This window comes from uncultured Psychromonas sp., from assembly GCF_947489755.1.
Classification (GTDB): Bacteria; Pseudomonadota; Gammaproteobacteria; order Enterobacterales; family Psychromonadaceae; genus Psychromonas.
The window spans coordinates 1-57671 of record NZ_CANLFB010000012.1; the positions used below are offsets into that span (position 1 = coordinate 1).

Genomic DNA, 57671 nt, shown 5'->3' on the forward strand with positions numbered 1-57671 from the left:
ATGCAGAATAACGCAGTCTCATACGCACACTTTTATGTGTTTTGGCCAATTCAGAAAAGTCATGTTTTTTCATACGTCACCAAGAGAATATAATTAGTTAATAATTGAATACATTAGATCATATAATTAGGCGGAATGGTATAAATCGCCCGAAACAGGTGGAAGTAATCTAAGACATTCACTAACCTATTGACTTAAAAGATAAAGTTTAGGGAATGAAGGATCGATGAAAAGGTAGTTGCTTGTGATTGACGTTGTTGTTGGTAGGTAAGCTAATTGCCCAATGTTGATTATCCTCAATTTGTTTGAAATCTATGAGGCTAATATTAAAGATGCCACAATATTTGTGGCGTTTGCAAACTTGTGAAATATTTTGATATTCTATCGGAAATAAAAATATTCCCGCTATTGTGTTTAATTTAATACCAAACTAAATCAACTGTAATTAATTCGCTATTAATAAATTGATTACTTAAATGAATACTATTTGGTGATCGTTCGGTCATCGAAAAGAATTTTAGTGCTGATTAGTTACTCTAAGCAGACTAACAGTCTACAAACAAGAAGAATCAGGAAGAAATTAAGTACATTTAATTAAATTCAAATTAAAAAATAAATTTCTACATTTAAGCATAAAGATCCTTACTTAATGTGGTCGGTGATAGAGCGAATAAGCGACAACTTAGTGTCTGAGCTATCTTTTCAACTAATATCGCATTTTTAGATCCAGAAACGAAAAATCCGCTTAACTATTTCTAGCTAAGCGGATTTTTCTTAATGTGGTTGGTGATAGAGGATTCGAACCTCTGACCCTCTGGTCCCAAACCAGATGCGCTACCAAGCTGCGCTAATCACCGAGTATTTTTATTCGTATTTTGTAATTGTGGGTCAAACCCTCTGGTCCAACTCTTTTCCAAAACACTGGAGATGCACTATCAAGCTGCGCTAATCACCGAAATTGTTAACATCTAATTAGTCAGGGATTGAAATTAACTAATTGATATTATTGTTTAAATGGTGCGGAAAGAGAGACTTGAACTCTCACATCTTACGATACTAGAACCTAAATCTAGCGCGTCTACCAATTCCGCCACTTCCGCAACTACTTAAACATTTACTCTTTTTAACTATATTCTAAAACAAAAATATTCGAGCAATAAAGCTATTTTTAGGCCACTCAAAATTAGAAAGTACTATTAAGTATTTAGGTATAGAAATTGAAGATGCATTAACAATGTCAGAGTCAACACATACATGATCATCAATATAATGTTATCTGGAAACAAAATGCTTCCGGCCCCTAGCGACCTAGAAAATGAAAAAATGGTCGAGGCCCTATTTAAAGGAAAGGTATAAAATAGATCTAGATATTAACTTTGAAGTTAGAAATTAATATTACCAACTGGAGTGATAACTAAAAACTGCTCAGCCAAGTACTCATTTTAAAAATTTTTTTGAACAGATAGTACACTCTTACTAATTTAACAAGAAAGCACAATACAAAGAAAAGGACTAAATATTTATAGTGTAATAGAGAAAAGTTAACAGCCCAAAATTATGAACTGTTAACTTAAAAATTTAACGAGTTTAGGCTTAATCTGACCTAGAAAGTATAACCTAGATCCACTGTAAATGAACGACCTGGAGCAGCAACACGGCCTGCTGGAGAGACATCTAACCCCCTAAAATAATATTCATTATCAAATAAGTTATTAACTGCAAAGCTTAACTTTAGACTTTGATTATCTTTCTGATATAACTCTTTAGCCAAACTCAAATTAACAACGGTATAACTAGGTAACTGCCCCACTGTTCCTGAATCATTTTCTTCTACTGTATTTGCTAAATCTGAGAATGATTTACTGTAGTAAAAGGCACTTAAACCTAAATCTGCACCACTTATGCTATAGAAAGCACTCGCAGACAATTGATGTTTAGATGAATTTGATAGCTCATTACCTGAGTATTCACCTTCAAGCTGCTCAGTATCTAAGAAATTATATGCGGCTCTCAACGTTAGTTTTTCAATCGGAGTGTACTGCCCTTCAATTTCAATGCCTTGACTACGAGTTTCGCCAATATTAACAAATAATCCTTGATCACTGTCATACTGAATCTTGTTTTCAAAATCAATTCGGTACAGCGCAACATTTAAGTAACTTAAGTCTGTAGGTGTGAATCGAATACCGACTTCATAGTTCCATGAAAGTTCGGAATCTAATTTTTGGTCTTCTGGCCATAGTTGACTTATTTGTGGTGTGCGTAATGAGCGTTGAGCATTAGCATAGGTAAACCAAGCATCTGTAAATTCATAACCTAGTGTTAATCCAGGTAAGATCTCTTGTACATGATTACTTTGAGTATATCCTTGTCCAACATTAGTAAATTCCATACGAACGTCTTCATAACGCAAACCAGGAGTAACTGTCAGTCTATCATTGAAGAAACCTAATTTATTGCTAGCATAATAAGCCATTGCATTGGTATCCATCTGCCAATCACGAAGAGATGTCGATACTCCAGTAGTATTATCAGTTTGATTTAATTGATAAGTAATATCTTCATTTACATAGCGCGTCCCTACAATCCATTCTTGACTAATTTTTCCATCAATATAAAAATTAGCTCTTGGCTCAACTCCATACACCTTAAAAGTACGGGGTGAATCTCTCGTATGGGTTGCATCTTGCGTTGTGTCTGCCCAATGAGATCCTATGTCACCATCAGTGTCACTTGATGCATCATAATAATCCCAATCAAAGTTTCGCTTACTTTTATGCCCAAAAGCAATTATGTCGAAAGCAGCATCATCCGCAAATCCAACTTCACCGAGTTGATGATTATATTTCATTGATATACGTGTTGTATTCGCTTGAAATTCATCATTTTCTCGTAAAGATTGATCTCTATCTTCTTCGTATGCTTCTGCATTTAAAGCACCAGGTAAATCTGTATCTGCATTATAATATTGAATATTTGTATCTAAACTTTGTTTGTTATTTATTTTCCAACGTGTTTGCAGCATCCAGTTTTGCACATCTGTATCTGAATGTTCTCGGAATGATTCGCCTGTTAGAAAGTTACCACTCAAACGCATTGATACATTGTCATTAATATCACCACCAGTACTCAGGTATGTGTCATATAGGTTTCTTTTGTTGCCATAAAAAGTAATACGCTCATTAAGGCTAGTTTGCCATCCCTCAGGAATCGGTTTTGACACGAGGTTAATTACTCCCCCAACATTATTCGGACCATATTGTACAGCAGCACCACCACGCACTACATCAATTCTATCAATCATTTGTAATGTGGTTGGGAATAGAGATTGTCCAGTGTGGCCATAAGGAGCTAAAGTCATTGGTATTTCATCAAGTAAAAATTGAGAATATCCACTACGACTACCATCTAATCCTCGTACAGACACATTGGGTAACACTCCGGTGCCTGTCTCATCATTAATTTTAACTCCAGGAATTTGTTGTAATGCCGTATCAATAGAACGTGCAGCCGTTTTTTTCAATACATCATTACTTAAAACTGTACGGTTACCTTGATAATACTGAACTTCTTCAATATCTGAATTGCCTAAAATGCTTGAGTTTACAATCATTGTTTCCATTTTAGTGGGCTCGTTTGCCAATGTGGAACTAGAAATTAACCCACTGACAACAGCAACTGAAAGGGTTTTCAGTTGGAATTTTGAATTTTTCTTATACATTAAAAGTGTTTCCTTACTTAGATAATGAATGAAATATTTGAGCAGTTAGTTATCATCACCTACAAATGCTAATGATAATCATTATCTAATTGTATAGTAAGTGCTTATGAATAAATAGCTATAAAGGAACACACATTGGTTTGTTCGCAACAGGATCATTTATAATGATCGCATTTAATTCAAATACATCTTGTAGCAAACTACTATTGAAGATTTTTTCTGGGCTGTCTTGCGCATGTATTTTGCCCGCCTTCATAACGATAAGTTCATCACTATAGCGACTTGCTTGATTAAGATCGTGCAATACTACAACGATTGTTTTACCTTGTTTATTCATGGTTTTAATCATTTCCATTAATTCAACTTGATGTGTTAAATCCAGGTAAGTTGTAGGTTCATCCAGTAAAATATATTCTGTATCTTGCGCTAATATCATGGCAATCCAAACTCGCTGGCGTTGCCCTCCAGACAATGCAATAACCGGTCGTTGAGACAATTCAATTAACCCAGTATCACGTAACGCTTTTAATACTTTTTTATTATCATCCGCGCTTAATATACCCCATTGAGAAAGGTAAGGGTTTCGGCCAAAACTAACTAGTTGTTGTACTGTAACTCCCTCAGGTGTAATAGGTGATTGTGGCAAAATTGAAAGTTTTTTTGCGCGATTTTTATTGCTCAACTTTGATAAATCTAAATCAACAATGCTGACTTTTCCCTCTGCGGCTTTTAAGCCTCCAGAAATAGCCTTCAGTAGTGTCGATTTACCACAGCCATTAGGCCCTATTAGTGCTGTAATTTTCCCTTGAGGTATTGATAAATTGAGTTTTTTCAATACCTTTTTTCCAGGATAATTAACTGTTAAGTTCTCAATATGTATCACATTACCAGCCTTTATATCTGTAGAGTAAAAAAATGAAGTAAGGGGCACCTAAAACAGCAGTAAGTACACCAGCAGGCATTTCTAATGGCGGCGCTAAATTACGAGAAAGAGTATCCGCACTAAGAACTAGCAATGCACCAGTTAAAGCTGCAATAGGTAATATTAATTTATGCCGAGGGCCAACCAATAAGCGCGCTAAATGCGGAGCTAACAGACCAACAAAACCTATCGTGCCACAAACCGCAACACTAACACTCGCTAAAGCGACGGCGCTCGACAACGCTAAAACTTGTAAACATTCAGTATTAACACCAAGTGAAGTTGCAGTTTCCTCTCCTAATGCAGATAAATCTAAAGACCAAGCCAAATAAAATGAAAATGGCACCAAAATGATCAACCAAGGTAGCAAAGGCCAAATGTAATCCCAATTTCTTCCCCATAAACTACCAGTTAACCAAATCATCGCACTATTCATTTCAACCGGGTGTAATACCAGTATAAAGTTAATACAACTAGTTAAAAAAGCACTGACAGCAATACCAACTAACGCCAGGCGAGCAGGGCTTGGATGATTAAAGTGATTAAGTAGCCAAATAAGAAAAGCAGCACTAAACCCGCCAAGTATTGCAATTAGAGGCAGTAAAGCGCTATGAACTTCAGGCCAAATTAATAAAGAAGAACATGCAAATAGCCCAGCACCACCACTTATTCCCATTAAATCAGGTGATGCTAATGGATTCCGAATAATTCCTTGAGTGAGTACCCCAGAAACAGCTAATCCGATACCAACGAGTATGGAAATGATTATGCGAGGTAGTCGATATTGATTGATGATAAAGTCTTCATCACCGCCGTTAATTACTGTATTAAATACAGTTTCAAGAGTTAATGATTTAACCCCAAGAGATAAACTGATAACACTTAGAATGATTAGCAGTACAAACGAAATAGCTAAGATTTTATTATATCGGCTCATCTAACGCTTACCTTTAAGGATTAAGTAAATAAAGAAAGGCGTGCCAATAAGTGCGGTAATAATACCTACTGGTGTTTCAGCAGGCGGTATAATATTTCGCGAGACTAAATCAGCCCAACAAACTAAAGCCGCTCCCGACAAACCAGCAGCAGGCAAAAGCATAAAATGGTTACTGCCACACCATGCACGAGCTAAATGAGGAGCGATTAGTCCGACAAAAGCAATAGGCCCAGCTACCGTGACTGAAATAGAGGTGAGTATTAACACAGCTAAACAAATTCGTATTCTTAGCCAAGTCACATTAACACCTAAGCTAGCTGCAGTTTGTTCTCCTAATGCATTCAGGTTTAGGCCTCGACATGTTGAAGTTGCAATAAATAGTCCTAATAAACTAAGAGGCCAAAGCTGTGACCAAGATGACCAATCTATGCCGCTAAGGGATCCAGATAGCCAGTGCAATAAACTATAAGCCATATCATCTGCAATAATCAGTACAGCCCTAGTTAATGAAGTAAGTAATCCGTTAATTGCAATACCAGCAAGAATGAGACGTAAAGCATTTTGATTAGAGCTTAACCCTCCTCCTAATAAAAAAACCAATCCTCCACCAGTTAAAGCACCAACAAAAGCAACAGCTTCGTTAGACAAACCACCTATTGAGGCAACAGTAAGGCTGTTAAGGGCTGTTAAGCATGCAGCACCTGAGCTAATAGCAAATAATGTAGGTGAAGCTAATGGGTTACGTGTTAGACCTTGCATCAACAGGCCTGCTATGCCTAAATTAAACCCAATTACAGCCGCAGTTAAGCTGCGAGGTAAACGAAGTGAAAGAATTATTTGTTGATTAATATTCGATTCATCATATGAAACAAACAGATTCCAAACATCGTTAACGCGAAGAGAAAACTCAGATTGACCATATAAAGAGCAAACAAATCCCATCAATAAAACAGTGATTAGTATGAAAACGCTCATTAATTTTTTTGGAGGAAATAAGAAGCTCAGAGTCATGGTTGTATTTGACTTTCTATTTCTAATGCAATCTTTTCTGCAGAAAGTACACCGCTTGCAAGAGACCATTCATTTATAGGCACTGAGATGAGTTGTTTTGATTTATTTATTTTTAATAATTTCCATAAAGGACTTTCTTTCCATTTATCCAGTACGGTTCTATTTGTATATTTCCCTACAAAAAGCCAGTCAGGGTTTAGCTTAATAAATTGTTCAAACCCTGTCGATATATAAGCATTCTTGTTCTTCGAGTCTATCGGGCTATTAAGGCCGAGCTCAGCAATAACACTCCCAGCATAAGAATCTGGGCTATGTGCCCACATGCCTTTGTCACTAATGACTGCAAATTGAAAAGTGTCATTACTTTTAAACTTTGCCTTCAGCCGCCCCATTAACTGAAAATGCTCTTCTAAACGTGAATTAACTAGATCTACCTTATTAACCGCTTTTGCTATTTTTTGTGTTATTTGTAGGTTCTCTCGATAAGTGACCCCTTGGCTTTTAAACATTAGAGTTGGAGCAATGGCCATTAAATCATTATATATAGATTGATGTCGCCCACTATCAGCAATAATAAGATCGGGCTTGAGTGATGAAATAGCTTCTAAACTTGGTTGATATCTAGACCCCACTGACTGCCAAGTTCCAATGCGACTCCTGACAGAAGGAATTAATTTATTTATATCACCATCATCAGCGATACCAACAGGAGAAACATCCGCAATCGCCAGAGCGTCAGCAAAAGAAAATGCCAGAACAACAATCCGAGATGGTGTTTTTTTTATGACGAGAGTGCCCTTATCATGTTCAAGTTCAATAGCTTGTATTTGAGCACTACATACACCAAATGAAGCAATAAATAATATAGAAAGTAAAAGAGTCGATCTCTGTATCATGATAACCTCATAAAATAATAGGCGATAATGATAACCGTTACCATTTTTTATTTCATTAGTTTTCTTTGTTTTCGCTAAAACGACTAATTGCGATCTATCAATTGCTTTAAAACAACCCATTTTGAGAATATTTTATGTCAACAACGATTATTATTCTGCTCTGCCATTTTTTAACCGCTTTTACTGTATTAGGCATGCCTTTATTTATGCCTCGCATACTCGACAGTTTCTCTGTTGAAAATTTAAATTACTTAATTGGCCTTATTTTCATAGTGCCGATATCATGCGCTGCCCTTAGTGCCCCCATTTGGGGGAGGTTTTCAGACCGTTATGGTAAAAAAAAATCATTATTAAGAGCACAGCTGGGGCTTACTTTAGGGTTTCTAATATCAGGTTTTTCTGAGAGTTTAACTTTTTTTATGATTGGTCTTGTCATACAGGGAGTGAGTGGAGGTACATTAGCGGCTTCTAATGCTTACTTTAGTTGCTTTTATAAAGGCAAGGCACTAGCTAATAAATTAAACTTAACACAATTATCAACTCGTTTTGCATTAATAATTGCTCCCTTAATTTTAGGTTTTTTCAGTAAAAACGAACATCCGCTACTAATTTATCGTTATTTAGCTTTGTTGCCTTTTACCGCTTTATTAATTTGTCTTTACTTACCAAAAGATAAAATTTCTATTAAAGCACCTTTCAAGCACTCAAATAATATTAAGAATACACAATCATTCTCAAATTTATTATATTTACAATTTTTGTTTTGTTTTTCTATGGTTATCACTTTCCCATATTTTTTGCCTTATGTTGAACACTTAGGTGAAAACCGTGATTTGATAGTTGGGTTTTATTATAGTTTTCCAAACTTTGTTTATTTATTCTTAATCTTTTATCTTACTAAATTAACTCTACCAGCAAAATTACAAAGCATATTCGGCTTTATTATTTTAGGTTGCGGTTGTTTGGGACAATTTTTAATTTTAACTAGTGATACTTTAATTTTATATCGACTTTTATTTGGATTGGGAATATTGCTTACCTACAACGGCTTGCATCAACTTCTAAGTCAACATATAAGATATCAATCAGCAGGTTTCTATTTTGGGAAGTTTGATTCTATAGGAAAATGGGCTGGTGTCTTTGCAGGTATATTTGCTAGTGTTACAACTCAATACTTATCAGTAGATTATCCATTTCTATTCGGAGCTATTAGTTGCGCTATTGCAGTTATATTATTGACGACTAATAGTGATGAGCAATTATCTCGATAAAAAGAAGCCCATAATTACGTAGTTGCTCATCACTAACTCGTTTTGTGCCCCAAAGCACGATAGAAAGCTAAGTAGCTGTAGTGGTTTAAGATTAATGGAAGCAGTAAAACTACGGATCCAGGATATTGATTTTGATTACCTATAAATCAATATTTGGCAGGCAAAAGGGGGTAAACACCGTCGTGTAACGCTAGCACCTGAGCTAAAAGTAATGATTCAAGATCAAATTGCTAAAGCTAATTTTTATTACCAAGAAGATATCCAATGAAATGATTACAAAGGTGTTTATTTACCTTATGCATTAGCAGAAAAATACCCGAATGCTGCTAAGGAGTTTAAATGGAATTATCTCTTCCCCTCTACACAGCTTTCTATAGAGCCTGGAACTAACAACCTAAGACGCCATCATATTCATGAAACCAGCATTCAAAAAGCAATAAAAAATAGTGCTAGAAAACTAAACTTCGCTAAACAAGTAACCTGCCATACATTACGTCACTCTTTATCGACTCATTTATTACAGCGAGGTTCTGATATTCGTACAGTACAAGAACAGTTAGGACATTCCGACATTCGTACAACTCAGATCTATACGCATGTATTACAGGCAGGTGCTAACTGTGTTAGGAGTCCACTATCCGATTTAAGGTTACTAAACGAATAAAGAAAATTAGAGCTGAATAATTATCATATTCTACTAATATAATCTAAGAGACGTTTTAAATCGATTTAAGAAACTGATTCAACTAGATTTGTGTCACAGAGTAAATTATAAAACGCTATGTGAGTTTAAACTTTTCATATGATCAAAAAAAGCGAAACCAATTTAATTTCCTTTTTATAGTTTAAACATTCATCTTATTCGTCTGTAATCGAGAAATTCAATCCGCCAAACGTATTAAAATAACTTAGTTATGAATTCACTTACAAAAACCTACTGGTCACCAAAATGGGCACGGTTTGGTCACCGAGCTAAATTTTAACGTTTTTTAGTTATTCTGAGCGGCTAAAAGTAATGTTAAAAGAGTGAGATTTGAAGAATGCGGGGTTAAAAATCAGTAGATATTATCAAATTAAAGACGAAAAAAAACCGCTTTTGCATTTAAACATAAAGCGGTTTTTTTAATGTGGTCGGTGATAGAGGATTCGAACCTCTGACCCTCTGGTCCCAAACCAGATGCGCTACCAAGCTGCGCTAATCACCGAAATTGTTGATATCTAATTAGTCAGGGATTGAAATTAACTAATTGATATTATTGTTTAAATGGTGCGGAAAGAGAGACTTGAACTCTCACATCTTACGATACTAGAACCTAAATCTAGCGCGTCTACCAATTCCGCCACTTCCGCAACTACTTAAACATTTACTCTTTTAAACTATAGTATCTTTAAAAAATGGGGCGAATGACGGGGTTTGAACCCGCGACAACCGGAATCACAATCCGGGGCTCTACCAACTGAGCTACATCCGCCACTAAACTTTTTAAAAATGGTACGCCCTACAGGATTCGAACCTGTGGCCTACGGCTTAGAAGGCCGTTGCTCTATCCAGCTGAGCTAAGGGCGCAAAAGCAGGACTTATATCTTACAACGATTACTCATTGTTTTCAAAATGTGGTCGGTGATAGAGGATTCGAACCTCTGACCCTCTGGTCCCAAACCAGATGCGCTACCAAGCTGCGCTAATCACCGAGTATTTTTTGTATTCCGTGAAGCAGTTCAAACCTTCTGGTCCAACTATTCCCAAAACACAGGAGATGCACAATCAAACTATGCTAACCACCTAAACGTTGAAACACTTAATGCTTGTCAACGAGGCGAGATATTACTGAGTTGAGTCGACATCGTCAAACTTTATTTACATATATTTTGTTGCTTGCTGAATAATTAGTCGCATTGATTAATATTAATTCACATCTCGTTATTATTTGTGCTTCTTTGTTGTTTTTAATACGCATTTTTCTTTTCGATAAAATGATATTTATTATATTAAACAAAAATATGTACACAATTTGTTCTACAATTCAGATATAGTGAATTCATTGTTGATTTAATAAAAGAGATCAGCAAGTTATCTATTCTTATAAAGGAGTAAATGGTCTATGGCTTATCCTGACTTACCTAAAGAAAAACCTTATTCATGGCTTAATATCATTCTTATAGCAATTTGCCTTTCTATGTTTGGCTATAGTATTTTTTATTTCACTTACCCGAATGAACATCACCGATTAATGGAGCGTTTGGGTGTTTCCAGTGATTTTAATTTTGATTTCCTGAATAAGCCTGTAGTAGTAGCAGGGAAACCTGTTATTGAAGAGGAGGTTATTGAGGAAACAGTCGATGTTATTGAACCACCGGAAGTAACTACCCTTTTATCTGCTGCGCAACCAACTGAAGTTATTGAAGAAGTAGAAGAGGAAAACCCTTTACCTTTATTAGATGAGTCAGATGATCTTGTTTTATCCGCTATTGATGAGTTTAGTGAAACAGCATTAGTAACGGATAATTTATTACAAAGCAGCTTAATACGCAGTACGGTTGTTTTTATTGATAACTTTAGCCGTGGCGATTTAATCACAAGCTTTAGTCCTTTATTTCCATCTAAAGAACCCTTTAAAGTTAAAAGAAGCAATGGCAAAATTTTTGTCTCAATATACGGATATAAACGATACGATGCATACAGTAATTACATCGCTTCACTAGATAGCGAAAAATTGGTTCAGGCATACCATACATTTAAGCCATTAGTTGATGAGTCTTATGCTGAAGTTGCACGTGAAGGGACTAAATTTGATGATGTATTAAATGATGCCATCGACATGGCGTTAAGTGTGCCTATGATTAATGGACCAATTACGTTGAAATCTCCTTCTGTGATGTATTTATTTAATAATCCTGCTTTAGAATCATTAAATGACGCTCAAAAACTACTATTGAGATTAGGACCTGACAATTTAACAAAGGTACAAGACAAGTTAAGAAGCATTCAAGCTGAATTAGTTAAACAGAATATGGAAGCTAATGATGTGAATTCAGTGCCAGTTGTAGAGGTTGAGTCATCCGCAGCAGTAGAAACGACTTATCAACCAACATTATCGACACAAGAAGAATAAACGAATCTGCTATAAAACTTAATATGGGGTGTCATAACGATCAATAAACCATGTTAGATTAATTGCTCCCAGTAAAAGGTAAATAAGAAAAAGCCACTATGAGTTAATATCTATAGTGGCTTTTTTGTTAAGTCATTACTCTCAAACAGTTACTTGTGGAATACGTTACTTATCCAAACGGTTTGATAAGGCGCTAATGTAATCATTTCTTGTTGCATGTCTAACTCAATACCTGAAATCAATTCATACCAATTATCTGTCATGATTAAGTTTAAATCATGAATCGCTAATTCCATTTCGTGATCGGTAATATTACTAATACAAAAGATACTTTGTTTTCTGTCTTGGCTTTGTCTCCAGAAACCAAACATTTGTAAACCCAGGTGTAAGGTAAACTGAGTTGCATTAGGGTGAAAAGCCGGTTGTTTAATACGTAGGTCAAGTAGCCCTTTAAGCGAACTTAACACAACCGCATGATGGTTTTCACTGTCTGCTAATTTACTCTGTAACTCTTCATAATCCCAACGATGACGATTAATAGAACGGTTTTGTTGCGTGTTTGCTACTTTTTCATAATCATTCTGTGTGCCTAGCAAACTATGAATATAAACACCTGGAATACCTTCTAACCCAAACATAATTGCATGTGCACATATAAAGCGTTGCAACCCTAAGTTATCTCTGCCTTTGGTTGTGCCCTGTAATGCATCATATAGGGCGATATTGATTTCATAGGCTTTTGGTTCACCTGTTTCAGTGGTGCGCCAAGAAACTTTACCACCGAACTCCTGCATGGTTTCTACTAAGCTACTTAACTCGTAATCATTTAGCAGCCCTTCTGCCGGTCTTAACCCGATCCCATCATGCGAGGCGATAAAGTTAAAGTAAAAAGTACCATTTTGCGATGGCGGCATGCTCATTAACCAACGTTTAAGATATAAACAATTCCCTGTCACTAAGCTGTTAATGAGTAAAGGAGGTAATGAGAAGTTATAGATGGCATGTGCTTCGTTGGCATTACCAAAATAAGTGAGGTTTTGTGTATTTGGAATGTTAGTTTCGGTGATAATAACCGCATCACTCACCGCATGTTCTAACAGTGTTCTCAGTAAACGCACAACTTCATGTGTTTCTGGTAAATTGATAGAACTACTATTAAGCTTTTTCCATAAGAAAGCAACCGCATCAAAACGCAGGATTTTAACACCCATGTCGAGATACAAACGAATGATTGAAACAAAGCTTTTTAATACTTCAGGGTTTCTAAAATCAAAGTCGACTTGGTCATGACTAAAGGTACACCAAACATGTTGTGTACCTTTACCAGTATCGGTTTCTCTTAAAAGGTCTGACGTTCTAGGTCTAACCACATCTGACAAATCATCATCTGGTGATGCGGTATAGAAAAAGTCATACCCAATGCCTTCGCCTTTAATGAAGTTATCAAACCACGCACTTCGACTAGAACAATGGTTAATGACTAAATCAGACATTAATCGACGATCTTTGGCTATGCTTTGTATCTCTTTCCAACCACCGAGTGAGTCATTAACGCTCGAGTAGTCGATCACTGAGAAGCCATCGTCTGAGCTATAAGGGAAGAACGGGAGAATATGAACGCTGTTAACACTGCCACCGATGTGGTTATCTAGGAAGTGTTTTAACGTCTCTAGTGGCTTTTCATCGTCTTTTAGTAAACTGTCACCATAGGTGATCATGATAACGTCTTTTTGAGACCAATGGTTTTGATAAGCGATAGGTGTATGGCAGTTTTCGTCTAATCGCATCAACGTTATTAATTGATCGCTAAGTTCATTATAATCAACGGTTTGATCGACGTCTTTGTAAATAAAAGTAAGCTGTTGTATTAATTTGTTTTTTAACACTAGCAGCTCATTTTCTTCGGCATTCAGTTCTGCCATAACATTCCCCTTTTAAATTGCCAATCAGCTTTAGAAAGTAAATTGGCAATGCATTTTTATGTACAACTCATAATTTACAAATAGTCGGATAAGTTAATGATGATATTAAAATATTATCGATTATTCGCTAAACTCTTGATGATCTAATTCAACCGCTTCTTTAAGCTGCTCTAATACATCGGGCATCGCGCTAATAACACGGCTCCAAGAAGGAATGAATGGCGTATCCATCGGTTTATCTAAGAATATCTGCCCTGCTGTCATCACATTTTCAGCAAACATTTCGATGGCTTTTTCTTCATTGTGAATATCAAGGTTTAAACCATTCATCATTGCATCACCACGATACATTTCTAAGTAATCTAGCGCGATACGGTAATAAGTCGCTTTCAATGTACGGATACTTTCGGTGCTGAATGTTTCACCTTGTGTTGCTAATTTACGGATAAATGCCTTAGTGATATCAACTGACATTTTAGATAAACCGCCATCGACGTTATCTAACGATAGATCTTGATGTTTATGGTCGTAGGCATCTGAAATATCAACCTGACAAGTACGATTGCTCGCATAGTTACGATGCATTTCAGAAAGCACACCAATTTCTAATCCCCAATCACTTGGAATACGCAAATCAGTTAATACATCTTTACGGAAAGAGAACTCTCCCGCCAACGGATAAAGGAAGCTATCAATAAACTCTAAGTACTCGTTGTGACCAATAGTCTTTTTCAACGCTTTAACCAATGGAGTCACCAATAAGCGCGATACACGGCCATTGATTTTTCCATCAGCAACACGAGAGTAAAAACCTTTACAGAATTCGTAGTTGAATCCAGGGTTAGCAACGGGGTAAATTAAACGAGCTAATAGTGCGCGGTCATAAGTAACGATATCGCAATCATGTAATGCCACTGATTCTGTTTTACCAGAGGCTAAGGTATAACCCATGCAATACCAAACATTACGGCCTTTGCCGAGTTCTTTTGGTGCAACGCCTAACGCCTGTAACTTGGCATCGAGCGCTTTTAATCGAGGGCCTTCATTCCATAATACGCGGTGATGTTGAGGTAGTTTTTTAAAGAATTTAAGGGCATGTCGATATTGCTCTTCAGTTGCTCTGTCTAACCCGATAACAATTTCACTCAGGTAAGGCACTTCGCTAAGGTGGTCAACAATATCTGGGAAAGCATCGCCTTCTAATTCAGAAAAAAGAGAGGGTAAGATCAAGCCCATCGGACGCGTTTTTGAAAATGACTTTAACTCTTCTTCAAGGTTTTCATTACTGCGTTGTCTTAAATTATGCATTGTAGTCACAATGCCATTTTGATAAAAATCAGCCATTTGTCAGTTCCTTAATTCAATATATTAATTTCGATGATAATATTTCGTTTAAACATTCCGCCCATCCAGCAGGCCCATATAGGCTGCTTTGAAAAACATGTTCTTTCCTTGTTAATTGTGGGAAATCATGAACAGGTGAACGGACTTGTACCGCAACGGTTGCTTGCTCAAGCATCGCTATATCATTCTTACCATCGCCTAACGCAATGGTCACAATGTCATTAGGTGGTGAGTTTAAATCGATAAACATTTGATTTTGTTTAAACTGTTCAGTTAACCAAGCTTGTGCGAGGCCTTTATCGCAATGCCCACTAATGTGTAAGAAACGCCCTCCCTGTAAAACATTGGCACCTAATTCAAACATAATGTTAGAAAACTGTTCCTGCTGCTCTTCACTACCCAACCAATTTAAGGGTTCTCCATATTGCCGTTGCTTAGATAATGCGGCATTTTCAAGACTTAAACCGGTGAGTTCAGCTAATTGTTCTACTGTCATATCAGAGAAACCTTGAAAAGCCCCTTTGAATGCATCCGCGTTATCTTTTAGTAGGGTTAACCAATGATCTTTATTTGGACAGAATGATTTAACCCAAAATCCATTGTCTAGTTGGGTATCTGCTGGTTGTGTTGGAAAATAATTAACAGGGATGTAAATGGCCGCACCATTTTCGATAATAAAAGGAGAGTTTAAGTTGAGTTGCTGACGAATCAATTGAATTTCAGGAAGTGTTTTACTGCTGTTAGGTATTATTGCAATATTGTTCTGCTTTAACCTAATTATCATTTCTGTTGCATCATCAGTTTGATAAGTATAATGGTCTAATAATGTTCCATCTAAATCGGTAAACACCAATATTTTTTTATTCATCTATATTCCGTTTATTTGATGAGATACTTTGAACTCTTTTACCTTGTTCAATATATTTATAGCACATTATTTTGTACCTATTTAAACTATTTACTTTTGTTTTTAACAATTTAAAAAACTAAAGGTTATATCATTCACTACGATTTAATATTAATTCCATGCTAAGTATTAGTATCATAAAATATAAAAATGAACCGTTTCATTTCCTATTAATGTTAATAAATCTAGCTAATAAACAAAAAGTAAGCTTTTCTACAATACATTAATTATGTAAAAATTAAACAATTTGTATTAATTTAGTACATTTTAAAGCATCACTTAATGATTTTGTTTGAAAAACGACCAAGCTGAATACTTTCTTGCTGCACAGCGGCACCACTTAGTCTCACAAAAAAATAACGGTTAATATCAGGTTTAAATTTGATTTAATATTGCGATTCAAATTATTTACATCAAAAAATAAATTAAAAAGAATAAGCTCGCACTCGAGATGACAGTCGCGTTGACTAATTCATTAATATTAAATAAACGTTTAATTGTGATTGTTTGTATCATGGATTTTTTCATTTTAATTCCCTTAAAGTGAGTAGTCTGAAGCGGATGCTAATGCCCAAATATTAATTATTGATGACACTTGAGTGCTTTCTATTATTTGGTTATCCATTTCTTGTTTATGGTTTACTTGTTCACCTGAATTAAGTTCATTACTGTTTATTTTAAAACGCTCTTTTGACTCTATTATTGCCTTTTCATTTACCATTTTTTGCGCACTTTGATTTAACTTAGGTTTATTTACATCAGAGTGTTCTGATTTATAGCTACTTAAGTTAGTGTCTGAATGCACCTGTTGTTCAAACCCTAAGTTAATTTCATCTAACAGTAAGTCTGTATTGACTTGCACGGTATCAGGATCGTTAACATGCATATTAATAGGTGTATTTTTCTGTTCATGCATTAATGGATTTTCTTGCTGTTTAGTTAACAAACTACTATTTTCATTCTGTTTCTTTTGTTCTTCTTTTCTTTGCTCAATTAAGGCAATACGTCTTTTTTCTCTTTTTTCATTTCGTTTTTGAACCGTTATTGCAAGTTGTTGAGTCTCAGGCTTGTATTCCATAACACTCACCTTTCTTAACCCATAGTTGTAGGTACTGTTTTCTAGTTTCATCGCTTCGTATTCACCTAAAGTTAAAAGAGTGAGTTGGTCTTCAGCAATACCTTGATTAACGAGAAAATCAGCAACGTTTTTTGCTCGCTCTTTAGCTAACGTTAAGTTGTAAGTTGCACTGCCCGATTTATCAGTGTTCCCTACTACTTGCCACCTTTTTGTATCTGCTTGTGACTTAATGTGCTCTGCGACTGATACCAACTGCAGCTTATATTCAGGCGCTATTACTGAAGAAGATAAAGCGAAATACACATCAGCGACGTCATTTTCATTATCTTCTGAACGTGTTAAACCATTATTATCAATTTGTGATTCATTCGTTTTAGATAAGCTCTGTATCGACGGCACTTCTCTTGATGCTCTAAGTTCTGATGAGCTAAGCCCTGATTCACCAAGCACAGAGCTTTCACGTTGCGATAATAAATTCTGCTCTGCAATCGCAGCTTGCTCACTAACGTCTGTTGTTAATAGACTATCGTCTTGAGTGCGTTTAAAGAAAGTGGTGTTATTGCTTTCACTATCAAGACTATTATGATTTGCTTTTACTGGCACAGCGTAACGACTTAAGTGTTCAGAAAATTTCATTGCTTCTTTATTAGAACGGTAATCTTCTAATAACAACAACCCTCCCGTTAACGCAGAAAGAGCAACGACACCAACGATTGTATTTTTTAGATGAGATGATTTTTTTGGTAATTGAGTATTCATAATGTTTATCCCTTTTAATATTGATAATGCAACTTAGGCTGCTGTTTAGATGTCAGTATTACAACAAACCTAAATGGCAAAATTAGGGAGCAAAAAAGGCAAACTAATGATCAATTATGTTCAAATAATGGCAAAGTTGTTATTTGATTGTTTTTACACGCCACCAGCGCCACAATGAATCAGTAAAATAAGTACAAGAATCAATAAAACAGGAATAAAAGTAAATATGAAACGTATTGCCATTATTGAAGATGACCACAGTATCCGAGAAAATTATACTGACCTTATGACGCGTTATGGTTATCAAGTAGAGGGTTACGAAGGCAGAGAACAAGCGATGCAGGCGTTTACAATCCGTTTACCTGATTTAGCCATTATTGATGTTGGTTTAGGTCATGAATACGATGGTGGTTTTTTATTGTGTCAACAATTACGTCAATTATCGGCAACTATTCCCATTATATTTCTCACCGCGCGTGATAATGACTTTGATAGCATTTCAGGGTTGCGTTTAGGAGCTGACGATTACTTAAGTAAAGAAATTGGTTTAGAGCATTTAATGGTTCGAATTAGTGCGCTCTTTAGACGCACAGAATTAAGTCAATCCGTCCAAACTACAAAATCCTCCATTTTAACACGCGGTGCTTTAACGATTGATAATGACAAAATGCAAATTAGTTGGAATAACCAACTGCTTGAAGTGACCATTACTGAGTTTTGGATCATTCATGCGCTAGCCAATAAGTCAGGTGTCGTAAGAAGTCGTCAACAATTAATGACCGATGCCAACATGGTGGTCGATGACAATACCATCACTTCTCATATCAAACGAATCCGTAAAAAATTTATACAAATAGACTCAGGATTTGATGAGATAACTGCTATTTATGGTATGGGCTATCGTTGGGATATCACCCCAGAGGAACAAGCGTAATGAGATTTAAGTGGGGTTTACGCAGTAAGTTATTAACACTCAGTAGCTTATTGTTATTATTGCCTTGGTTTGCCTATCAATTTGTGATTGAAATGGAAAACTTCTTACGTTTAGGCCAACAACAAACCTTACTTGGGACAACGAGTGCAGTAGCAACCGCATTGCATGAACGTCCTAGTTTATTTAATGAAGATGACACGCCTTTATCTGACTTTAAAAAAGGTCATGACCTGTATGTTTACGATTTAAAAAAACCAATTTTACTTGATGGTAATATTGAAGATTGGGCTGCTATTAAGACGCTTAACAACACTTACTCAAATGCTACTTACTCGGATGCCACTGGTGAGACGGCTCAACATAAGAGAGGTGATGTCAGCTTTAATCAATGGCTAGGTAAACAAGGCGGTTATTTATATGCCTATTTTGAAGTGTTTGACCCACAACCCGTTAAGCGTGAAAGTACTAATTCAACCATAACCGACAACGATCATCTTATTATTGCTATGAGTTCCCCCCAAGGTGAGTTACAACGTTATATTATTTCTGTGGCTGAAGATGGTTGGTTTAATGGTTACCGATATCCACAACACAGTATTTATGCCACAAACGTCACTCGTGAAAAATCTATCCAAGGTATTTGGAAGTCCACTTCACAGGGTTATAACATCGAACTACGTCTGCCTTTATCATTATTAGGCAATAAGTTAGGATTTCAATTAAATACGAGCTCAAGCCCCAACAGCGGTAACATTGATAACAGCATCAGCACTTCTAATCTCTTAGATATCAATAAACTCGGCAGTGTGCTAATCCCTTCTCCTGAAATTGAGAACATATTATTAGCCATGAGCCATACCCGTTCTAGATTGTGGGTAGTTGATAGGCAACAACGTGTCATAGCAAAAACTGGCGATCTTCACCAAGCCACTGGTACTTGGCCTAGCGACTATTACCCTGAGGAAAATTATACTGCAGACAATTACTCTGAAAACACTTACCCTGAGGACAACCATTCTATAAAGAGTGAGAGCAACTCAATTGCCAATAACAATGAAACAGCTCCTCCTTCCACCAGCGTTTGGTCAAAAATAGAATCATTCATATTGTCACCGCTTTATGATTTACTGCTAGACAAACCCGACAACACTTTTATCGATGCAGCAAAAAATGCCACACAACTCGATTATGCATTAATCGATGAAGCCCTCACCGGCAAAGCCGCAACACAATGGCGATTAAACTCAGATCAAAAAGTCTCTATTCTAAGTGCCGCACATCCGATATTCATTAACGGTAATGTTGTCGGTGTTGTACTTGCAGAAGAAACAAATCATGGGATTCTAACGTTACGAAATCAAGCCTTAGAGAAAATGTTTAATGTACTCATTGCGATTATTTTCATTGCAGGCATTTTGCTGTTTTTGTTTATTTCTACGGTGGTGAAGCGCATTCGGCAGCTACGCGATCAAAGCGAACATATTCTCGATAACAATGGACGTCTAAACGGGCAATTCAATGCAAGTCAGCACAGTGATGAAATTGGCGATTTATCGCGTAGTATGGCTGACATGGTAAAACGATTAGGTCATTACCATCATTATGTTGAGCAATTGTCAGCACGCTTATCCCATGAATTACGTACACCTGTTGCAGTAGTCAGATCGTCACTTGAAAATTTGGCTTCATTGCCTGCAGACGATGAACAACAGAAATATATACAGCGCTCTCAACAAGGCATCATCAGACTTAATAAAATACTGACCAGTATGAGTGAAGCAAGCCGAATTGAACAAAGTTTAGAGCAAGGTGAGAAACAAACTATCGATCTAAAAATGCTGATCAATAGCTGTTTACAGGGTTATGACATGATCTATAAACAATCAAACTTTATTGAGGATTTAGGAGATGATAGTTTATTGATTAATGCCGATCCTGATTTTTTAGTGCAATTACTCGATAAAATCATCCATAACGCGGTTGAGTTTTCCTCTGACGATAAAGCAATTAGTGTTCGCTTAACTAAAAAAGGCAGCTTTGCGGTGTTAACCATTGAAAATACAGGTCCATTATTAGCGACAGATCAACAACAAGACTTATTCCAATCCATGGTGTCTATCAGACCCTCATCGCAACAGCATGATACACATTTAGGCTTAGGGTTATACATTGCGAAGATGATTTGTGATTACCATCAAGGGACATTATCGATTAACAATAATCCTCAATTAACTGGGGTGATCGTCACTATTTGCTTTCCCTTATTGACGCTATAAATTAAGATGTTTGGTTAAATAGACTTATTACATTTATAAAGCTAGACATTCACATAGCTAACACTATATCAATACAGGATTATCAATGCGCGTATTCGCCACCTCAGATGAAGCTCAATTTGCATTAACTCAACTCAGTAAAATACAATATTATTTTGTAGAAAAATTAGAAAAACTATCCACTGGAACAAGCTTTAAAAGTGTGGAATGGCTACGAGATAATGGCTCTCATGGTGGTGGTAAACGGTTTGAAGCCAGTACGAATACGGTATTTAACCGAGCATCGGTCAATGTATCGCAAGTACAATATGAAGATAGACCAGACAAAGCTTTTTTATCTGCGACTGCACTTTCAACGATAATTCACCCTCAACATCCATTAGCCCCTTCTATCCATATCCACGTTAGTTGGACAGAGCTTAAGAATGGCAAACAATACTGGCGTTTAATGGCAGACTTAAACCCAGCCGTTGAAGACGAAAGTGACAATGCACTGTTTAATAGGATGTTACAAAAAGTCAGTGGCGAATGGTTTGATAGCGGCATAGAACAAGGCGACCAATATTTTTATATTCCAGCATTAAATAAACATCGTGGTGTAAGCCATTTTTATTTAGAAGGTTTTACTGGAAACGCACAAACACCAAAGGCCTTTTCTATTGATTTCGCCACTGAAGTGATTGATTGTTATATCGCTTTGTTAACTGAGAAATTTAGCCGTTTACCTCCCCCTTCTGATATTGAGTTACAACAACAACTTGATTATCATACTTTATATTTTTACCAGGTATTAACGCTCGATAAAGGCACTACCGCTGGTTTATTAATACATAATCAAAATGATGTTGGTACGCTAGGCTCTTTACCTGCTTATATAAACCGAGATTTATTGGCGAGTTGGGTTGCTAAATCAGATGAAGCACAACAACCATTAGTTCAAGCTTTGGTTGATCTTCTCCCTAAACAAAAAAGCGTACACGTCACACCAGAAATAAAGGCAAATATCGCATTAGCTATTCGCCAACATTACGCAACCTTGAAGTAATCACACTGTAACAAGGAAGCTGTCTTTATTTTCCAGTCACTGATTTTAGTCTTCATCAATTATGTGTTGATATTGAATCTTTGACTTCGGTACCCAGATTTTAATCTTCAAGCAACCACGTAATGATGTAAGCCTTTTACTTAGGGGCGCTGGCTTTAGCCTGCATTTTTTTGTGTGTTGCTTTTATGTTGAAGACCAAAACTTAATACCAAAAATCTGCAAGCTGTAAACAAGACTCGCAGATCTCCTCTGCTAATGACAATAAGCTTTGCCTAATTAGCCATGCGTCCTGATCAAAAGATTAAAAATCACTTCCAATACAAACATCTTCTTTAAACTGACATTCCCCTTATATACACAACAACCCTAACTAGCGCTTTACTTAACCTTTTGATACTTCTAAAATCATTGCAATTCTTTCCCCCCTTTATTATGCGGAGCACTTTATGAGCAGCACACTAACGATTACCCGTCCAGACGATTGGCATGTACATTTACGCGACGGTGACGTATTGAAAGATACTGTCCGTGATACCAGCCGTTATATGGGTAGAGCGATTGTGATGCCTAATTTAGTACCGCCAGTAATGACAACTGAAAGTGCATTAGCATACCGTGAACGTATTTTGGCAGAAAAACCAACAGCAACATTTACGCCATTAATGGTTATCTATTTAACCGATAATACAAGTGCGGAAGAAATCAAAAAAGCGAAGGCTTCTGGTCATGTTTATGCTGCAAAATTATACCCTGCAGGTGCAACAACCAATTCAGATTCGGGCGTGACAAACGTTGATAATATCAAAGCCGCATTACAAGCGATGCAAGAAGTGAATATGCCATTACTAGTGCACGGTGAAGTAACATCACATGAGGTGGATATTTTTGACCGTGAAGAAGTTTTCTTAAAAGAAGTATTAGCACCGATTGTGTCTGATTACCCAAACCTTAAAATCGTACTGGAACACATTACGACTGCAAATGCGGTAGATTTTGTAAATAAAGCAAATGATAACGTGGGTGCGACTATCACTGCTCACCACCTAATGTTTAATCGTAATCATATGTTAGTAGGTGGTATTAAACCGCACTTCTACTGCTTACCAATTTTAAAAAGAAATACACACCAAGCAGCATTAGTAAAAGCAGCAACAAGCGGAAGCAAAAAGTTCTTTTTAGGTACTGACTCTGCACCGCATTCAATTGGCGCAAAAGAATCAGCTTGTGGATGTGCTGGTTCATATACAGCATTTGCCGCATTAGAGTTATATGCAGAAGTATTTGAAGCAGAAAACGCATTAGATAAACTTGAAGGTTTTGCTAGCTTTAATGGGCCTGATTTTTATGAACTACCTCGTAATACTGATACTGTCACTTTAGAAAAACAATCTTGGACAGTACCTGAAACATTAGTTTTTGGTAAGGATGTGGTTGTGCCTATCAAAGCAAATGAAGAGATGACTTGGAAAGTAGTTTAGATAAGTAGTTAACATTAACCACATATAATTAGCCACCTAATAAATAGTGACTAATAATAAGTTGCTTCAACATTTTATTAAGTAATCTAAGCTAATAAAAAAAGGGTCATATTACATTATGCAATATGACCCTTTTTATATCTAACCACCTCCCCACCTCTTTTTACTTAAAGCGCGTAGGGAATCGTCTGATTATTTATCTTCAAATAATGGCATTTTCTTTAGATAAGTCGTTAACAGTACAATACGTACTCCGTTAACACGTCCTTCGATATGCTCAGGATTATCAGTTAGTGAAATATTACGCACTGGCGTACCACGCTTAGCCGTAAAGTTACCACCTTTCACTTCCAAGTCTTTAATTAGCGTAACGTTATCACCGGCTAATAACACCACACCGTTTGAGTCACGCGTTGGCGCAACCGCTTCTATTTCATCTGCAGCAACACCATATTCAGCCCAGGCTTTTTGCTCATCTTCCATGTACATCATATCTAATAGGTCTTGAGCCCATACTTCACTCGCTTTACTTAAGCGTGTTAACAAACGAAAAGCAGTGACTTGAACAGCAGGAACTTGACTCCACATACTATCGTTCAAACAACGCCAATGGTTATTATCCATTTCAGCTGTTTTTTCGATTTGAGGTAAACAAGTAGAACACACTAACACTGATTTATCTGAGTTAGGTTCTTTAACAGGTGGCACTTCAAAAATAGACAGTTCATTATTTGATGAGCATAATTCACAACATCCATTACTACGTTCTGTTAAAGCGGCATTGATCGGCATAATATGACCTTATAGTTAGTAGGGTAAATAAAGGGCGCTATTATGCGCCCTTTTAACCACAATAAAAACCATGAAATAGTAGGCTTATTATTAATAGCAATTAATCACAAATATCATTGGGTCCACCGGCTACTTGCCAGTCAACCGCAGCTAGTATTGAGTAATAGTCACCTTCATCAAAATAATCCTGATCTAATGTGGTTAATACCACGCCACCAGCATAAGATTGTGCATATTCAGTTTTATCATTAACGGTTGGAATACCGTTATAGTTAATATCATCATATTTATTACCATCTTCATCTTCAACGTTACTTGCTTCGTCTACACAAACATTATCAAGGTCGTCATCTGCAATTTCATTAAAGCTGAGCACACCATCACCAGCTGAATACAATGGAATAGCTAACACTATTTTATTCATAACAACACAACGGTCAGTCCAATATTCAATCGCATCTTCAGCATCTTCTAAAGATGAATGTAAATCATCATCATCTGTTGTATCTAATGCCATCACATTGATAAAGTCAGGATAATCTAAGCTGTCGTCTTGAACACCATCATCCGTTGCATCATCGTCTTGACCAGAATCAACCACATAGCTAAACAGTACGCCTTGATCATCCGCTCTGTCTGATATCTCTTTTACGAGATCTTCAAAAAAATCACCTTCATCATCGTCTTCAGGAAAGCGCCAATCGATATCAACCCCATCCAAATCATACTCTTTAATTAAATCTTCGACATTATCAGCGAAATTATCTAACGCAGTATCACTAGCAGCAATGGTATTAAATGCACTATCACTTGAATTACCAAAAGAAACCATTGCATAAACGCCAGCATCTTGCGCATATTCAATCATATCTTCAAATTCCTCTAAATCATCGTCTGTAGGCATGATCAAATCACCATCGGATTCCACACCAATTTTACTATAAATAATATGAGTGAGCATACTGAAGTCGATATTATCCAACGTCTCTTCATCACTAACAGACCAATACGCTATCTGTTTAAAATTAACGGTAGTAGTATCGGTTCCACAAACAGTTTCATCATCTCCATCGGCAATATCTGACAAAATGTCATCAATTTGATTATCACAAGCTGTTAAGGCAAGTAATGGGATACACATTAATAGTGCTTTCATTAATTTATTTTTAATTATTATTATATTCACGAAGCGTCCTATCCTTATTCATTTAGGTATGGTCGATAATATCACTTACCTTAATAGGCCAAGCAAGTTAAAATGGTAAATTAACTCTATATAAATTACCAAATTAGGCAAAAGCTATGAATGAAGCATTAATAATTGCAGATCAAACGTTAATTTTACATCGTCACCCGCGTCGTAAAAATGAAACATTACAAGCGTGGGACTCAGCAGATGAATACCTGATCAATCATTTTAATGAAAATGAACTAGGTAAATACATTACTGAAGATGGGCAGTTATTAATCATCAACGATGGTTTTGGTGCATTAAGTTGTTACTTCAATGAAATAGAAAGAACTGTTGTTTCAGACTCTTTCTTATCTGTTGGGTCAATTAAACTTAATATGCAACGTAACCATTGCATACCTGAGACATTATTAATTCAAGATAGTTTGCAAGAACTACCAACTAATGCGAAAGTGGTGCTCATTAAAGTACCAAAAACATTGGCATTTTTAGAATACCAACTACAACAACTAAGCGCTGTTATCGATAAAGACACAATTATTGTTGCAGCGGGTAAAGTAGATGCAATCCATAAATCTACATTAGCTTTATTTGAAAAATATATTGGTACGACTAAAACATCACTAGCGAAGAAAAAATCACGCTTGATCTTTAGTTTGCCAGATCAAAATGAAATCCCAGAAACTGAAGTCGCTATTACATGGGAAATAGAACGCCTAGAATGGAAAATTCATAACCATGCCAATGTATTCTCTCGTAATCATTTAGATATTGGCGGTCGTTATTTAATGGATAACTTACCTGAAGGCGACTTTACTAAAGTGGTTGATTTAGGATGTGGTAATGGCGTTGTAGGTATGTCGGCAGCTGAAGCTTACCCAGAAGCGCAGATTACATTTATCGATGAGTCTTATATGGCAGTCGATTCAGCACGTATTAATATGCTGAAAAACTTCGAGGAAGAGCGCTCTGATAATACTCGTTTTGTAGTTAATAATGGGCTAGTTGGATTTAAAGCACGTAGCTATGATTTGATTTTATGTAACCCACCTTTCCATCAACAACATGCTATTACTGACCATATCGCGTGGAGCATGTTTAACGACGCTCATTTTTGTTTAGCTGTAAATGGTGAGTTAGTGATCGTGGGTAATCGTCATTTAGACTACCAAGATAAATTAGACCGTATTTTTGGGAATTGTGAGTTAATTGCAGAAAACAAGAAATTTGTTGTTTTACGTGCCGTTAAATACGATTAATCTGCCGCAGTAAACAGGCGTTATAATCTGTCTTTAAAACTCAAAGGCTGTACTGGTTTAGTACAGCCTTTTTTATTCTCATTTCCCTCGACCCACTTATTATCTGAATCCAAATAATAAAAATTAATTCAACAAAATTTTACATGAGTGTATTCATTCAATATGACACGATGCATGCAAGCTTAACTTCGACTTACCACTTTCCCACAGGTATAAACTTCGCCATAAGATGCAGACTTAACCTTCAGCGTAGTTTTCGTTAAAGAAACTATCGTACCTGATTCATTAACTGTCGCAGGTAAAATCTTTTTTAAATTTAACAATGATTCTAATTTAGGATGACTTACATTCTTAAAATTTATGTCTTTTGATTTAATGGTCAGGTCATTGCCTTTAAGGACCCAAGTAGAATTATCCGTCACACTGTACTTAAGTTCAGGCATGCCGTTAATTTTAAAAAACAAATCCCCACTACCGTTAGATTGACCATTTGCTAGATAATTAATTTTATAATTTACCTTAATCGACATTTTAGTATTAGGCTCTTCCATATCATGTTGACATAACCAAGTACCATATAAGTTCTTTTCGGTAATTGATGATGCCGCTAGGGTAGATGGAGCCGTTGTTACTTCTGCAGCAACACTCGGTATTGAATAAATAAACATTAATGCTGGCAATACTTTAACTAAGTTCATGTTTAACCTTATAACAAACGAAATACAAAATAAGTGTTAGATTTAAAACCACATGGATTAAACCGATACCCCCTTAGTCAACATTTTAAACGAATAAATCCTTTGATCTTATAAAAATATTTTTATTTAACCGTCATAAAGAGAATTAGAGCCGATCACATACAAGAAAACATGACAACTTATTTCAAAGCGTATTAAATCGCTTATCTTTTAGAAGCTCGCTTTAACTCCTTATACTTTTTATACTTTTTATACTTTTTATACTTTTTAAACATTAGAGGACAAATTAAAATTGATACCAGAAGTAACCAATAAACGTAAACAATAGGCATAAAAAAACCTCACTAAAAGCGAGGCTTGATCATAAAAAATTGGGCAAACTAATCATTCACCCGACATATTTATGATAGGTTATAGCTTACGTTGACGGCCTAAACTTAAACCAATGATTGCAAGACCTAGTATCAGTATAGTACTTGGTTCTGGTACTTGTACCGTTAAAGTTGAATTACCAACACTAACACTTGTAAAGAACCCTGCATAGACGATGACATCTAATAAACCATCACTATTAAGGGCGGCTAAAGCATTGATTTCTAGATCACCAAGATAACCACTGCCTAACGTAATCGCACCTGAATCAAAATCAAACTCATCAATTTGAAATAACAGCGTCTCCCAGATATTAAGGTTATTAACTTCAATTGCTAAATTTGCACTTGTTGCGGTTCCAAATGTAAACCCATCATCAGTAATATCATGTTGATAAGAAATTGAGTTTCCAATGCCACTAAGCGCCTGATCTTGATAAACAACGTCTACGATCATACTTGCAAAAGAGTTTGTGCTAAACAATAGACCTAAGAGTAATCCTATTTTTCTAATATTTGAAAATTTAAATATGTCCATATTTCACCTCTATCCTATTTAATGTAAAAATGAAAAGCTTAATAAAATGAAATCATTAAATATAAAAATATCAATGATATGCACTTATTATTCTGCATCAAGCGTGCCACTATAACTTTTACTATGTTTAACAATTAGATAGGACATCAAACAATAATAAAATGAATTTATTGCAAAAAACATCAACACATTGATAATTTATTATCTTAAATGAAGTCAGTATTTAATAAAAAACTGCCTCTTTCTCGTTGCTTCAATAGTTATGTAAATGACTATAATTTTAAAAGTCATTTTAATATATACAAAGAAATGTTTGAAAAGTAAAAATAGGTATAAATTAACTTCTATAGTAAAACGCATTTAATTTAAAACACATCATTCAACATACGAATATAAAAAGGTTAAAAATAAGCAGATACTAATGCATAGTATTTCGACATATTTTATCTGCTTTATAACGTTGATTACGATCTCAATGACTATTTCAACTAACTATTAAATCGTTTTCACGCCAGACTCTCTTCATTTTTTAAGGTATGAAACATCAATTGATTGTCGAAAGTTGTATCGGGACACTAGCTTTAACCTGCTGGGAGTTGTGCATTAATTTTGATGTTTTGACTTCTGGGCGTTAACTTTAGTCCGCAGAGAGTTGTGTGTTTGGTGTGTAGTAGTACAGTATTGATATTTTGACTTGGGCCGCTGGCTTTAGTCCGCAGAGAGCTGTCTGTTGGGGTAATGATACAGAGTTGGTATTTTGACTTTGGGCTGCTGGCTTTAGCCCCCAGAGAGTTGTGTGTTGGGGTAATGGTACCGTGTTGGTATTTTGCCTTTAGGGCGCTGGCTTTAGCCTGCAGGAGCTTGTGTGTTGGTGTAATGGTACAGAGTTGGTATTTTGACTTTGGGGCGCTAGCTTTAGCCCGCAGAGAGTTGTGTTGGTGTAATGGTACAGAGTTGGTATTTTGACTTTGAGGCGCTGGCTTTAGCCTGCAGAATTTTGTGTGTTGATTTTATATTCGAAACCAACAATGCCCCCCAAAATACCAAGAACCCTGCAAGCTGAAAACAGAACTCATAGAGCACCTTCGCTCATGACACTATGCTCTGCTTAATTCGTCATGCGTCCCTAGATCAAAAAATTTCTCATCTATGTATTCAGTAAAAACGTACAGCACTTTAAATTGTTTCTATATTAGCGTACTAAAATACTCGCCAAGTTAACCACAACATAAACAGCAGGCATAAAAAAGCCCCGCTAAAAAGCGAGGCTTGATGATGAGTACTCAGTTAAGAGATTACCAACCAGTGATTTCGCGTAAAGCGCTACCAATTTCAGCTAAAGATTTAGTCATTTAACGCCCGCATCCCTTCTTTAAGGTATAGCACTTTAAATGTATCTTCTATACACGTTACAAAAGAGAACAAAACTACTTCCAAGTTAGCCTAAAACTCAAACAATAGACATAAAAAAGCCCCGCTAAAAGCGAGGCTTGATGATGAGTACTCAGTTAAGAGATTACCAACCAGTGATTTCGCGTAAAGCGCTACCAATTTCAGCTAGAGATTTAGTCATTTTCACGTCCGCATCCCTTCTTTAAAGTATAGCGTTTTAAATTTTATCTTCTATACACCTTACAAAAGAGAACAAAACCACCTCCAAGTTAGCCTAAAACTTAAACAGTAGGCATAAAAAAGCCCCGCTAAAAAGCGAGGCTTGGTGATGAGTATTCAGTTAAGCGATTACCAACCAGTGATTTCGCGTAAAGCGCTACCAATTTCAGCTAAAGATTTAGTCATTTAACGCCCGCATCCCTTCTTTAAGGTATAGCACTTTAAATGTATCTTCTATACACGTTACAAAAGAGAACAAAACTACTTCCAAGTTAGCCTAAAACTCAAACAATAGACATAAAAAAGCCCCGCTAAAAGCGAGGCTTGATGATGAGTACTCAGTTAAGAGATTACCAACCAGTGATTTCGCGTAAAGCGCTACCAATTTCAGCTAGAGATTTAGTCGTTTTCACGCCCGCATCTTCAAGTGCTTTAAATTTATCTTCAGCAGTACCTTTACCACCAGCGATAATTGCGCCAGCATGACCCATACGCTTACCAGCAGGTGCAGTAACACCAGCAATGTAAGATACAACAGGTTTAGTGACGTTTGCTTTGATATAAGCAGCCGCTTCTTCTTCCGCAGTACCACCGATTTCACCAATCATAACGATTGCTTCAGTCTCAGGATCTTCTTGGAATAATTTTAAAATATCAATGAAGCTTGAACCTGGGATTGGGTCGCCACCGATACCAACACACGTTGATTGGCCGAAACCTTCATCCGTAGTTTGTTTAACTGCTTCATAAGTTAATGTACCTGAACGCGATACGATACCTACTTTACCTTTCTTATGAATGTGACCAGGCATGATGCCGATTTTACATTCATCAGGTGTAATAACACCAGGACAGTTAGGACCGATCATCACAACGCCTTCTTGATCTAGTTTGATTTTAACTGCAACTAAATCTAGTGTTGGGATACCTTCAGTGATAGTAACGATTAATTTAATACCTGCATCAATCGCTTCTAAAATAGCATCTTTACAAAATGGTGCTGGTACGTAGATAACTGATGCTGTTGCGCCAGTTTTTTCTACTGCTTCACGTACTGTATTAAATACAGGAAGACCTAAATGTGTTTGACCGCCTTTACCAGGAGAAACACCACCAACCATTTGCGTACCGTACTCAAGTGCTTGCTCAGAATGGAAAGTACCTTGACCACCAGTGAAACCCTGACAAATTACTTTAGTATCTTTATTAATTAAAATGCTCATTATTTTCCACCTACCGCTTTAACAGACTGCTGCGCAGCATCTGTTAATGATGTTGCTGCAATAATATTAAGACCTGACTCAGCTAGAATCTTACGACCTAACTCAGCATTATTACCTTCTAAACGAACGATAACAGGAACAGATACACCTACTTCTGCAACTGCACCGATAACGCCGTCAGCGATTAAATCACAACGTACGATACCGCCGAAGATGTTAACTAAAACAGCTTTAACTTTATCGTCAGAAAGAATGATTTTAAATGCTTCAGTAACACGTTCTTTAGTTGCGCCGCCGCCAACATCTAGGAAGTTAGCCGGGTTGCCGCCATGTAAGTTAACCATGTCCATCGTACCCATAGCAAGACCAGCACCATTAACCATACAGCCAATGTTTCCGTCTAGTGCTACGTAGTTTAATTCCCACTGTGCAGCATGCATTTCACGTGCGTCATCTTGCGTTGTATCGTTAATCGCTAGAAGCTCTTTTTGACGGTACATTGCATTTGAATCGATAGAAATTTTGCCATCAAGACAAATTAGGTCATCAGCTCCAGTAACAACTAATGGATTGATTTCTAATAATGATAAATCTTTCTGTTCAAAAATAGTCGCTAAGCCTAGGAAAATTTTAGTAAATTGACCGACTTGCTTACCAGAAAGACCTAATTTAAATGCTAATTCACGACCTTGGTACGCTTGTGCGCCAACCAATGGGTCAATCATAGCGGTATGAATAAGTTCAGGTGTTTCTTCAGCAACTTTCTCAATTTCAACGCCGCCTTCAGTAGACGCCATGAACGTAACACGTTGTGAAGCACGGTCAATAACCGCACCTAAATAAAGCTCATTAGCAATGTCACTACATTCTTCTAATAATAATTTATTAACTGGTTGACCATTTGCGTCTGTTTGGTAAGTCACTAAGTTTTGACCTAACCATTTGTTAGCAAATCCACGGATTTTTTCATCTGAATCAACTAATTCAACACCACCCGCTTTACCACGACCGCCCGCATGTACCTGACATTTAATAACCCAACGCTCGCCACCTAATTTAGATGCAGCATTCACCGCATCTTCAGCGCTGTCGCAAGCGACACCATTAGGAACCGGTAAACCGTATTCTTTAAATAATTGTTTTGCCTGATATTCATGCAAATTCATGATTTATTTCCATCTGTTTAGTTAAACTTAATAGCCCGAAGGCCGTGAGTGTAAAAACAATTTGTTGTGGCTGTTTAACGATCTAAACAGCCAATCGACTAATACTTAAAAATCAATATTAAACGTCTAGTAATAGACGTGTTGGATCTTCAAGTAGTTCTTTGATTGTTACTAAGAATCCTACTGATTCTTTACCATCAATTAAACGATGATCGTATGAAAGTGCTAGGTACATCATAGGTAAAATTTTCACTTCACCATTAACTGCCATTGGGCGGTCTTGGATTTTATGCATACCTAAGATAGCGGCTTGTGGTGGGTTAATAATTGGCGTTGAAAGTAGCGAACCAAATACACCACCGTTAGTCACCGTAAAGTTACCGCCCATCATTTCGTCAACGGTTAATTTGCCGTCACGACCTTTGATTGCAAGCTCACGAATGCCTTTTTCAATATCAGCAACACTTAGTGTGTCAGTATCACGTAAAACAGGTGTTACCAGACCACGAGGTGTTGATACTGCAATGCTGATGTCAAAGAAGTTGTGGTAAACAATATCAGTACCGTCAATTGCTGCATTAACTTCAGGGTAACGTTTAAGCGCTTCAGTCACGGCTTTGATGTAGAAAGACATGAACCCTAAACGGATACCATGTTTTTTCTCAAACACTTCTTGATATTGCTTACGAAGATCCATGATAGGTTTCATGTTTACTTCGTTAAACGTTGTCAACATTGCCGTTGAATTTTTAGCTTCTAGTAGACGCTCAGCAACACGTTTACGTAAACGTGTCATTGGTACACGCTTGTCACTACGTGCAGCAACAGCAGCCACGATATCAACCTTAGGTGCTGTTTCATTTTTGTTTTTAGACGTACGGAAGTTATCTACATCTTCACGAGTGATAACACCACCTTTACCAGACCCTTTGATATCACGTGCATCAATGCCTTCTTCAAGCATTAAACGGCGTACAGATGGACTTGCATCAGCAGTGCCTGCAGGTGCTTCAGCTGGCGCAGCAGCTTCTTCTTTAGCGGCAGCAGGTGCATCCGCTTCTTCTAATTTAGCTAATAATTGCTTAGAAAGTACGGTTGCACCTTCATCTTCAATGATTTCTTTTAAGATACCTGATGCTGTAGCAGGTACTTCTAACACAACTTTATCGGTTTCGATTTCAACTAATACTTCATCACGCTCAACGAAGTCACCAGGTTGTTTGTGCCAAGTTGCTACAGTTGCATCTGCAACTGATTCTGGAAGTTCTGGAACTAATACTTCAATCATAATTAACGCTTCCTACAATAATAATATTTATTCAATAAATTCGGTTTAATGTTGATTACTGTTCATCAAAACCAAGTGCTTCGTTCACTAATGCTTTTTGTTGCTTAACATGCAGAGACATATAACCTACCGCCGTTGATGCTGATGCTGCACGACCTGCATATTGCAGCGTAGCGCCTTCAGGCATTACAGTACGGAAGTTATGTTGGCTACAGTACCAAGCACCCTGGTTTTGAGGCTCTTCTTGACACCAAATAAACTCAGTTACATGTGCATACTGCTCAAGCAAATCATTTACTTCATCAGTTGGGAATGGGTAAAGTTGTTCGATACGTATAATAGCGACATGATTTAAACCTTCAGCGCGACGTTTTTCTAGTAGTTCATAGTAAACCTTACCGCTACATAGAATAATACGAGTCACTGCTTCTGGATCTAGCTCATCCACTTCACCAATTGCATTTAAGAATGTACCAGATGCTAATTCATCTAAGCTAGAAACCGCTAATGGATGACGTAACAATGATTTAGGTGACATAACAATCAGTGGACGACGCATTGAACGAATCACTTGGCGACGTAACATGTGGTAAACCTGAGCAGGTGTTGAAGGAACACATACCTGCATATTATGCTCAGCACATAATTGTAAAAAACGTTCTAAACGCGCTGATGAATGCTCTGGACCTTGACCTTCATAACCATGCGGTAATAAAACAGTAAGACCACACATACGGCCCCACTTCTGCTCACCTGATGATAAGAATTGGTCAAATACAACTTGAGCACCATTTGCAAAGTCACCAAACTGCGCTTCCCAAATACATAAACCTTTAGGTGCACCAGTAGAGTAACCGTATTCAAATGCTAATACTGCTTCTTCAGATAACACTGAATCATAAACATCAAAGTGACCTTGATCATCAGAGATATTTTGAAGCGGTGTATAACGTTTAGCTTCTGTTTGCTCATGCAATACTGCATGACGGTGGAAGAAGGTACCACGAGCAGAATCTTGACCCACTAAACGAATATTGTATTTAGAATCTAACAGTGTTGCGTAAGCTAAGTTTTCAGCAAACCCCCAATCTAAGAGTTTCTCACCACGCGCCATTGCTTGACGATCATTATAGATCTTAGCAATACGAGAGTGTTGTTTCTGTTCTTCAGGGTAATGGCTGATAGATTCAGCTAACTCAACTAAGCGCTGCTTCTGGAAGCCTGCTTCATATGATGAGTGCCACTCATGTTTTAGGTAAGGAGACCAATCAATTGAATTACCTTGCATTGCTTGCCATTCTTTAACAACACATTCGCCATTATCTAAGGCATCACGGTAATTAGAAACTAGTTCCTTAGCAAAACCCTCTGCAATAACACCTTCACTTTCTAATTGCTTACTATAGATTTCGCGTGGCGTAGGATGCTTTTTGATTTTTTGGTACATAACTGGTTGTGTTGCACTCGGCTCATCAGCTTCATTATGGCCATGACGACGGTAACAAACTAAATCGATAACCACATCACGCTTGAATTTATTACGGAAATCAATTGCGATATGTGCCGCTTGCATAACTGCTTCAGGATCATCACCATTCACATGGAAAATAGGCGCTTGGACCATTTTTGCAATATCAGTACAGTAACGTGTAGAGCGAGTATCTTGAGGGTCTGAAGTAGTGAAACCAACTTGGTTGTTGATAACGATACGGATTGTACCACTTACTTTAAAAGCGCGTGCTTGTGACATATTAAATGTCTCTTGCACAACACCTTGACCAGCAATCGCAGAGTCACCGTGAATAGTAATAGGTAAAACACTTTCACCAATACTGTTCAAACGTTCTTGACGAGCACGAACCGACCCTAATACAACTGGGTTAACGATTTCTAAATGTGACGGATTAAATGCTAATGATAAATGAACATTACCTTTAGCCGTTTTAAAGTCACTACTAAAACCTTGGTGATATTTAACATCGCTTGAACCGTCGATATTGGCATGCTTACCAGCAAACTCGTTAAACAAGTCCGTTGGTTTCTTACCAAGTACGTTTACTAATACATTTAAACGTCCACGGTGAGCCATTCCGATAACAACTTCATGTGCGCCTTGCTCACCAGAACGTCGAATGACTTCTTTAAGCATAGGAACAAATGAGTCGCCACCTTCTAGTGAGAAACGTTTTGCACCAGGGAATTTAGAACCAATATAACGCTCTAGCCCTTCTGCTGCAGTTAACTCTTCTAAGAAACGATTTTTAGATTCGTTGCTGAATGAAGGACGACTTTCACATGATTCAATACGGTTTTGGATCCAACGCTTTTCATCAGTATTAGTGATGTGCATATATTCCACACCTAACGAACCACAATATGTTCGTTTAAGTGAAGCAATAAGATCCTTTAATACCATTGTTTCATTGCCAGCAGCAAATGAACCGACATTAAAGTTAGCATCTAAATCAGAACCCGTTAGTTCATGGTAAAAAGGGTCTAACTCTTTAACTGATTCTGTTTTAACTAAACCAAGAGGATCTAAGTTAGCAATTTCATGTCCACGGTTACGATAAGCACCGATTAATTGTAACACTTTGACTTGTTTTGCATCATTGTGAACAGCACCATCTGGTGGTGTGAAACATTTTGGGCCTTTGGCCGCAAGCTTCATCTGTTCACGGATAATTGAATGACGCTCCTCAGGAGCATCAGTCACGCTTGGTAACTCATCAAAGACTTCACGCCAATTAGCGTCCACAGCAAGTGGATCCTCTAAATACAATTCGTAAATATCTTCGATATAAGTAGAATTTGCCCCGGAAAGATGCGATGAGGCTAACCAAGTTTCCATAACATTAGTTGGCATTAACATTCCTTATACTTTTATTAATTGCTTAATTAGTAATGTTTAGTTAAAAATTAAACAGCGCGCTGTAATAACATAGATTTAATTTTACCAATCGCTTTGGTAGGGTTTAATCCCTTAGGACAAACACTAACGCAGTTCATGATACTGTGACAACGAAAAACACTAAAAGCATCATCTAAATTCGACAAGCGTTCTTCAGTTGCACTATCTCGACTATCAATAAGAAAACGGTAAGCAGCTAATAAACCAGCTGGACCAATAAACTTATCTGGATTCCACCAAAATGAAGGACATGAGGTTGAACAACATGCACATAAAATACATTCGTATAAACCATCAAGTTTTTCACGCTCTTCTGGAGATTGTTTAAACTCTCCTGCAGGCGGTGTACGATCATCATTAATTAAAAACGGTTTCACTTTTTCATACTGAGTATAAAATTGTGTCATATCGATAACCAAATCACGTATCACTGGCAAGCCAGGTAGTGGACGGATAATTACTTTTTTGCCTGTTGATAACACATCAGACAATGGCGTAATACATGCAAGTCCATTTTTACCATTCATATTAACACCATCAGATCCACAAACACCTTCGCGGCATGAACGACGGAATGAAAGTGACGCATCTTTTTCTTTCAATAAGATAAGCGCATCAAGCACCATCATGTCAGAACCTTCAGGTACGTCTAATGATGCATCTTGCATATAAGGCTTAGCATCAACATCAGGGTTGTAACGGTAAATCGAAAAATTAATATTCATATCTATAAACCTTCTAGTAAACACGCGCTTTAGGTGGGAAAGCTTCACGTAGTACTGGCGCCATGTTCACGTCACGTTTACACATACTTTCTGTTTCTGCAATGTACATACTGTGGTGTAACCAGTTCGCATCATCACGGTCAGGGAAATCGAAACGACTATGTGCGCCACGACTTTCTGTACGGAAATTAGCAGATTTAGCAGTTGCTAACGCTGTTTCCATTAAGTTATCTAATTCTAAGCATTCGATTCGGTCAGTATTAAACTCACTGCTCTTATCGCTTAATTTTGCATTTTTAAGACGTTCACGAATTGCTTCAAGTTCAGCAAGACCTTCAGCCATTGCAGGACCGTCACGGAATACACCGAAGTTATTCTGCATACATTCTTTCAAGTCTTTACGAATTTCGTTTGGACATTCAGTGCCTGCACCTTTTTCCCAACGATTATAACGCTCTAATGCAGCTTCAATGTTTTCTTCAGTAGGTGCTTTCGACGTATTTTCTTCACTTAATACTTTACCAAGATGCTTACCTGCAGCTCGACCGAATACCACTAAATCTAATAAAGAGTTACCACCTAAACGGTTAGCTCCATGAACAGATACACAGGCGATTTCACCTACCGCAAACAACCCTTTCACTTCGACATCTTTACCGTCTGCATCAAGTTTTAATGCTTGACCATTAACAGTTGTTGGAACGCCACCCATCATATAATGACAAGTTGGAATAATTGGAATCGGCTCATGTACTGGATCAACATGTGCAAACGTACGAGATAATTCACAAACACCTGGTAAACGACTTTCTAAAACATCTTTACCAAGATGATCTAGTTTCAATTTAATGTGCGTGCCCCAAGGACCTTCACAACCACGACCTTCACGAATTTCAATCATGATAGAACGAGCAACAACATCACGACCGGCTAAATCTTTAGCATTCGGTGCATAACGTTCCATGAAGCGTTCGCCGTCTTTATTAAGAAGGTAACCACCTTCACCACGACAACCTTCTGTTACCAATGTACCCGCACCCGCTATACCGGTTGGGTGAAATTGCCACATTTCCATATCTTGTACTGGCACGCCAGCACGTAATGCCATACCAACACCGTCACCAGTATTAATATGTGCATTAGTAGTTGAAGCATAAATACGCCCTGCTCCACCCGTTGCTAACACTGTCGCTTGCGCTTTAAACATGCACACTTCGCCAGTCTCAATTTCAATGGCAGTACAACCTACTACATCACCATCGTCATTTTTAACTAAATCAAGCGCATACCACTCAGAGAAGATAGTTGTTTTATTTTTAATATTCTGTTGGTAAAGCGTATGTAGTAAAGCATGACCTGTTCGGTCTGCTGCTGCAGCCGTACGTGCCGCTTGCTCACCACCAAATTCTTTAGATTGGCCACCAAAAGGACGTTGATATACTGAACCGTCTTCAAAACGAGAAAAAGGTAGTCCCATATTTTCTAATTCGCGAACAGCTTCAGGGCCTTCATTACACATATATTCGATAGCGTCTTGGTCACCGATGAAATCAGAACCTTTAACTGTATCGTACATGTGCCATTGCCAGTTATCTGCATGTGCATTACCAAGAGCAACAGTAATACCACCTTGAGCTGATACAGTATGTGAGCGCGTTGGGAATACTTTCGTAATCAACGCACAGCTTTTTCCTTCCTGCGAAATAGAAAGTGCCGCGCGCATACCTGCACCACCAGCACCAATTACAATCGCATCAAATTCACGAATAGGTAAACTCACCTTAAACACCCCACAAAATTACAAAACCAAAAACAACATACGCAAATGCAACAGTCGTTAATACAAACTGTAATGTGCCACGTAATAACGTACATTTAACGTAATCTGTTAACACTTGCCAAATACCAATCCAAGAATGGACAAGCATAGCAACCAACGCCATTAGCGTTAGCACCTTAGTAAATGTTAAAGAGAAAAAGTCTGTCCAAACCTGATAAGTAATATCAGTAGACACGATAAAGCCTACAATATAGATAATGTAGGCTAGAAGAATGACAGCACTGGCACGCAATAAAATGTAATCATGCACACCACTTCGTCCAAAAGTACCTGCAACCTTTACCATACTAAAATCCCCGCTAATATTGACAGAACAGCAGTAATGGCAAAACCAACTTTTGCACTTAATGCCGAACTCTCTAACTCTTCCCAATGCCCTAAATCTTGAATCATATGTCTAATACCAAATACAGCGTGGTATGCAAGACCTGTTAATGATCCCCAAAAAACAAACTCGACAATAAACAAGTCAAAATAACCTTGTACATGTTGAAAGTCTTCAGCGGATGATAACGAACAGTTTAGGAGGGTTAAGAATATTGCCAAGGCAATAAAAACGATAATCCCAGAAACACGATGCAGAATAGATGCTGTAGCAGTAATGGGAAATTTAACCGTGGATAGGTCTAAATTTTTTGGTCTCTCTTTGCGCACAATTTTTCTCTTTATTAATGGCTAAAAGTAAGGGGTTGTTTTCACAGGCACTATTGTTAGCATATTGTTAACACTTTGTGACAAGTAAAATATTTCTTTTGTGAACCAAACACAATTAAAAATAAAATTTGTGAGTTATTAGACATAAAATAAACACAAAAAATTTCAGCTCACTCACCTGCCAGATTACCAGAGACGCGGGCAGACTTGTAGTGCTAATTGAGATAATTTTATTTTTTATTGATTGTACTTTATGTGAGTTCAGAGTAATTTTAATTGTTAACAACTTCAGCTCTCAAAGTTGAAATGTTAAATTTGACAAGGTCAATGTTAGACTGTAAAAATATGCCATCAAAAAAAAGAGTATAAATAATTTTAAGTCAAGGGAGAGAATAATGTCGGATAAAGTCGCAATACTTCATTTACCAGGTCAAGATCCTGTAGAACTACCTATCCACCAAGGATCAGCTGGTAATGATGTAATTGATATTCGTAGCTTAGGTAAAACTGGTTACTTCACTTACGACCCTGGATTCCTTGCTACAGCTTCTTGTGAGTCAGCAATAACTTACATTGACGGTGACAAAGGGATCTTATTACACCGTGGCTATGCGATAGATGAATTAGCTGATAAATCAGATTACTTAGAAGTTTGTTATCTGTTATTAAACGGTCAATTACCTAGCACAGAAGAATTTGCAAAATTCAAACATACTGTACTTCACCATACAATGCTTCACGAACAACTGGTTGCTTTTTACCGTGGATTCCGTCGTGATTCACATCCAATGGCTATCATGGTTGGTGTTGTTGGCGCACTATCTGCGTTCTACCACGATTCATTAGACATCTCTAATGAATCATGTCGTGAAATAGCAGCATTTCGTCTTATTTCAAAAGTACCAACACTGGCAGCAATGAGTTACAAATATTCTGTAGGCCAACCATTCATGTACCCAGATAACACATTATCTTATGCGGGTAACTTCTTGAAGATGATGTTTGGTATTCCTTGTGAAGAATATGTGGTTAACCCTGTTTTAGAAAGCGCAATGGATAAAATTTTAATCCTTCATGCTGACCATGAACAAAATGCATCAACGTCTACTGTACGTTTAGCCGGTTCATCTGGTGCTAACCCATTTGCATGTATTGCAGCGGGTATTGCTTCTCTATGGGGTCCTGCACATGGTGGCGCTAATGAAGCATGTTTAGAAATGTTAGAAGAAATTGGTTCTGTCGATCGCATTCCAGAATTTGTTGCAAGAGCGAAAGATAAAAATGACCCATTCCGTCTAATGGGCTTTGGTCATCGTGTTTACAAAAACCATGATCCACGTGCAACAGTAATGCGTAAAACATGTCATGAAGTGCTTGAAGAGTTAAACATTGACGATCCACTTCTAGATGTAGCAATGGAATTAGAGCGTATTGCGCTTGAAGACCCATACTTCATCGAGAAAAAACTTTACCCTAATGTAGATTTCTACTCAGGTATCGTTTTACGTGCAATGGGCATCCCACGTACTATGTTTACAGTAATTTTTGCTGTATCACGTACTGTTGGTTGGATTTCACACTGGAAAGAAATGTTAGATCAACCAGGCCAGAAAATTGGTCGTCCTCGTCAGTTATACACTGGTGAAGTAGATTTAACGTACCCAGAGAAATAGTAATAAAATGCTAAACCAACCCTCACCTTAATTCGTGAGGGTTGGTTTTTTTAACTTAGCTGCTTTGACCATTGAATTAACTTTTTCTTCGGATATTTCTTCATTACTTCTTTTTGAACCTTCAAGTAATAATCATTGTTAACATCATCTACCTTAAGTAACGTATTCGCATAAAGCATTCGTGCATAAGTGTATTTTTTAAGCGTAAGATGTTTCAACGTACACACCTTGGCGTAAATCTCAGCTTTAAATAAATCCCCTTTTTCAGTTTCTCTATCAATATTGATACTATTTTCAACATCACTGATATGCGCTAATTCGTTTATGAGAAAAACATACCGATATGCGGCATTCATTATGTGTACATGATGATCAGCAGTGTACGGGATAAATTCACTTTGAATGAATACAACAGCCTTATCTTCGTTGTTTAATGTAAAGAAAGCGGTCACTCCACCTTTTTTTACATTTGTAAAATGAATGTATTCTGATATTTCTTTAAAGTTAACAATATGATCAAATTTAATACGGTGTCTAATCATCAAGTCTTGTGTTGGAATACTTAAATCAGGGGTTAAAATAATCGTTACTTTGCCTTTAACGTCTTCTTTTTGTTTTAGAATTTCAAACAAATTTTCATAATTAACATCGCTCATCAGTACTCACTTCACTTTTTATTACAAAAAAAGAAATTTAAACACAATAATTAAAGATAAGATAACTTATATTTAAGTTAAATTGAGTTAAATTGAGTTAAGCGCTTACTGCTGGATCTAAGAAAAGTATTAACAGATACCCGTTATGATTTACTTTTATCTGTACATTATTATACTATTTTCAATGTACTTAGGCTTATTGTTAATAGAACAAGCACTTAACAAGACACAACAGCACCACTTAGTGGTAAGCCGATATGACAAACGTGCGAAAAATCTTATTAATGTAACTAGTCGTTACCCATTGTTACAACACTTTAGAGACATTATGACAAAACAACTGTGTGTATTATCTAACGATAATATTGATTTTCCTGATCCAATAAATGCATTAGATGATCCTGAAGGTTTACTGGCTATTGGCGGCGATTTGTCGACTCCACGTTTACTCAATGCTTATCAACAAGCTATATTTCCGTGGTTTTCTGAAGGTGAGCCTATTTTATGGTGGAGCCCGATTGAACGAGCGATAATAAAACCTCAGGAAGTCTATATAAGTAAAAGTATGGCGAAATTTATTCGTCAAACTACTTTAACGATTACCATCAACTATGCATTTTCAGATGTCATTGATGCTTGTGCCCTACCGCGTAAAACACAATCAGACACATGGATAAGCCCAATAATAAAAAAAGCTTATATTGCATTGCATCAAATAGGCTCTGCACACTCAATTGAAGTCTGGGATAAAGACAAGTTAGTTGGGGGTTTATATGGCGTCAACATGGGTGGCGTATTTTGTGGCGAATCGATGTTTCATCGTCACACTAATGCTTCAAAATTAGCTTTCATCGCCTTATGTAAACACTTCAGTGCTTACCAAGGTCAAGTCGTTGACTGTCAAATGATGACTTCTCATTTAGCAAGCCTAGGCGTAATAGCGAATACAAGAGACAACTTCATTCAACAATTAAAACAAACAAATAACATGGTCATCGACAAAAGTTGCTGGGATAAACAAATAATTACATTGCTTTAATGTTTCTAGTTGAGGATTTATGCTCAGTCAGGTTTAAATTAGAATCTAAATCTGAACAAACACAAATAGACAACACTGCCATATTGAATAAAAAACAAACAAGTAGCTAAATAGTTAATCGCTCAAATGTGCAAAAAGTGACACATTTTTATAAGCGATTTAATTTTCATCTGACTTTTTACGGCATTATTAGTGCTGTAAAAAACTATAGCTGCGTTTTCATTGCACCTAACACCATTTTACGTGTGATTAATCCAACATAAATATTATCTTCATCTAATACCGGATACATCTTTGGTTTTTCGTGTATCATTTTTTGTGCTAAATCAACAATACTAAGGGTAGAAGGGATACTTAAGGGAGAGTCAGACATAACATCTTCAACTAGTGCAGAATGATCACTGTAATAACTCGCTTCAATAATTTTAGCTAAACAATCTTGCTCGGATAACCAGCCAACAACGTGTCCTGACTCATTAACAACCGGCCCACCAATGAGATTCGAGGCTAATAATTTTTCCACTGCAGTTTGTAAATTCATCTCTTTAGTAAACGCGATATTTTTACCGGTCATGAATTGCTTTACTTGTAGATTTTCTAACATAGTCAGCTCCTTTTATCGTTGTGTACATCCTGTATACGTTATTTCAATCTAAACCATTTTAATAACAAAGTCGATATTTCGAATAATATAGTGTGATAAACTAAAACCTATATATATCATCACTAAAGGGTTTTAATATGGCTTCATTACAAGATCAATTAATGAACTCAGGTTTAGTTAATAAACAAAAAGCAAAGCAAGCACAAACCGATAAACGCCGCCAAGCAAAACAAAAAAAGAAAAAAGGCACGGTTGTCATCTCAGACGTACAACTTGCTGTACAAGCAAAAGCTGAACAACAAAAACAAAAAGATCTTGAAAATAATCAGCAAACTCAACAAGAACTAGCAATACGAGCTGCGCATGGAAAGTTAATACAAATGATTGCTCAGCATTGTGAAAAGGATTATCAAGGTGAATTAGACTATCATTTTACTTATGACAATAAAGTAAAGCGTATTGCAGTTAAACCAGAGATCCAAAGAGGCCTAATCAAAGGTGCCTTCGCTATTTGTGTCTTAAATGAAGAATTTTACCTTATCAATAAAGAAGCAGCCGAAAAATTACGTGCTATTGATGAGTCAGTGTTAGTTGCATTACACGACCAAACTGATATTGAATCTAAGAATGATGAAGATGATCCTTATGCAGAGTTCGCAATTCCTGATGATTTAATGTGGTAAACAACTAATAAATCTAGATAAATAAGTGACTTATTGCCACTAAGACTTAAAATGGTTTGATTAAGCTATGCTAATTCATTCTGGCAATATTCTATCAACAACACGAGACTTTCCCATTTATGAACGTGAAGGATTACCAATCACAAATCGAAACCTTAATACCATTTTATAATAGTGCTGATTTTAATAGCATGATTGATAAGGTTTTTTTTGGTGAAAGTAATAGTGATAAATTTTTAATTAAAATGGAAATAAGCCGCATTGCAACCCCTTGCACACGAATTATCGATCTACGTGAAAAAGTGATTGATAAAACGGCACAATATACCTATTTCAATTTAACTCACTACCTAACAACCGCTGCTGATAAAGAATTAGCGGCAGCGATTAAGTTATATGGTGGGTATACTATTGGGGCTTACGAACAAGTTTTAGATTATGTGCAAAAATTAAAACAACAAAGCACAGAAGCAACACAAAAAATCACCACAGATATCAACCAAAATATAACTGAAAATATTCAATTAAATAATCATCGTAAACAAACAGCCGCACGCATGTTTTTTGTTTCAAAAATAGAAATCACTTTTGAAGATGGTGTTGTTTATCAAGCAACAACATCTAATATTTCTATCTCTGGTTTAAAAATAAAACTACTAGAGCAGCGAAGCCATCTTGACGGACAATTCATACAAGTGAGTTTTACAACGCTGAGTAAAGAATATAAAGATAAAGCGATAACGGATCAAAAAATCAATTATCGTTTAGTCAAACAACAACAAGAAAAAACAGGATTTTATCTCTACCTAAACCTTGAAGATGACAAACCAGAGTTCGTTCAATTCATTAAATCATTCATCAAAGCGAACCAACATAAATATAAACTAGATGTGCTTTATTATTTTCGCCTAGCTCGTGAAAAGTCACTAAAAAACAGCACATTAATGGCAATGAATAGTTTACCTATTTATCTTAATGCCAATAGCAATAAACCTATTTTATTTATGTTAAGAAACGCAGTGAATAAAGACATATTGAATGATTGGCGTTGTGAGAACACCAATCAACTGCCTTTTTTATTCAGCGAATCCCGACTCGCAAAATTACTCTCTTTCGCAAACCCTAAATTGATGACAACCGTTTATAGCTTTACTTATATTACTGAAGGTGAAGAGTTTCTCTTGTCTGCGACCGAAGAAGAATTACAACAAGATAATTTAAAACATTTATTCATTGAATATGGTAGAACTAAAGCAAACTGGCGCTGTTATCACCTCACATTGCAAAGCTACACATATCAAGCGATTAAAAGTTACCAATTAACAGATATACGCCCACAAATATTTAATGATATAACGCATCTAGCCACGTTAACGTCAATCTCAACCAAAGAAATAATAAAGATCGATACACGTTCAGAAAAAGGTAATCCAAACCTATTAAACAAATATGTGCATCGTGAAAAAGAAGCAGGTTTTACACCTATTTATGATTTATTTCCTGAAGAATTACGTAAAGAAGAGCGCTATAGTTACAGTAGTTCGATAGCCTTAAATACGAATAATGCCGCTTTAGCCGGTAAAATTATTGATTTCTCTAATTCGGGTTTAAAGATACAACTTGATACACCTAAGCTATTAACTAGACGTAGTTTGATCACCATCGATTTTCTTGACCTACAAAAAATATCAACGCAATTCATATTGAAGAATATAGAATACCGTGTCATTTCATCTAGTCCAAAAGGTGTTTATCACCTACAGATAGCATCTCGTGAAAGCTATATGACCATGCATCAGTTCTTTTCAGCGTTAGTCGCCAAGAACCCGACACACTTTAAAGAGATCCCACTTAAATCTCACAAGCAGCCAGTAACAACACGTTTACATGAAGCTGCAGAATCTGCACTCTCTCAAGCGTTCTTTTATGTATCGACTCAAAATGGACGACCTAAAATCAGTTTTTCATCAATCGCTGAAGACTCTAAAGCATTAAAGCAACTGTTTAACTTTGGGTGTCAAAGCGAGAATCAAAACAACCATATTGCTCTATCTAATAACAGACTATTAGATAGGTTGTTGACGGCTCCGCTCAGGGCGGCTTGCACACAACAAGAACCTCTCAATTTTGAGCGAACGATTTATATTAACAAAATACAAAACGACAGTAATAAATGGTCAATTGAAAGTTATTTAGATGAAGATTTTGAATCTCAACAGAGTAAAAGAGACTTTGTAATAAAATACAAAAAACTAAATCAATTACAAATACTACATTACCGTCTAACACCGATAGAAGCGCCTAGCTTAAAAGTGATTAGCTCAGAATTAAACGTTATCTCTTGTTATGCGATGCATTTAAGCAAACGGATAGAAGATGAAATATTAAATATCAATGCAATTATTGAAATAACAGATCGTACCGAACAAATATTAGGAGGGTAACTTAGCCATATATCATTTAGGGAAATGGCTAAGATTGACCATTTAATTTGTTAACTCAAGTTCTTAACTTGGAGGAGTGGCTTACTTTAAAGCTTAGGTCGGTAAGACTGGTATTATTTTAGATTGATAGCAGAGGTTAGTCATTTAGCTTGCTAACTTAAATTCTGCTTAATAAAGGCAGAATTATATTTAAAATCATCAGATTATGTTTTCCAGCTATTTTTAATTATGACTATTTTTTGGGCTATATTATATTCCCCAGTTATATAGTCCGTTAGTTTTGCGTAGTTCAAGGTGGTAGTTCAAGGTGGTAGTTCAAGGTGGTAGTTCAAGGTGGTAGTTCAAGGTGGTAGTTCAAGGTGAATGATTGAAATAATAACGGGGCAATGAGAGATAATTTAACGCAGAAATAGCAGTGCTGTTTCGCTTTGCTTATCCAGAAATGAGATTAAATAGGCACCTCAGACTAGTCTCTTAGATGCTCAGCTTAAACAGGTAATTTACATAAACAGTTAAAGCAAATAATCAAAGTAAAATAGTAAACAAGGTTCACCACTCTTGAGTGCTCCCCTTGTTTAACCTTAACTAATTTTAATGAGACACTGAGCTCGCGTTTAATAAACACAATGCACCGTCTAAATCCAAGTTATTTAATGCAACAGATGCTTTCTCTTGCACAATCGGCTTAGCATGAATAGCAATACCTAAAGATGAAGCGGCCATCATCACCAAATCATTCGCACCATCACCAATAGCAACCGTTTGTGACATTGGAATATTATAACGAGTCGCTAATTCCTTTAAAGTACGCGCTTTGACATCGGCATTCACAATCTCACCAGTGACTTGACCTGTTAACGTATTATCAACGATCTCTAGCGTATTTGCATAAGCCGCATCAAATCCATGATCTTCTTTTAATCTATTAGCAAAATAAGTAAATCCACCAGACGCGATAGCCACTTTCCAATGAGCGGCTTTTAAGCCTTTAACCAGTTCAACTAAACCTGGCATTAATGGCATATTGTCTGCAACTTGTTTAATCAGACTTTCAGGGGCCCCGGCTAATTTTCCAACACGAGTACGTAAACTTTCATTAAAGTCTAATTCACCGCGCATGGCCGCTGCTGTAACGGCAGAAACTTGCTCTCCAACACCATATAGACGCGCGATTTCATCGATACACTCCATCTGAATAAGTGTGGAGTCCATATCTAACAACACCAAACCAGGCAGACTAAAATCGGGTAACTTAGCCACTAATGCAATATCACAGCCCTTTTCACTAGCAAATAACTGAATATTTTCTTTTAAATTCATTTCTGACTGATTAAGAGATAGTCGAATAAAATCAACGCCTTCAACAGAACCTAAATGCATTAATTTAACTTGGGTAACGTCGTTATTAACGAGTAATAAAGTTAAGTCGACTAACAAGTCTGTATTCAAGCCTTTACCCATTAACACTAATTCAGATTCAGGTAGAAATGCCGTATCAAGTTCATCATTAATTAAGAACAATGCATGTTTATTTTCAAACTCTGATTGTAAATCAGAATGCCATTGCATAATTGAAAGAGAGTGTGTAGGAAGTTGAAGTGCTATAGTAGTTTCCACTGTAATATGCCTATGGGTTAATTGCTGTAAATTCTGTGATAAAAATAAGACTCACAAGATAGCGATTGCTAATTTATAATGCAAGCATAGATAGAATAACTGGAAGGTAAAGCATATGAGTAATAAGTTTTTTTGGTTTACACGTACATTACAAATAATAGCAATACTCGCATTATTCGCCGTTATTGCTTACCAATTCATAACCTTACAAAATGAATCTAATGCAGTGCGTTATCAACAAACCGAAAAATTTTCTTATTCTTTAACGAACCTAGCAGCCGCAGAGGCATCTCGTTACTTATCTCAAAAGAAAGAAAAAGACCTAAAACTATTAATTGATGACCTAAGCGGCGACCCAATCGTAAGAGATGCCACCATTTATGATGAATTCGGTAAAATCATATACCAATCAAAAGAAACCTTACCTCTCCCAATACTATTAAAACTTGGCGACAAAGAAAGTGATGATGCAGAAGGCGTTATCCCCTATATTGCCGAACTGTACTCTGAAGACACTAAGATTGGTTATATACGTGTGACATTAGAGCAAGATCGTATATTAAGTTTAATCCAAAGTTACCAAGAACGTGGTTTATCCATTTTAGGCCTATTAGTTATTTTAGCTTTCGTCGCTGGTATATTATTAATGGCCGTATTCTATAAAAAATTAAACAGTTTTTATGAACAACTTATTTCTGAAATACCAAAATTGATTGAACGTACTAAACAAGAAGCAGCAAAACTACAAAAAACGGAGCATAAATAAACACTTAATCACCACAGTGCACAAAAATACATCAAACAAACTAATGTTAGCAAAGTTTTATTGACAGCGTCATCGATATGCAGCAAAATCACTTCGCTTTCAACAGCTTCTATATAAGCTCGCTTAACTCAGTTGGTAGAGTGCCGCCATGACATGGCGTAGGTCACTGGTTCAAGTCCAGTAGCGAGCACCACTTTTTAATGTTAGAACATCCTATAACGTATTAATTTTTTAAAAACCCTTTATTAATACTCTTCAACATAAAACTCAACGTTACAACGTCTTTTTTCATCTTGTAAAATCCACAATTTAATGAAACACTGATTACAACATGATATTCATCATTGAAACACGGTAGAAAACATTAAATAGAGATTGTTTAAATGGTTAATACAACACAACCTTTAACTGCAACTCAAATTCAAGCTGCTCCTGTAAAAAGCAAAGAATATAACTTATACGATGGTAACGGTTTAGTTTTACGCATAAAACCTACAGGTACCAAACTTTGGTTGTTCAACTATCAACGTCCTATCACTAAAAAAAGAGCAAATATTTCTTTAGGTCGTTATCCTGACCTACCCTTAGCAAAGGCAAGAACTAAAGCTCTCGAATTCAGACAATTACTAGCTGAAGATATAGATCCTAAAGAGCATAGAGAATCAACTCTCAAGTCTAAGCAAGCAGAATTCTCTAATACGCTACAAGTTGTGTTTGATAATTGGTTTTCAGTCAAACAAACAAGCATTAAAGAACTAACAGCAAAAAAACTTAAACAACGACTCGATAAATACTTATTAGCTTATATGGGTAAGTATCCAATTAAAGAAATAACCGCTCCGCAAACAATAAAAATACTTCAACCTTTAGCCAATGAAGGCAAACTAGAAACTGTAGGGAGAATATGTCGTAATCTAAATGAGATAATGACCTTTGCAATGAATATTGGCATCATCGAACATAATAAATTAGCGAGTATCAGTAAAGCATTCGCTATGGCAAAAGTAACCCATCAAGCTTCATTAAAACCAGAAGAATTACCAGAATTAATGAAAGCTTTAAATTATGCCAGCATCAAACTGCTTACTCGTAGTGTCATTGAATGGCAATTGCATACTATGACACGCCCTTCGGAGACTGCAGGCGCTCGCTGGGATGAAATTGATACCGATAATATGCTCTGGAGTATTCCAGCTGAGCGAATGAAAAAAGGCAGGCCACATACAATTCCTCTTACAGAACAAACTCTAGATCTATTACACACAATAAAATCAATAACCCCTGAAAGTGAATTTTTATTTCCTGGTAGTCGAACTATTAAAAATCACATTAATAGTCAAACCGCAAATAAAGCACTAGAAAGAATGGGATTTAAAGGACGACAAACATCCCATGGTTTGCGAGCTTTAGCGAGTACGACATTGAATGAGCAAGGGTTTGATGCAGACGTCATTGAAGCAGCACTCTCACATGTAGATAAGAATAAAGTAAGAAGCGCTTACAACCGCACTGATTATCTTGAACGCCGTAAAGTTATAATGAATTGGTGGAGTAATCATATTTCAGAAGCTTCTAATGGTTCTAATTCTATAACTGGATTACAGGCATTAAGAACTGCAAAATAACAGACCTGATTTTTACGAAAACAGAAAAGATATAATGAACTGCTGGAGTGATACTATTGAGGATGCCTATAAATCTTTAATTCAATGATAAGAATAAAATATTTGCCTATTCTTGTTGTATAAATTACAAAACAAAAAATATAACGACTAGTTCTCTTTAGAACACTAGTCGTTTTTTCTTGTGTTTATTAATTTTCCAATTATAATTTAACTGTGTTTATATACAGTTAAATTATATTATGAAATTCATTCCTATTACAGCAAGTGCTGGTATTACAGGCTTTGAGTCACCTGCCAGCGACTACCTACAACTTCCGTTAAGTCTAGACGCTTTACTTATCGAACATCCAAGTGCGACTTTTATTGGAAAAGCCGATGGTCATTCAATGCAAGGTGTTGGGATCTTCAATGGAGATATTTTAATTGTTGATCGTCATATTCAAGCTAAAAATCGAGATGTGATTGTTGCCAATCTTAATGGCGAGTTTATCTGTAAGATTATAGACACACAGAATCGAATGCTACTTTCCGCGAATAAAAAATTTCAAGATGTACCAATCACCACGCACGACCAGTTTACTATTGAAGGTGTAGTGATCCGTTCAATTAGATGCCATCGACCAAGCCACCTTTTAGAACAAAACACTTAGTGTTTGCATTAGTGGATGCAAATTCATTCTATTGTAGCGCAGAGCAAGTCTTTCGCCCTGAATGGCGTGGTAAACCTATTATTGTTCTATCGAATAATGATGGCTGTATCGTTGCTGCTAATAAACAAGCTATCTCGTTAGGCATTACAAAGTTTCAGCCCTATTTTAAAGTACAGCAACTTTGTAAAGAGAAAGGAATCATTGTTTGCTCTTCTAACTATGAGCTATATGGCGATCTTTCCAATAAAATGATGCAAATAATTGGCCGTTATGCACCACAACAACATATCTACTCTATCGATGAGTCATTTCTCTCATTTGAACATTATATGCAAAGTATTCCTTGCCTAATTGAACATGCACAAAAAATACGTAAAGCAGTATGGAAAGAAACAAGATTACCTGTGTGCGTTGGTTTAGGCCCGACTTTAACTTTAGCAAAACTAGCGAATCATATAGCAAAACGATTACCTGAATTCAAAGGTGTTTATTTACTAGAGAGCCTTTCTTCATTAAATAAAACAGATACCCAGAAACAGCTTTTAGAAAAGCTGTCTACTGGCGATGTATGGGGTATTGGTCGTAAAACAGTTAAAAAGTTACAAGCATATGGCATTCATAATATAGCCGAGTTGATGTACATAAAACCACATCAAATAAAACAACACTTTAATGTAGAGCTATTACGCACTATTAAAGAGTTGAGCGGTGAACAATGTAAATGTTGGGATCAAACACGAGCAGACAAGCTGCAAATATTCTCAAGCCGGAGCTTAGGAACTCGTATTGTAGATATTGATTCATTGAAGCAAGCACTCGTTAAACATGCCTCAATTGCAGCAGCTAAGGCAAGAAAACAAGGGTTACTTTGTGCGGCATTCATCGTTTTTACAGCAAATAGCCCTTTCGATAAACAACCGCGCAGTTTTAAAATCATTAAACATTTCAGGCCACCAACCAATAGTACAGCAGATTTAATCCAAGCCATTAGTGAAGCAATGAGTGCTCTTTATATGCCAGGAGTTCAGTATTATAAAATAGGTGTTGGATTACTCGACTTGACCAGTGAACGCTACCAACAATATGAGTTATTTAATCCTCACAAAACTGATGCCCCAGTAATGAAACTACTCGATAATATAAATAATAAATACGGTTCAGATACTTTGCATTATGCAAGCCAGGGGTTAGATGAAAAATGGAGTATGCGAAGAGAGTTTTTAACACCACAATATACAACTAGCTGGCAAGATGTGCCAAAGATTGTGTGTAGATAAAGTTTCTAACATATTATTTGATAGCAATATAAATCAAAAAAAACACCGAAAAGTTTACTTTCATTTTGACCTTATGACACCAGCCTAACAACTTCCTAATCTGATAATTTGGGAAGTGACATAATTAATTTTAGCCTATAATTATTTTTGAATAACTCATATAACTCATAGACAGCCATTAATTTAAGACTGCGAGTACGACATTGAATGAGCAAGGGTTTGATGCAGACGTCATTGAAGCAGCACTCTCACATGTAGGTAAAAATAAAGTAAGAAGCGCTTACAACCGCACTGATTATCTTGAATGCCGTAAAGTTATAATGAATTGGTGGAGTAAACATATTTCAGAAGCCTCTAATGGTTCTAATTCTATAACAGGCTTAAAACCATTAAAGATTGTCAACTAGATATGGCGCGCAATCACGTCACTTAGTGATTTAATTTATTATCTGATCAATTAATTTCATTTACATCCTGTAAGTGTTGAAAATAGACTTCAATATTCAAAACTTACACTACCTTCATACACAAAACATCAAATAAACTCAATATTAACAGCCACTTAACTAGAAAATGTTAATTCGTAAAATAACTTGAATGGGTGAGAGAAAATTACTGCATAATGATGACTTGGCAGATTCAAGATAGATATACAAAGTATAGTATCGGGTTATAGGTTTGTATTTTAGGAGAGATTAACTGCCATACATGATTAAAACGTGAATGAAAATTTTTTAAAATCCACAGTATTTTAATCAGCATTCTCCCAACAATTCCCCATATCGTTACAAAATAATTCTTTTAATTTATCGTTAATGTTGACATTAATATATCGATGGTCACCGTGCCCAATTTCAACACCAACATCACGAGATTTAAAATAATGGTAGCTACTAATTGGGTTGATAATTTTATCTTCATCTCCCAAAAACACATAATTAACACTGTCGGTATTAATTTCTTTACCAATGAAGTCATTGTTAATGTCATCGTAGCGACTAAACATAGTATTAGCAGATAAAACTGGATTAATAACTACACAGCTAACTGAGAGGTTTTCAACAACATGACTTGCTAAAAAACCACCAAAAGAACAACCTACAACCACATCGATATCATGTTTAATCAATGCAGCATATGCTTTCGCTTTGATGCTTTCAAAGCTATCCGATAATTTATAATCAATACCAAAAACTTGAGTATTGTGGTCTAACACGACTAATTTCTCTATGTTTTTAATTCTTTCATTATTCGCATCAAATTGACTTAATGCACCGTGGATATATAAGACGTTAAACATAATAATGACCTCTAAGACTAAATTAAAACTACCCGTATTTTTTGTATATGCCTAATAATTATTTACTAACTAAAGTCTTTGTTAAATTAGTATGATTAATACTTAGCGAAGCTTTAGCTATATTAACATTAGGCTCATCTTCTAATACAACACCGTCTACACTCAATGCTAATTTACAACCTTCAGTATAAAAGAAGATATAACGCTGTATATCCCCCCATAACTTTAAAGTACCGTCACAATCGATATAATGTTGTTTTACTAGTGATCGAACGAGGGTTATTTGTTTATGGGCGGGTAACATCTGAACTTCATATTCTAGTTGTATATATCGCCTTGGCTCAAACATAGACAGCATCCATACAGGCTGTCCTTCTCGTTTGAATCCAGTATCAATAAACACATATGACTGAAAACGGTTTTTCATTTTTTCGTCAGCTAAATGAATATCAACAATCTCAGTTTGAAACTGCTTAATGTCAATTTCAACTACTTCACATAATTTATCTAAAAATTGTCTGTTACTGAATTTAAAATCAAAAGCGCCTGCATACAAATTTAATTGGGGATCTGAAAGCACACTATCAATACGGATTGCCGCTTTAATTTTGGCTTTTTTTGAATACCCCATTAATTGTGCAATGTCTTGAAAATTGCTATGTGCCAGCTTTAACTTAAGCTCACTTTGAAGGTTCATTTTAAAGCCTCGTATTTAATGACATATAAACTATTTTTTAATCAATAATAATTTGATTCAATTAGGCTGGAGTCATTTTTGGAGTACTAATAATCAGATCATTTAATGTCTATTTCTATGTACCGATAGTTTAAAATTAAAAATGCCTCAATATAACAAACCCAATCACTTCGAAAAGTGAGTAATTAAATACGCTTTTAACTCATTAATTACACAATCAAATTTTGTCTGTGAGACATAAACACTGAATAACGTGTCATCATCTTCCTCTAAAGATAACGACTCTTGAAGTAGTTCTTCTAACATCTCTTTACATATAGTGTGACCATTGCATTCAATATAACCATGCAAATCTTTTGCTATATATTGGTATTCATCATGCGCCTCATTGGCAACACAACATGTATTTAATAGATCAGCTTGGAATAACACCTCATTGATATGATCCTCTAGTGATAAACTCATGATAATGTTCCTATTTTAATAATATTGGCGTGTAAATTTAGACTTGTGATTATACATCAGTTGAATGGTAATCAATATTGCGTTGTTTAATTAATAATTAAATGAAGAAGAGTATTTCATTACTAAATACGACTGAGCAACACATTCTAAATGCATACAAGTTATTGTTTTAAAATAATAACGATTTAGTTATCTGGTTTAAAAATAGAATCAATCAAATAAATTTTTGAGTATAATGAGTGCTTAATTGGGAGTTATTATGAAATACGAAAAAAAAGTTAACGTTGATGACATAGAATATACACTCGTTTTACAAGAAAACTGTGAACTAATATTCTACACAATCAATAAAGAGTATGACCCATTTGCTAAATGGGGCGATGAACCCGACAAAAGCTTCAACAACCTACACGGTAAAATAAACCCATATTCACTATTAATTGAAATAGAAAAATTTATCAGATACTTATTTGCTAATAAGGTCACATACCTTTACTTTTCATGTGAAAGGGAACGATTCGATAGTTACGAATCATTCATTTCTCGATTGGTAGAAAAATACGGGTATAACACCACAGCCCATAAAGAACGCAATGAATTCTACGTTTATAAGAGTCGCTAACATTTCAAATATATAAAATAATTAATTCTTTATATAATGGAAATTTTCATTGCTCAGGTTTGATGTATTACCGCAAGTAGATTGATTAAATTGATAACAAACTAACGGGTTATGATCTTTTGCAGCATTATAATCTACGCATACCACTTTGTTAGATAACGTTATCGGAGAACCAAGCTGTGATAGCCCATACCCTGATAAATCGGTTATTGTATAATGCCCAATCACTGTAGGTATTGTCGGCTCTGCGTACTCGGGATCATTCCACCACTGAATACGCTCCTTAGTGCGGGTTTTACCTGTTTTATCTACAAATGGTTCAGCAGCATCACGCTCAGGTGATTTTAATAAGATTTCACACAATGCATACAGCTCATGTGTTTCATCAAATGCGCTTTCCCAGTGTTCTTCTTTAAGACTATTATCTTTGTTCAAATAAGGTGTAATACACTTTATGGCTTCTTCATCCCAGCATGCATGAATAGCTCGAATTGAACCAAAGTCTAAAAATAGTGGTAATGACTTAAACCAAGTAATCCAGCGTTTATGTTCGCTTGAGCATTCTTCTACACAGTCTAAAAAGGCATTATGTTGTTTATAATTATTTTCAGTGTGAGGTCGAGCACAATCATCATTTTGTTTCTTTGTAGCCCAGCCAATAGCATTAAATTCATGGTTACCCATAATACAAAAAGCATGATTATTGTTAACTAAAGATTCAACCTGGTTTAATAATGCTAAGTGAGCGCTACTGTATTTTGGATGATTATCGATTAAATCACCGATAAAAACGATCTGCCCACCAGCACAAGATGAGCTTGAATTATTAGTATCAAAATTAATAACCTTTAATACGTCGTTTAATTTATCTTCTCTGGCATGAATATCACCAATAAAATATAGATTTTCTTTTCTTTTTTTATCTAGCATTAGTTTAATAAACACCTTTAATTTAAATTTGACTTATGTAAAATAATTTATCTATTGACACAAAATAGACATAAGTTGTTTCTTAACTTTATTTCCAATATACGTTAATCAGTACCAACTAATCCCTGAAAACTATATTCTGGATAACTGTCTTACTCATAATGGCAAATATTCCTCCTTTATCATTATAAATAGGATCATCAATACTATCCCAGAGCTCTCGCTCAATATCATTAACTCATAGACAGCCATTAATTTAAGACTACAAAATAACACTATTTCCAATAACAATACATTGAATCAATCCTTAAGATATTCTGATTTATTAATATTAATGGGGAAAATGCTGAACTAGTTTTTGAATTTTTGGGAAAGATTCCTTTTTCACGCAAGCTAAAAATTAGCTTCAGCTAATCATTTAAAATAACGGATTGAAATAATAAAAATTAATTAATGCGGTCGTCGTAATTGGTTTTTACTTGCGATCCAACGCTTTCCTGTATGGCTAGCATAAGCGGCTAATGCTTCTAATGAGCCCACTGCGCCGTGATAATCTTTACCGAAACGGCTCGCTAGTGATAACCAGGTATCATCATCTAAACCTAATGTTGATAATAACCTAGGTCGAGAGCCTGAAATAGCACCACGTTTATCTTCTCGTATAATGCGCCCGCTCCAATCCACCAGCTCAATGTAATCGAGTAATGAAAATGGAATACCTTGTGTGTTTTGCTCTTGCTC

The 57671-nt window shown here is 36.2% G+C and carries 46 protein-coding genes, 8 tRNA genes and 2 pseudogenes (1 of these 56 running past the window's edge); 20 read left to right on the forward strand and 36 right to left on the reverse strand.

What is annotated here, in order from left to right:
* Positions 1-780: 780 nt before the first annotated feature.
* A tRNA-Pro gene (locus tag Q0794_RS08400) sits at positions 781-857 on the reverse strand.
* Between the two features lie 158 nt (positions 858-1015).
* Positions 1016-1100: transfer RNA gene (locus Q0794_RS08405), tRNA-Leu, on the reverse strand.
* 41 nt (positions 1101-1141) lie between these two features.
* Here Q0794_RS08405 and Q0794_RS08410 point away from each other — a divergent pair.
* Positions 1142-1258, forward strand: a pseudogene (locus tag Q0794_RS08410) (integrase); the annotation flags it as partial.
* A gap of 345 nt (positions 1259-1603) precedes the next feature.
* Here Q0794_RS08410 and Q0794_RS08415 read toward each other — a convergent pair.
* The 5 genes from Q0794_RS08415 to Q0794_RS08435 all read right to left on the reverse strand — a co-directional run bounded on the left by Q0794_RS08415 (position 1604) and on the right by Q0794_RS08435 (position 7487).
* The gene (locus Q0794_RS08415; protein ID WP_298941285.1) at positions 1604-3721 is read right to left on the reverse strand and encodes a TonB-dependent siderophore receptor; all 2118 of its coding nucleotides are present in this window, start codon (positions 3719-3721) and stop codon (positions 1604-1606) included.
* Positions 3722-3839: 118 nt separating this feature from the next.
* Positions 3840-4556, reverse strand: a complete 717-nt coding sequence (locus tag Q0794_RS08420; protein WP_298941286.1) for an ATP-binding cassette domain-containing protein — start codon at positions 4554-4556, stop codon at positions 3840-3842.
* Positions 4557-4605: 49 nt separating this feature from the next.
* Positions 4606-5580, reverse strand: a complete 975-nt coding sequence (locus Q0794_RS08425; RefSeq protein WP_298941287.1) for an iron chelate uptake ABC transporter family permease subunit — start codon at positions 5578-5580, stop codon at positions 4606-4608.
* The gene (locus Q0794_RS08430; protein ID WP_298941288.1) at positions 5581-6555 is read right to left on the reverse strand and encodes an iron chelate uptake ABC transporter family permease subunit; all 975 of its coding nucleotides are present in this window, start codon (positions 6553-6555) and stop codon (positions 5581-5583) included.
* A gap of 32 nt (positions 6556-6587) precedes the next feature.
* Entirely contained in the window at positions 6588-7487 is a 900-nt protein-coding gene (locus tag Q0794_RS08435) for a Fe(3+) dicitrate ABC transporter substrate-binding protein (RefSeq protein WP_298941289.1), read from the reverse strand.
* Between the two features lie 134 nt (positions 7488-7621).
* On the opposite strand from Q0794_RS08435, the gene Q0794_RS08440 reads away from it, so the two are divergent.
* Both Q0794_RS08440 and Q0794_RS18285 read left to right on the forward strand, forming a co-directional pair.
* Complete coding sequence (locus Q0794_RS08440; protein ID WP_298941290.1) at positions 7622-8758, forward strand: MFS transporter; 1137 nt, start codon at positions 7622-7624, stop codon at positions 8756-8758.
* Between the two features lie 349 nt (positions 8759-9107).
* A pseudogene (locus Q0794_RS18285) lies at positions 9108-9422 on the forward strand (tyrosine-type recombinase/integrase); the annotation flags it as partial.
* A 464-nt stretch (positions 9423-9886) separates the two neighbouring features.
* Here Q0794_RS18285 and Q0794_RS08450 read toward each other — a convergent pair.
* The 5 genes from Q0794_RS08450 to Q0794_RS08470 form a co-directional block, all read right to left on the reverse strand.
* Positions 9887-9963, reverse strand: a tRNA-Pro gene (locus tag Q0794_RS08450).
* 60 nt (positions 9964-10023) lie between these two features.
* Positions 10024-10108: transfer RNA gene (locus Q0794_RS08455), tRNA-Leu, on the reverse strand.
* 46 nt (positions 10109-10154) lie between these two features.
* Positions 10155-10230, reverse strand: a tRNA-His gene (locus Q0794_RS08460).
* 18 nt (positions 10231-10248) lie between these two features.
* Positions 10249-10325: transfer RNA gene (locus tag Q0794_RS08465), tRNA-Arg, on the reverse strand.
* Positions 10326-10373: 48 nt separating this feature from the next.
* Positions 10374-10450 (reverse strand) — tRNA-Pro (locus Q0794_RS08470).
* Positions 10451-10860: 410 nt separating this feature from the next.
* On the opposite strand from Q0794_RS08470, the gene Q0794_RS08475 reads away from it, so the two are divergent.
* Positions 10861-11871, forward strand: a complete 1011-nt coding sequence (locus tag Q0794_RS08475) for a DUF3014 domain-containing protein (RefSeq protein WP_298941291.1) — start codon at positions 10861-10863, stop codon at positions 11869-11871.
* Positions 11872-12020: 149 nt separating this feature from the next.
* Here Q0794_RS08475 and Q0794_RS08480 read toward each other — a convergent pair whose 3' ends face one another.
* The 4 genes from Q0794_RS08480 to Q0794_RS08495 all read right to left on the reverse strand — a co-directional run bounded on the left by Q0794_RS08480 (position 12021) and on the right by Q0794_RS08495 (position 17881).
* Positions 12021-13658 (reverse strand): sugar phosphorylase, encoded by a 1638-nt coding sequence (locus tag Q0794_RS08480; RefSeq protein ID WP_298941374.1) that lies wholly within the window; start codon positions 13656-13658, stop codon positions 12021-12023.
* A gap of 255 nt (positions 13659-13913) precedes the next feature.
* Entirely contained in the window at positions 13914-15137 is a 1224-nt protein-coding gene (locus Q0794_RS08485) for a glycosyl transferase (RefSeq protein ID WP_298941292.1), read from the reverse strand.
* Positions 15138-15153: 16 nt separating this feature from the next.
* On the reverse strand, positions 15154-16005 hold the full coding sequence (locus Q0794_RS08490) for an HAD-IIB family hydrolase (RefSeq protein WP_298941293.1): 852 nt from the start codon (positions 16003-16005) through the stop codon (positions 15154-15156).
* Between the two features lie 577 nt (positions 16006-16582).
* The gene (locus Q0794_RS08495) at positions 16583-17881 is read right to left on the reverse strand and encodes an OmpA family protein (protein WP_298941294.1); all 1299 of its coding nucleotides are present in this window, start codon (positions 17879-17881) and stop codon (positions 16583-16585) included.
* A gap of 226 nt (positions 17882-18107) precedes the next feature.
* Between Q0794_RS08495 and pdsR the strand changes: the two genes are divergently transcribed.
* The 4 genes from pdsR to pyrC all read left to right on the forward strand — a co-directional run bounded on the left by pdsR (position 18108) and on the right by pyrC (position 23614).
* A complete protein-coding gene (gene pdsR / locus Q0794_RS08500; RefSeq protein WP_298941295.1) occupies positions 18108-18815 on the forward strand; it encodes a proteobacterial dedicated sortase system response regulator in 708 nt (235 codons plus the stop codon).
* Positions 18815-21091 (forward strand): ATP-binding protein, encoded by a 2277-nt coding sequence (locus Q0794_RS08505; protein WP_298941296.1) that lies wholly within the window; start codon positions 18815-18817, stop codon positions 21089-21091. Before pdsR ends, Q0794_RS08505 begins: the two co-directional genes overlap by 1 nt.
* A gap of 85 nt (positions 21092-21176) precedes the next feature.
* Complete coding sequence (locus Q0794_RS08510; RefSeq protein ID WP_298941297.1) at positions 21177-22136, forward strand: coproporphyrinogen III oxidase; 960 nt, start codon at positions 21177-21179, stop codon at positions 22134-22136.
* Positions 22137-22582: 446 nt separating this feature from the next.
* Positions 22583-23614, forward strand: a complete 1032-nt coding sequence (pyrC, locus tag Q0794_RS08515) for a dihydroorotase (protein WP_298941298.1) — start codon at positions 22583-22585, stop codon at positions 23612-23614.
* 192 nt (positions 23615-23806) lie between these two features.
* Here the strand turns inward: pyrC and Q0794_RS08520 are convergent, their stop codons facing one another.
* Both Q0794_RS08520 and Q0794_RS08525 read right to left on the reverse strand, forming a co-directional pair.
* Positions 23807-24406, reverse strand: coding sequence for an alkylphosphonate utilization protein (locus Q0794_RS08520; RefSeq protein ID WP_298941299.1), 600 nt, complete (start codon positions 24404-24406; stop codon positions 23807-23809).
* A 100-nt stretch (positions 24407-24506) separates the two neighbouring features.
* Positions 24507-25592: a glycosyl hydrolase family 18 protein gene (locus Q0794_RS08525; RefSeq protein WP_298941300.1), complete on the reverse strand. Its 1086-nt coding sequence runs from the start codon at positions 25590-25592 to the stop codon at positions 24507-24509.
* 116 nt (positions 25593-25708) lie between these two features.
* Between Q0794_RS08525 and Q0794_RS08530 the strand changes: the two genes are divergently transcribed.
* Positions 25709-26857, forward strand: coding sequence for a methyltransferase (locus Q0794_RS08530; protein WP_298941301.1), 1149 nt, complete (start codon positions 25709-25711; stop codon positions 26855-26857).
* Positions 26858-27039: 182 nt separating this feature from the next.
* On the opposite strand, the gene Q0794_RS08535 is transcribed toward Q0794_RS08530, so the two are convergent.
* The 10 genes from Q0794_RS08535 to sdhC form a co-directional block, all read right to left on the reverse strand.
* Positions 27040-27555: a hypothetical protein gene (locus Q0794_RS08535; protein ID WP_298941302.1), complete on the reverse strand. Its 516-nt coding sequence runs from the start codon at positions 27553-27555 to the stop codon at positions 27040-27042.
* 411 nt (positions 27556-27966) lie between these two features.
* Positions 27967-28464 (reverse strand): PEP-CTERM sorting domain-containing protein, encoded by a 498-nt coding sequence (locus Q0794_RS08540; RefSeq protein ID WP_298941303.1) that lies wholly within the window; start codon positions 28462-28464, stop codon positions 27967-27969.
* A 1961-nt stretch (positions 28465-30425) separates the two neighbouring features.
* Positions 30426-31298 (reverse strand): succinate--CoA ligase subunit alpha, encoded by an 873-nt coding sequence (gene sucD / locus Q0794_RS08545; RefSeq protein ID WP_160061424.1) that lies wholly within the window; start codon positions 31296-31298, stop codon positions 30426-30428.
* Positions 31298-32464: an ADP-forming succinate--CoA ligase subunit beta gene (sucC, locus tag Q0794_RS08550; protein ID WP_298941304.1), complete on the reverse strand. Its 1167-nt coding sequence runs from the start codon at positions 32462-32464 to the stop codon at positions 31298-31300. The genes sucD and sucC overlap by 1 nt, the downstream gene beginning before the upstream one ends.
* A gap of 118 nt (positions 32465-32582) precedes the next feature.
* Entirely contained in the window at positions 32583-33752 is a 1170-nt protein-coding gene (gene odhB / locus Q0794_RS08555) for a 2-oxoglutarate dehydrogenase complex dihydrolipoyllysine-residue succinyltransferase (protein WP_298941305.1), read from the reverse strand.
* A gap of 55 nt (positions 33753-33807) precedes the next feature.
* Positions 33808-36618 carry a 2-oxoglutarate dehydrogenase E1 component gene (gene sucA / locus Q0794_RS08560; protein WP_298941306.1) on the reverse strand — a complete coding sequence of 937 codons (2811 nt, stop codon included), beginning with the start codon at positions 36616-36618 and terminating at the stop codon, positions 33808-33810.
* A gap of 53 nt (positions 36619-36671) precedes the next feature.
* On the reverse strand, positions 36672-37388 hold the full coding sequence (locus tag Q0794_RS08565) for a succinate dehydrogenase iron-sulfur subunit (protein ID WP_298941307.1): 717 nt from the start codon (positions 37386-37388) through the stop codon (positions 36672-36674).
* A gap of 13 nt (positions 37389-37401) precedes the next feature.
* A complete protein-coding gene (sdhA, locus tag Q0794_RS08570) occupies positions 37402-39168 on the reverse strand; it encodes a succinate dehydrogenase flavoprotein subunit (protein ID WP_298941308.1) in 1767 nt (588 codons plus the stop codon).
* Position 39169: 1 nt separating this feature from the next.
* Entirely contained in the window at positions 39170-39514 is a 345-nt protein-coding gene (gene sdhD / locus Q0794_RS08575) for a succinate dehydrogenase, hydrophobic membrane anchor protein (RefSeq protein WP_298941309.1), read from the reverse strand.
* Positions 39508-39882 (reverse strand): succinate dehydrogenase, cytochrome b556 subunit, encoded by a 375-nt coding sequence (gene sdhC, locus Q0794_RS08580; RefSeq protein ID WP_366522531.1) that lies wholly within the window; start codon positions 39880-39882, stop codon positions 39508-39510. The genes sdhD and sdhC overlap by 7 nt, the downstream gene beginning before the upstream one ends.
* 395 nt (positions 39883-40277) lie before the next feature.
* Between sdhC and gltA the strand changes: the two genes are divergently transcribed.
* The gene (gene gltA / locus Q0794_RS08585) at positions 40278-41555 is read left to right on the forward strand and encodes a citrate synthase (protein ID WP_160061417.1); all 1278 of its coding nucleotides are present in this window, start codon (positions 40278-40280) and stop codon (positions 41553-41555) included.
* Positions 41556-41605: 50 nt separating this feature from the next.
* On the opposite strand, the gene Q0794_RS08590 is transcribed toward gltA, so the two are convergent.
* Positions 41606-42211, reverse strand: a complete 606-nt coding sequence (locus Q0794_RS08590; protein WP_298941310.1) for a hypothetical protein — start codon at positions 42209-42211, stop codon at positions 41606-41608.
* A 328-nt stretch (positions 42212-42539) separates the two neighbouring features.
* Here Q0794_RS08590 and aat point away from each other — a divergent pair, with 328 nt between their 5' ends.
* On the forward strand, positions 42540-43250 hold the full coding sequence (aat, locus tag Q0794_RS08595) for a leucyl/phenylalanyl-tRNA--protein transferase (protein WP_298941311.1): 711 nt from the start codon (positions 42540-42542) through the stop codon (positions 43248-43250).
* 205 nt (positions 43251-43455) lie between these two features.
* On the opposite strand, the gene Q0794_RS08600 is transcribed toward aat, so the two are convergent.
* Positions 43456-43854 carry a CBS domain-containing protein gene (locus Q0794_RS08600; RefSeq protein WP_298941312.1) on the reverse strand — a complete coding sequence of 133 codons (399 nt, stop codon included), beginning with the start codon at positions 43852-43854 and terminating at the stop codon, positions 43456-43458.
* Positions 43855-43991: 137 nt separating this feature from the next.
* On the opposite strand from Q0794_RS08600, the gene Q0794_RS08605 reads away from it, so the two are divergent.
* Together Q0794_RS08605 and Q0794_RS08610 are read left to right on the forward strand one after the other, a co-directional pair.
* Positions 43992-44537, forward strand: coding sequence for a DUF2058 domain-containing protein (locus Q0794_RS08605; RefSeq protein WP_298941313.1), 546 nt, complete (start codon positions 43992-43994; stop codon positions 44535-44537).
* Between the two features lie 119 nt (positions 44538-44656).
* Complete coding sequence (locus Q0794_RS08610; protein ID WP_298941314.1) at positions 44657-46981, forward strand: PilZ domain-containing protein; 2325 nt, start codon at positions 44657-44659, stop codon at positions 46979-46981.
* A gap of 591 nt (positions 46982-47572) precedes the next feature.
* Here Q0794_RS08610 and serB read toward each other — a convergent pair.
* A complete protein-coding gene (gene serB / locus Q0794_RS08615; RefSeq protein ID WP_298941315.1) occupies positions 47573-48598 on the reverse strand; it encodes a phosphoserine phosphatase SerB in 1026 nt (341 codons plus the stop codon).
* Between the two features lie 115 nt (positions 48599-48713).
* Between serB and Q0794_RS08620 the strand changes: the two genes are divergently transcribed.
* The 6 genes from Q0794_RS08620 (at position 48714) to Q0794_RS08645 (ending at position 53323) form a co-directional block, all read left to right on the forward strand.
* Entirely contained in the window at positions 48714-49364 is a 651-nt protein-coding gene (locus Q0794_RS08620; RefSeq protein ID WP_298941316.1) for an AhpA/YtjB family protein, read from the forward strand.
* A gap of 117 nt (positions 49365-49481) precedes the next feature.
* Positions 49482-49557: transfer RNA gene (locus Q0794_RS08625), tRNA-Val, on the forward strand.
* Positions 49558-49747: 190 nt separating this feature from the next.
* Positions 49748-50989, forward strand: coding sequence for an integrase domain-containing protein (locus tag Q0794_RS08630; RefSeq protein WP_298941317.1), 1242 nt, complete (start codon positions 49748-49750; stop codon positions 50987-50989).
* A 239-nt stretch (positions 50990-51228) separates the two neighbouring features.
* A complete protein-coding gene (umuD, locus tag Q0794_RS08635) occupies positions 51229-51639 on the forward strand; it encodes a translesion error-prone DNA polymerase V autoproteolytic subunit (protein WP_298941318.1) in 411 nt (136 codons plus the stop codon).
* The gene (locus tag Q0794_RS08640; protein WP_298941376.1) at positions 51639-52916 is read left to right on the forward strand and encodes a Y-family DNA polymerase; all 1278 of its coding nucleotides are present in this window, start codon (positions 51639-51641) and stop codon (positions 52914-52916) included. Before umuD ends, Q0794_RS08640 begins: the two co-directional genes overlap by 1 nt.
* A gap of 203 nt (positions 52917-53119) precedes the next feature.
* A complete protein-coding gene (locus Q0794_RS08645) occupies positions 53120-53323 on the forward strand; it encodes a hypothetical protein (protein ID WP_366522532.1) in 204 nt (67 codons plus the stop codon).
* 344 nt (positions 53324-53667) lie between these two features.
* Here Q0794_RS08645 and Q0794_RS08650 read toward each other — a convergent pair whose 3' ends face one another.
* The 3 genes from Q0794_RS08650 to Q0794_RS08660 all read right to left on the reverse strand — a co-directional run bounded on the left by Q0794_RS08650 (position 53668) and on the right by Q0794_RS08660 (position 55378).
* Positions 53668-54216 (reverse strand): alpha/beta hydrolase, encoded by a 549-nt coding sequence (locus tag Q0794_RS08650; RefSeq protein ID WP_298941319.1) that lies wholly within the window; start codon positions 54214-54216, stop codon positions 53668-53670.
* A gap of 58 nt (positions 54217-54274) precedes the next feature.
* Positions 54275-54913 (reverse strand): hypothetical protein, encoded by a 639-nt coding sequence (locus Q0794_RS08655; RefSeq protein WP_298941320.1) that lies wholly within the window; start codon positions 54911-54913, stop codon positions 54275-54277.
* Positions 54914-55078: 165 nt separating this feature from the next.
* Positions 55079-55378 carry a hypothetical protein gene (locus Q0794_RS08660; protein WP_298941321.1) on the reverse strand — a complete coding sequence of 100 codons (300 nt, stop codon included), beginning with the start codon at positions 55376-55378 and terminating at the stop codon, positions 55079-55081.
* Between the two features lie 259 nt (positions 55379-55637).
* On the opposite strand from Q0794_RS08660, the gene Q0794_RS08665 reads away from it, so the two are divergent.
* Positions 55638-56000, forward strand: coding sequence for a hypothetical protein (locus Q0794_RS08665; RefSeq protein WP_298941322.1), 363 nt, complete (start codon positions 55638-55640; stop codon positions 55998-56000).
* Positions 56001-56021: 21 nt separating this feature from the next.
* Here the strand turns inward: Q0794_RS08665 and Q0794_RS08670 are convergent, their stop codons facing one another.
* Positions 56022-56930, reverse strand: a complete 909-nt coding sequence (locus Q0794_RS08670; RefSeq protein ID WP_298941323.1) for a metallophosphoesterase — start codon at positions 56928-56930, stop codon at positions 56022-56024.
* 450 nt (positions 56931-57380) lie between these two features.
* Positions 57381-57671 carry the 3' portion of a hypothetical protein gene (locus Q0794_RS08675; RefSeq protein ID WP_298941324.1) on the reverse strand. The gene runs 141 nt beyond the window's last position, so only the last 291 of its 432 coding nucleotides appear in the window; its start codon lies off the right edge, out of view — the gene reads right to left on this strand; its stop codon occupies positions 57381-57383.

Excerpts from the sequence above, each read along its gene's own strand:
- Q0794_RS08415 (WP_298941285.1), bottom strand. The coding sequence starts at position 3,721 with ATGTATAAGAAAAATTCAAAATTCCAACTGAAAACCCTTTCAGTTGCT.
- Q0794_RS08425 (WP_298941287.1), bottom strand. The coding sequence starts at position 5,580 with ATGAGCCGATATAATAAAATCTTAGCTATTTCGTTTGTACTGCTAATC.
- Q0794_RS08430 (WP_298941288.1), bottom strand. The coding sequence starts at position 6,555 with ATGAGCGTTTTCATACTAATCACTGTTTTATTGATGGGATTTGTTTGC.
- Q0794_RS08435 (WP_298941289.1), bottom strand. The coding sequence starts at position 7,487 with ATGATACAGAGATCGACTCTTTTACTTTCTATATTATTTATTGCTTCA.
- Q0794_RS08440 (WP_298941290.1), top strand. The coding sequence starts at position 7,622 with ATGTCAACAACGATTATTATTCTGCTCTGCCATTTTTTAACCGCTTTT.
- Q0794_RS08475 (WP_298941291.1), top strand. The coding sequence starts at position 10,861 with ATGGCTTATCCTGACTTACCTAAAGAAAAACCTTATTCATGGCTTAAT.
- Q0794_RS08480 (WP_298941374.1), bottom strand. The coding sequence starts at position 13,658 with ATGCGATTAGACGAAAACTGCCATACACCTATCGCTTATCAAAACCAT.
- Q0794_RS08485 (WP_298941292.1), bottom strand. The coding sequence starts at position 15,137 with ATGGCTGATTTTTATCAAAATGGCATTGTGACTACAATGCATAATTTA.
- Q0794_RS08490 (WP_298941293.1), bottom strand. The coding sequence starts at position 16,005 with ATGAATAAAAAAATATTGGTGTTTACCGATTTAGATGGAACATTATTA.
- Q0794_RS08495 (WP_298941294.1), bottom strand. The coding sequence starts at position 17,881 with ATGAATACTCAATTACCAAAAAAATCATCTCATCTAAAAAATACAATC.
- pdsR (WP_298941295.1), top strand. The coding sequence starts at position 18,108 with ATGAAACGTATTGCCATTATTGAAGATGACCACAGTATCCGAGAAAAT.
- Q0794_RS08505 (WP_298941296.1), top strand. The coding sequence starts at position 18,815 with ATGAGATTTAAGTGGGGTTTACGCAGTAAGTTATTAACACTCAGTAGC.
- Q0794_RS08510 (WP_298941297.1), top strand. The coding sequence starts at position 21,177 with ATGCGCGTATTCGCCACCTCAGATGAAGCTCAATTTGCATTAACTCAA.
- pyrC (WP_298941298.1), top strand. The coding sequence starts at position 22,583 with ATGAGCAGCACACTAACGATTACCCGTCCAGACGATTGGCATGTACAT.
- Q0794_RS08520 (WP_298941299.1), bottom strand. The coding sequence starts at position 24,406 with ATGCCGATCAATGCCGCTTTAACAGAACGTAGTAATGGATGTTGTGAA.
- Q0794_RS08530 (WP_298941301.1), top strand. The coding sequence starts at position 25,709 with ATGAATGAAGCATTAATAATTGCAGATCAAACGTTAATTTTACATCGT.
- Q0794_RS08535 (WP_298941302.1), bottom strand. The coding sequence starts at position 27,555 with ATGAACTTAGTTAAAGTATTGCCAGCATTAATGTTTATTTATTCAATA.
- Q0794_RS08540 (WP_298941303.1), bottom strand. The coding sequence starts at position 28,464 with ATGGACATATTTAAATTTTCAAATATTAGAAAAATAGGATTACTCTTA.
- sucD (WP_160061424.1), bottom strand. The coding sequence starts at position 31,298 with ATGAGCATTTTAATTAATAAAGATACTAAAGTAATTTGTCAGGGTTTC.
- sucC (WP_298941304.1), bottom strand. The coding sequence starts at position 32,464 with ATGAATTTGCATGAATATCAGGCAAAACAATTATTTAAAGAATACGGT.
- odhB (WP_298941305.1), bottom strand. The coding sequence starts at position 33,752 with ATGATTGAAGTATTAGTTCCAGAACTTCCAGAATCAGTTGCAGATGCA.
- sucA (WP_298941306.1), bottom strand. The coding sequence starts at position 36,618 with ATGCCAACTAATGTTATGGAAACTTGGTTAGCCTCATCGCATCTTTCC.
- Q0794_RS08565 (WP_298941307.1), bottom strand. The coding sequence starts at position 37,388 with ATGAATATTAATTTTTCGATTTACCGTTACAACCCTGATGTTGATGCT.
- sdhD (WP_298941309.1), bottom strand. The coding sequence starts at position 39,514 with ATGGTAAAGGTTGCAGGTACTTTTGGACGAAGTGGTGTGCATGATTAC.
- gltA (WP_160061417.1), top strand. The coding sequence starts at position 40,278 with ATGTCGGATAAAGTCGCAATACTTCATTTACCAGGTCAAGATCCTGTA.
- Q0794_RS08590 (WP_298941310.1), bottom strand. The coding sequence starts at position 42,211 with ATGAGCGATGTTAATTATGAAAATTTGTTTGAAATTCTAAAACAAAAA.
- aat (WP_298941311.1), top strand. The coding sequence starts at position 42,540 with ATGACAAAACAACTGTGTGTATTATCTAACGATAATATTGATTTTCCT.
- Q0794_RS08600 (WP_298941312.1), bottom strand. The coding sequence starts at position 43,854 with ATGTTAGAAAATCTACAAGTAAAGCAATTCATGACCGGTAAAAATATC.
- Q0794_RS08605 (WP_298941313.1), top strand. The coding sequence starts at position 43,992 with ATGGCTTCATTACAAGATCAATTAATGAACTCAGGTTTAGTTAATAAA.
- Q0794_RS08610 (WP_298941314.1), top strand. The coding sequence starts at position 44,657 with ATGAACGTGAAGGATTACCAATCACAAATCGAAACCTTAATACCATTT.
- Q0794_RS08620 (WP_298941316.1), top strand. The coding sequence starts at position 48,714 with ATGAGTAATAAGTTTTTTTGGTTTACACGTACATTACAAATAATAGCA.
- Q0794_RS08630 (WP_298941317.1), top strand. The coding sequence starts at position 49,748 with ATGGTTAATACAACACAACCTTTAACTGCAACTCAAATTCAAGCTGCT.
- umuD (WP_298941318.1), top strand. The coding sequence starts at position 51,229 with ATGAAATTCATTCCTATTACAGCAAGTGCTGGTATTACAGGCTTTGAG.
- Q0794_RS08650 (WP_298941319.1), bottom strand. The coding sequence starts at position 54,216 with ATGTTTAACGTCTTATATATCCACGGTGCATTAAGTCAATTTGATGCG.
- Q0794_RS08655 (WP_298941320.1), bottom strand. The coding sequence starts at position 54,913 with ATGAACCTTCAAAGTGAGCTTAAGTTAAAGCTGGCACATAGCAATTTT.
- Q0794_RS08660 (WP_298941321.1), bottom strand. The coding sequence starts at position 55,378 with ATGAGTTTATCACTAGAGGATCATATCAATGAGGTGTTATTCCAAGCT.
- Q0794_RS08665 (WP_298941322.1), top strand. The coding sequence starts at position 55,638 with ATGAAATACGAAAAAAAAGTTAACGTTGATGACATAGAATATACACTC.
- Q0794_RS08670 (WP_298941323.1), bottom strand. The coding sequence starts at position 56,930 with ATGCTAGATAAAAAAAGAAAAGAAAATCTATATTTTATTGGTGATATT.